This is a genomic window from Micromonospora sp. MH33 (genome assembly GCF_003013775.1).
Taxonomy (GTDB): Bacteria; Actinomycetota; Actinomycetes; order Mycobacteriales; family Micromonosporaceae; genus Micromonospora; species Micromonospora fulviviridis.
The window spans coordinates 1-44,624 of the sequence record NZ_MUYZ01000022.1; the positions used below are offsets into that span (position 1 = coordinate 1).

Annotated in this window: 36 protein-coding genes and 1 pseudogene; 18 read left to right on the forward strand and 19 right to left on the reverse strand. The window is 73.1% G+C overall.

Going from position 1 to position 44,624, the window contains the following annotated elements; all coding sequences use genetic code 11:
• A partial coding sequence (locus tag B0E53_RS06225) for a metallophosphoesterase (protein ID WP_246835266.1) occupies positions 1 to 945 on the forward strand: 945 nt, incomplete at its 5' end.
• 94 nt (positions 946 to 1,039) lie between these two features.
• Positions 1,040 to 4,231, forward strand: coding sequence for a UvrD-helicase domain-containing protein (locus B0E53_RS06230; protein ID WP_107075112.1), 3,192 nt, complete (start codon positions 1,040 to 1,042; stop codon positions 4,229 to 4,231).
• Between the two features lie 79 nt (positions 4,232 to 4,310).
• On the opposite strand, the gene B0E53_RS06235 is transcribed toward B0E53_RS06230, so the two are convergent.
• On the reverse strand, positions 4,311 to 4,958 hold the full coding sequence (locus tag B0E53_RS06235) for an A24 family peptidase (RefSeq protein ID WP_107075113.1): 648 nt from the start codon (positions 4,956 to 4,958) through the stop codon (positions 4,311 to 4,313).
• Positions 4,959 to 4,968: 10 nt separating this feature from the next.
• Positions 4,969 to 5,976: an EamA family transporter gene (locus tag B0E53_RS06240; protein WP_107075114.1), complete on the reverse strand. Its 1,008-nt coding sequence runs from the start codon at positions 5,974 to 5,976 to the stop codon at positions 4,969 to 4,971.
• Positions 5,977 to 6,062: 86 nt separating this feature from the next.
• Here B0E53_RS06240 and B0E53_RS06245 point away from each other — a divergent pair, with 86 nt between their 5' ends.
• On the forward strand, positions 6,063 to 6,824 hold the full coding sequence (locus B0E53_RS06245) for a flagellar basal body protein FliL (protein ID WP_107075115.1): 762 nt from the start codon (positions 6,063 to 6,065) through the stop codon (positions 6,822 to 6,824).
• 135 nt (positions 6,825 to 6,959) lie between these two features.
• Complete coding sequence (locus tag B0E53_RS06250; RefSeq protein ID WP_107075116.1) at positions 6,960 to 8,195, forward strand: ATP-binding protein; 1,236 nt, start codon at positions 6,960 to 6,962, stop codon at positions 8,193 to 8,195.
• A gap of 7 nt (positions 8,196 to 8,202) precedes the next feature.
• Here B0E53_RS06250 and B0E53_RS06255 read toward each other — a convergent pair whose 3' ends face one another.
• Complete coding sequence (locus B0E53_RS06255; RefSeq protein WP_107075117.1) at positions 8,203 to 8,748, reverse strand: N-acetyltransferase; 546 nt, start codon at positions 8,746 to 8,748, stop codon at positions 8,203 to 8,205.
• A 135-nt stretch (positions 8,749 to 8,883) separates the two neighbouring features.
• Between B0E53_RS06255 and B0E53_RS06260 the strand changes: the two genes are divergently transcribed.
• Both B0E53_RS06260 and B0E53_RS06265 read left to right on the forward strand, forming a co-directional pair.
• The gene (locus B0E53_RS06260; protein ID WP_107075118.1) at positions 8,884 to 9,429 is read left to right on the forward strand and encodes a DoxX family protein; all 546 of its coding nucleotides are present in this window, start codon (positions 8,884 to 8,886) and stop codon (positions 9,427 to 9,429) included.
• A gap of 204 nt (positions 9,430 to 9,633) precedes the next feature.
• Positions 9,634 to 11,070 (forward strand): glycosyltransferase 87 family protein, encoded by a 1,437-nt coding sequence (locus tag B0E53_RS06265; RefSeq protein WP_107075119.1) that lies wholly within the window; start codon positions 9,634 to 9,636, stop codon positions 11,068 to 11,070.
• A gap of 3 nt (positions 11,071 to 11,073) precedes the next feature.
• Here B0E53_RS06265 and B0E53_RS06270 read toward each other — a convergent pair whose 3' ends face one another.
• From B0E53_RS06270 to moaC, 4 genes are all read right to left on the reverse strand, one after another.
• Entirely contained in the window at positions 11,074 to 11,505 is a 432-nt protein-coding gene (locus B0E53_RS06270; RefSeq protein ID WP_107075120.1) for a molybdenum cofactor biosynthesis protein MoaE, read from the reverse strand.
• Between the two features lie 114 nt (positions 11,506 to 11,619).
• Positions 11,620 to 12,879 carry a molybdopterin molybdotransferase MoeA gene (locus B0E53_RS06275; RefSeq protein WP_107075121.1) on the reverse strand — a complete coding sequence of 420 codons (1,260 nt, stop codon included), beginning with the start codon at positions 12,877 to 12,879 and terminating at the stop codon, positions 11,620 to 11,622.
• 49 nt (positions 12,880 to 12,928) lie between these two features.
• Positions 12,929 to 13,399 carry a MogA/MoaB family molybdenum cofactor biosynthesis protein gene (locus B0E53_RS06280; RefSeq protein ID WP_107075140.1) on the reverse strand — a complete coding sequence of 157 codons (471 nt, stop codon included), beginning with the start codon at positions 13,397 to 13,399 and terminating at the stop codon, positions 12,929 to 12,931.
• On the reverse strand, positions 13,396 to 13,887 hold the full coding sequence (moaC, locus tag B0E53_RS06285; protein ID WP_107075122.1) for a cyclic pyranopterin monophosphate synthase MoaC: 492 nt from the start codon (positions 13,885 to 13,887) through the stop codon (positions 13,396 to 13,398). The genes B0E53_RS06280 and moaC overlap by 4 nt, the downstream gene beginning before the upstream one ends.
• A 718-nt stretch (positions 13,888 to 14,605) precedes the next feature.
• Between moaC and B0E53_RS06290 the strand changes: the two genes are divergently transcribed.
• From B0E53_RS06290 to B0E53_RS06310, 5 genes are all read left to right on the forward strand, one after another.
• On the forward strand, positions 14,606 to 17,122 hold the full coding sequence (locus tag B0E53_RS06290) for a bifunctional diguanylate cyclase/phosphodiesterase (RefSeq protein ID WP_210405957.1): 2,517 nt from the start codon (positions 14,606 to 14,608) through the stop codon (positions 17,120 to 17,122).
• 76 nt (positions 17,123 to 17,198) lie between these two features.
• Positions 17,199 to 18,410 (forward strand): glycosyltransferase 87 family protein, encoded by a 1,212-nt coding sequence (locus B0E53_RS06295; RefSeq protein WP_107075124.1) that lies wholly within the window; start codon positions 17,199 to 17,201, stop codon positions 18,408 to 18,410.
• Positions 18,411 to 18,465: 55 nt separating this feature from the next.
• On the forward strand, positions 18,466 to 19,098 hold the full coding sequence (locus tag B0E53_RS06300) for a phosphoribosyltransferase family protein (RefSeq protein WP_107075125.1): 633 nt from the start codon (positions 18,466 to 18,468) through the stop codon (positions 19,096 to 19,098).
• A gap of 23 nt (positions 19,099 to 19,121) precedes the next feature.
• Positions 19,122 to 19,511 carry a zf-TFIIB domain-containing protein gene (locus B0E53_RS06305; protein WP_107075141.1) on the forward strand — a complete coding sequence of 130 codons (390 nt, stop codon included), beginning with the start codon at positions 19,122 to 19,124 and terminating at the stop codon, positions 19,509 to 19,511.
• A gap of 82 nt (positions 19,512 to 19,593) precedes the next feature.
• Positions 19,594 to 20,277, forward strand: a complete 684-nt coding sequence (locus B0E53_RS06310) for a maleylpyruvate isomerase N-terminal domain-containing protein (protein ID WP_107075126.1) — start codon at positions 19,594 to 19,596, stop codon at positions 20,275 to 20,277.
• Positions 20,278 to 20,295: 18 nt separating this feature from the next.
• Here the strand turns inward: B0E53_RS06310 and dnaB are convergent, their stop codons facing one another.
• The gene (gene dnaB, locus B0E53_RS06315; protein WP_107075127.1) at positions 20,296 to 21,699 is read right to left on the reverse strand and encodes a replicative DNA helicase; all 1,404 of its coding nucleotides are present in this window, start codon (positions 21,697 to 21,699) and stop codon (positions 20,296 to 20,298) included.
• 393 nt (positions 21,700 to 22,092) lie between these two features.
• Between dnaB and B0E53_RS06320 the strand changes: the two genes are divergently transcribed.
• On the forward strand, positions 22,093 to 23,637 hold the full coding sequence (locus B0E53_RS06320) for a hypothetical protein (protein ID WP_107075128.1): 1,545 nt from the start codon (positions 22,093 to 22,095) through the stop codon (positions 23,635 to 23,637).
• Between the two features lie 83 nt (positions 23,638 to 23,720).
• On the opposite strand, the gene rplI is transcribed toward B0E53_RS06320, so the two are convergent.
• From rplI to rpsF, 4 genes are all read right to left on the reverse strand, one after another.
• Positions 23,721 to 24,167 (reverse strand): 50S ribosomal protein L9, encoded by a 447-nt coding sequence (gene rplI / locus B0E53_RS06325; protein WP_107075129.1) that lies wholly within the window; start codon positions 24,165 to 24,167, stop codon positions 23,721 to 23,723.
• A 14-nt stretch (positions 24,168 to 24,181) separates the two neighbouring features.
• Positions 24,182 to 24,421, reverse strand: a complete 240-nt coding sequence (rpsR, locus tag B0E53_RS06330; protein ID WP_007073789.1) for a 30S ribosomal protein S18 — start codon at positions 24,419 to 24,421, stop codon at positions 24,182 to 24,184.
• Positions 24,422 to 24,462: 41 nt separating this feature from the next.
• Entirely contained in the window at positions 24,463 to 24,987 is a 525-nt protein-coding gene (locus B0E53_RS06335; RefSeq protein ID WP_210405958.1) for a single-stranded DNA-binding protein, read from the reverse strand.
• An 80-nt stretch (positions 24,988 to 25,067) separates the two neighbouring features.
• Complete coding sequence (gene rpsF, locus B0E53_RS06340) at positions 25,068 to 25,358, reverse strand: 30S ribosomal protein S6 (protein WP_046563719.1); 291 nt, start codon at positions 25,356 to 25,358, stop codon at positions 25,068 to 25,070.
• A gap of 648 nt (positions 25,359 to 26,006) precedes the next feature.
• Here rpsF and B0E53_RS06345 point away from each other — a divergent pair.
• Positions 26,007 to 26,789, forward strand: a complete 783-nt coding sequence (locus B0E53_RS06345; RefSeq protein ID WP_107075130.1) for a deoxyribonuclease IV — start codon at positions 26,007 to 26,009, stop codon at positions 26,787 to 26,789.
• Positions 26,786 to 28,924 (forward strand): hypothetical protein, encoded by a 2,139-nt coding sequence (locus B0E53_RS06350; protein WP_107075131.1) that lies wholly within the window; start codon positions 26,786 to 26,788, stop codon positions 28,922 to 28,924. The genes B0E53_RS06345 and B0E53_RS06350 overlap by 4 nt, the downstream gene beginning before the upstream one ends.
• A gap of 12 nt (positions 28,925 to 28,936) precedes the next feature.
• Here the strand turns inward: B0E53_RS06350 and B0E53_RS06355 are convergent, their stop codons facing one another.
• From B0E53_RS06355 to B0E53_RS06370, 4 genes are all read right to left on the reverse strand, one after another.
• Positions 28,937 to 30,523 carry a glycosyltransferase 87 family protein gene (locus B0E53_RS06355; protein WP_107075132.1) on the reverse strand — a complete coding sequence of 529 codons (1,587 nt, stop codon included), beginning with the start codon at positions 30,521 to 30,523 and terminating at the stop codon, positions 28,937 to 28,939.
• Between the two features lie 122 nt (positions 30,524 to 30,645).
• Positions 30,646 to 33,642 carry a transglycosylase domain-containing protein gene (locus B0E53_RS06360; protein ID WP_246835267.1) on the reverse strand — a complete coding sequence of 999 codons (2,997 nt, stop codon included), beginning with the start codon at positions 33,640 to 33,642 and terminating at the stop codon, positions 30,646 to 30,648.
• A gap of 294 nt (positions 33,643 to 33,936) precedes the next feature.
• Positions 33,937 to 35,676: a hypothetical protein gene (locus tag B0E53_RS06365; RefSeq protein WP_107075133.1), complete on the reverse strand. Its 1,740-nt coding sequence runs from the start codon at positions 35,674 to 35,676 to the stop codon at positions 33,937 to 33,939.
• 298 nt (positions 35,677 to 35,974) lie between these two features.
• A complete protein-coding gene (locus B0E53_RS06370; protein WP_107075134.1) occupies positions 35,975 to 37,450 on the reverse strand; it encodes an aminopeptidase P family protein in 1,476 nt (491 codons plus the stop codon).
• A gap of 111 nt (positions 37,451 to 37,561) precedes the next feature.
• Between B0E53_RS06370 and asnB the strand changes: the two genes are divergently transcribed.
• Positions 37,562 to 39,523, forward strand: coding sequence for an asparagine synthase (glutamine-hydrolyzing) (gene asnB, locus B0E53_RS06375; protein ID WP_107075135.1), 1,962 nt, complete (start codon positions 37,562 to 37,564; stop codon positions 39,521 to 39,523).
• Between the two features lie 57 nt (positions 39,524 to 39,580).
• Here the strand turns inward: asnB and B0E53_RS06380 are convergent, their stop codons facing one another.
• Positions 39,581 to 40,696 (reverse strand): lytic polysaccharide monooxygenase, encoded by a 1,116-nt coding sequence (locus B0E53_RS06380; RefSeq protein WP_107075136.1) that lies wholly within the window; start codon positions 40,694 to 40,696, stop codon positions 39,581 to 39,583.
• A 333-nt stretch (positions 40,697 to 41,029) separates the two neighbouring features.
• Between B0E53_RS06380 and B0E53_RS06385 the strand changes: the two genes are divergently transcribed.
• Both B0E53_RS06385 and B0E53_RS06390 read left to right on the forward strand, forming a co-directional pair.
• Positions 41,030 to 41,959, forward strand: coding sequence for a carbohydrate kinase (locus B0E53_RS06385; protein WP_107075137.1), 930 nt, complete (start codon positions 41,030 to 41,032; stop codon positions 41,957 to 41,959).
• Positions 41,960 to 42,055: 96 nt separating this feature from the next.
• Positions 42,056 to 42,247: pseudogene (locus B0E53_RS06390) on the forward strand (MarR family transcriptional regulator); the annotation flags it as partial.
• 15 nt (positions 42,248 to 42,262) lie between these two features.
• On the opposite strand, the gene B0E53_RS06395 reads toward B0E53_RS06390, so the two are convergent.
• Both B0E53_RS06395 and B0E53_RS06400 read right to left on the reverse strand, forming a co-directional pair.
• Positions 42,263 to 43,093, reverse strand: a complete 831-nt coding sequence (locus B0E53_RS06395; protein ID WP_107075138.1) for an MBL fold metallo-hydrolase — start codon at positions 43,091 to 43,093, stop codon at positions 42,263 to 42,265.
• Positions 43,090 to 43,494, reverse strand: coding sequence for a hotdog domain-containing protein (locus tag B0E53_RS06400; RefSeq protein ID WP_107075139.1), 405 nt, complete (start codon positions 43,492 to 43,494; stop codon positions 43,090 to 43,092). The genes B0E53_RS06395 and B0E53_RS06400 overlap by 4 nt, the downstream gene beginning before the upstream one ends.
• Before the next feature lie 147 nt (positions 43,495 to 43,641).
• On the opposite strand from B0E53_RS06400, the gene B0E53_RS06405 reads away from it, so the two are divergent.
• Positions 43,642 to 44,624: phosphatase PAP2 family protein (locus B0E53_RS06405; RefSeq protein ID WP_107075144.1), on the forward strand; the 983-nt coding region annotated here is incomplete at its 3' end.

The window sequence follows — 44,624 nt, forward strand, 5'->3', positions numbered from 1 at the left end:
GCGGGGTCCGCCGGGTCGGCCGAGCCGCCGGCCGGCGAGGACAGCGGGCCGCGGCCCGCCGGATCGCAGGACGGCCGCGACCCCGCGGGGGACCGGCCGGACCACGACCCGTCCCGCCGGTTGCTGCTCGCCCGGGGGGCCGCGATCTTCGCCGGGCTCACCGCCGCGGGTGTCACCGGGTACGGCGTACGCACCGCGATGGGACCGCCCCGACTGGACCGGGTGCGGATCCCGCTGGCCAAGCTGCCACGGGGCATGGACGGGCTGCGCATCGCCACCGTCTCGGACATCCACCTCGGGCCGCTGCGCGGCCGGGCACACACCGAGCGGATCGTCGCGATGATCAACCGGCTCGACGCCGACTTGGTGGCGGTCGTCGGTGACCTGGTCGACGGCTCGGTGGCCGAGCTGGGCACGGCCGCCGAACCGCTGCGCGACCTGCGCTCCCGCTACGGGAGCTTCTTCGTCACCGGCAACCACGAGTACTACTCCGGCGTGGAGGAGTGGGTGCGGGAGGTGGACCGGCTCGGCCTGCGGGTGCTCCAGAACGAGCGCCAGGAGATCCGGGCCCGGGGCGGCGTGCTGGACCTGGCCGGGGTCAACGACGTCACCGCCGCCGGCACCGGGCTGGCCGCCCCCGCCGACTACGCCGCCGCCCTCGGCGACCGCGACCCGAGCCGCCCCGTGGTGCTGCTGGCCCACCAGCCGGTGGCCGCGCATGAGGCGGCGAAGTTCGGCGTGGACCTCCAGCTCTCCGGGCACACCCACGGCGGCCAGATGGTGCCGTTCAACCTGCTGGTGAAGCTCCAGCAGCCGGTGGTCTCCGGGCTTGGCGAGGTGGACGGCACCAAGGTGTACGTGACCAACGGCGCCGGCTTCTGGGGCCCGCCGGTCCGGGTGGGCGCGCCGCCGCAGGTGACCCTGGTGGAGTTGCGCGCCCCATAGCGCGTCCCGGCCGCCCGGTCCAGCACCGCATTGCTCAGGTCACGCGTACGCGTGGCGGCGGGCGGGCAGGGGACCGGGCGTGACAGGATGCGGCGTGCCTCCGTTCAGCGCCGCACCCCCCGGTGGCCTCCCGCCGTTCGTCGCGGATCTGCACATCCACTCGAAGTACTCGCGCGCGTGCAGCCGTGACCTGACCCTGCCGAACCTCGGCTGGTGGGCCCGACGCAAGGGCATCGGCGTGCTCGGCACCGGTGACTTCACCCACCCGGCCTGGTACGACCACCTGCGCGAGACCCTGCACCCCGCCGAGCCCGGCCTCTACCGGCTGAGCCCCGAGGCGGAGCGGGACATCGCCCGGCGGCTGCCGCCCCGGCTGGCGAGCGAGGCGGAGGCGGACCCGGTCCGGTTCATGCTCAGCGTGGAGATCTCCACGATCTACAAGCGGGACGACCGGACCCGGAAGGTGCACCACCTCATCTACCTGCCGGACCTGGAGGCGGTGGCCCGGTTCAACGCCGCGCTGGGGCGGATCGGCAACCTGGGCTCGGACGGCCGGCCGATCCTCGGGCTGGACTCCCGCGACCTGCTGGAGATCACCCTGGCGGCCAGCCCGGACGGCTACCTGGTGCCGGCGCACATCTGGACGCCCTGGTTCTCCGCGCTCGGCTCGAAGTCCGGCTTCGACGCGATCGCCGACTGCTACGCCGACCTGGCCGAACACATCTTCGCCGTGGAGACCGGCCTCTCCTCCGACCCGGAGATGAACTGGCGGGTCGGCAGCCTGGACCGCTACCAGCTGGTGTCGAACTCGGACGCGCACTCGCCGCCGGCGCTGGCCCGCGAGGCCACCGTCCTCGACTCGGCCCGCGACTACTTCGCCATCCGCGAGGCGCTGCGCACCGGCGACGGGCTGGCCGGCACCATCGAGTTCTTCCCGGAGGAGGGCAAGTACCACGCCGACGGGCACCGGCTCTGCGGGGTGAACTGGTCCCCGGAGCGGACCCGGGAGGCGGGCGGGCGCTGCCCGGAGTGCGGCAAGCCGCTGACGGTGGGCGTACTGAGCCGGGTGGCCGAGCTGGCCGACCGTCCCGAGGGGCACCGGCCGGCGCACGCCCGGGACGTGACCCACCTCGTGCCACTGGCCGAGATCCTCGGCGAGCTCAACAAGGTCGGCGCGCGGTCCAAGAAGGTCGAGGGGAAGCTCCACGAGCTGATCGCCGCGCTCGGCCCGGAGCTGGACATCCTCATCCGTACCCCGCTGGACGAGATCGGCCGGGTCGGCGGCGAGCTGCTCGCCGAGGGCATCGGCCGGCTGCGCCGCGGCGAGGTGCGCCGGGTTCCCGGCTACGACGGCGAGTACGGCGTGATCACGCTCTTCGACCCGGCCGAGCTGGGCTCGTCGGGCGGGGGCGCCGGCCAGGACGCGCTCTTCGACGTACCCGTGCCCGCGCAGCGGAAGCCCGCGGAGCCGGCGCCGAAGCCGAAGGCCCGGCGCCCGGCGGCGGCCAAGGCGGAGCCGAAGCGCAAGCCGGCCCCGCCGCCCCCGCCACCGATCGCGCCGGCGCCCTCCCCGCACGAGCCGTTCGAGCCGATGCTCGCCGGGATGGAGGAGGTCGGCACCGGGCTGCTGGACCGGCTCGACGCGATGCAGCGGGTGGCCGCCTCCGCGCCGGGCGGCCCGCTGCTCATCGTGGCCGGCCCGGGCACCGGGAAGACCCGCACGCTGACCCACCGGATCGCCTACCTCTGCGCGGAGCTGAACGTCTTCCCGGAGCAGTGCCTCGCGATCACCTTCACCCGCCGGGCCGCCGAGGAGCTGCGGCACCGGCTGGACGGGCTGCTCGGCCCGGTGGCCGAGGACGTCACCGTCGGCACCTTCCACTCGCTGGGCCTGACCATCCTGCGGGAGAACGCGCAGGCGGCCGGGCTGCCGGCGGACTTCCGGATCGCCGACGACGCCGACCGGGCCGCCGCCCGCGCGGAGGCCGGCGGCGACGACGAGCGGTACGCCGCGCTGCTGCGCAAGCGGGACCTGGTCGACCTTGACGAGCTGCTCACCCTGCCGGTGGCGCTGCTGAGGGCGGACCGGAAGCTGGTCCGGGAGTACCGCGAGCGCTGGAAGTGGATCTTCGTCGACGAGTACCAGGACGTCGACGCCGTCCAGTACGAGCTGCTCCGGCTGCTCAGCCCGGCCAACGGCAACCTCTGCGCGATCGGCGACCCCGACCAGGCGATCTACTCGTTCCGGGGGGCGGACGTCGGCTACTTCCTGCGCTTCTCCCAGGACTTCACCGACGCCCGCCTGGTCCGGTTGAACCGCAACTACCGGTCGTCGGCGCCGATCCTGGCCGCCGCGGTGCAGGCCATCGCGCCGTCGTCGCTGGTCCGGGGCCGCCGCCTCGACCCGGCCCGGCTCGACCCGGAGGCCCCGCTGGTCGGTCGCTACGCCGCGTCCTCCGTCGCGGACGAGGCCGATTTCCTGGTACGCACCATCGACGACCTGGTCGGCGGCCTCTCCCACCGCTCGCTCGACTCGGGCCGGATCGACGGGCGGGCCACGTCGCTGTCCTTCTCCGACATCGCGGTGCTCTACCGCACCGACTCGCAGGCCGCGCCGATCGTGGACGCGCTGGCCCGGGCGAACATCCCGGTGCAGAAGCGCTCGCACGACCGGCTGCGCGACCGGCCGGGCGTGACCGCCATCGCCCGCGAGCTGCGGCACGCCGGGCTCGACGGTTCCCTGGCCGCCCGGGTACGGCTGGCCGGCCAGCTCGTGGCGGAGCGCTTCGCCGTGCCGACCCTCGACGGCTCCGGCGCGGTACGCCCCGAGGACGTCCGCGGCGCGGTCGACCTGCTCACCCCGCTGGCCCGGCGCTGCGGCGACGACCTCGGGCTGTTCCTCGCGCAGCTCGCGACCGGGGCGGAGGTGGACGCCCTCGACCCGCGCGCCGAGGCGGTCACCCTGCTCACCCTGCACGCGGCCAAGGGGCTGGAGTTCCCGGTGGTCTTCCTGGTCGGCGCCGAGGACGGGTTGCTGCCGCTGCGCTGGCCCGGGCAGGAGCCGGACGACGACGCGGTGGCCGAGGAGCGGCGGCTCTTCTTCGTCGGGCTGACCCGGGCCCAGGACCGGCTCTACGTGAGCCACGCCGCCCGGCGTACCCGGCACGGGTCCGAGCGCGAGTGCCGCCCGTCCCCGTTCCTCGACGTGATCGACCCGGGGCTGTTCGAGCGCTTCGGCGACACCGAACCCCGCCGCCCCAAGGACCGCCAGCTCCGGCTGATCTGAGCCCTCGACGCCAGCTCGCCGAACTGGCGGCATCCCGATCCAGCTCGCCCCAGGCCGGGCACAGCCGGATCGGCCCGGGTCACGCGAGCAGGACCGCCAGCCAGGCGCCGGTGAGGATCGCCGGGCCGAACGGGACAGGGGTGTCGCGGCGTACCCGGCCGGCGGCGAGCAGGGCGAGGACGATCACCCCGTTCAGCAGGTGCGGGAGGAGCAGTCCGACGCCCAGGGTCGGCCAGCCGAGCCAGCCGAGCGGCAGGCCGAGCGCGGCGGCGAGCTTGACGTCGCCGAAGCCGAGCCGCGAGTGGGGAAGCAGGGCGAGCAGCACGTAGCCGGCGAAGGAGACGGCCGCGCCGGCCACGGCGGTCAGCAGCCGTTCCGGGGTGCCGCTGACCAGCGCGACGGGGACCAGGCCGAGCGCGGCCGCTCCCGCCGCGGCGGCCACCAGCCGGTCGGGCAGCCGCAGGCAGGCCAGGTCGGCAAGGGCGAGCGCCAACCCGACCGTGGCCACCGCCAGGAACGCCGGCAACGCCGGGTCACCGCCCCGCGCGACGGCGAGCCCTCCGAACACCAGCGTTCCGGCCAGCACCGCCGCCCCGAGCCGGTCATCCGGCCCGGGGGACCGGACGGCGGGAGGCGGAGAGCGGGTGACGACCCCGGCGAGCGGGACGGCGGCCCGGCCGGCCAGCGCGCCGAGGAGCGCGACACCCGTCACCAGCCCGGCCGACACGGGCCGGACCTTACCGGCGGGCCGGCTCCGGGGCCGCCCCGTCGACGGGTCGTGCCGCCGACCGGCGTGGGCGCTCGGTGCTCACCACCACCGCGACGCCGGCCACGATCACCGCGCCGCCGAGCAGCACCTGGGCGGTCACCGGCTCGGCGGCGAACAGCGCGCCGAGCGCCACCGCGACCGCCGGGTTCACGTACGCGTAGGTGGAGACCAGGGAGATCGGCGCGTGGGCCAGCAGCCAGACGTACGCCGTGAAGGCCACCAGCGAGCCGGCCACCATGAGGTAGGCCAGCGCCGCCCAGGAGCGGCCGGTCACCTCGGCGGGGGAGAAGTCGTGCAGCTCGCCCCGCACCGTGGCGATCACGGCGAGCGCCGCCGCGCCGGCGACCATCTCGTAGACGGTGGCCACGAACGGGTCGTCCGGCATCCGGATCCGGCCGGAGAGGTACGAGCCGACCGACCAGCTGACGGCCCCCGCCACGACGGTCAGCGCCCCGACCAGCGGCACGCTCCCCGACCCGCCGCTCGGCAGCACGAGCAGCACGAGACCGACGAAGCCGACGGCCACCCCGGCGTAGGTCCACGGCCGGGGCCGGTCGCCGCCGACCGTCCGCAGCAGCACCACCAGGAGCGGGACGGTGGCCACCAGCAGCGCGGCGATGCCGGAGGGCAGCGCGGTCCCCTCCGGGCCGGACTCGGCGAGCACCACGAGACCGTTGCCGCCGGCCAGCAGCAGCACGCCGACCAGCGCGGCCGAGCCGAGCTGCCGTCGGTCGACGCGGAGCGCCCCCGGCCCGCGGCGCAGCCGCAGCACCAGGGCGAGCACCACCGCGGCGGCGGCGAACCGCAGCGCGGCGGAGGTGAGCGCCGGCAGGGACTCGACCGCGACCCGGATGCCCAGGTAGGTCGAGCCCCAGAGCACGTAGACCAGGACCAGCGCGGTCCAGATCAGGGCCGGGCGGGTCGGGGCTGCGGGGCGGGCGAGGGCGGGCGTCGCACTCGTGGGGCGTGAGCTCATCGGTGGACCACGCTACGGTGACCACGGCGTCGGCGTCCCCCATTGGTGGCCGGCCTCTCAGCACTGGCGTACGCAGGAGGGCGTTCATGTCGAACTTCGGACCACCGGGCGGCGGCTCCCCCGAGCCGTGGGGTGGGCGGCGCCCTGACGACGGGTACGGTCCGCCGGCCGATCCGCGCTACGACCCGGGGTACGGCGGGCAGCCGGGCGGCTGGGGCGAGCCACCGACGCAGCGCTACGAGCCGCCGGCCCAGCGCTACGACCAGCCGACCCAGGGCTACGAGCCGGCCCCCGCCTGGAACGCCGGCCCACCGCCCGCCGCCCCGCCCTACCAGAGCTACCCGGCCGATCCCGGATACGGCGGGCAGCCACCGCACGCCGAGCCGGCGCCGCCGAAGCGCGGCAAGGGGCCGCTGCTCGTGGTGCTGGTCGTGCTGGCGGTGTTGCTGCTCGGCGGCGCCGGCGCGTACTGGGTGCTCGGCCGGGACGACGCGACCCCGACGGGCGGGACGGCGTCCTCCTCCGCGCCGGCCGCCGGCCCCACCGGGGCGGCGAGCGAGCCGGCCGACGCGGCGACCACCCCGCCGGCCCCGGCGTCCTCGACCGACCCGCGTTTCGTGAAGGCGGGCCAGTGCGTCGCCAACGAGGGCGGCTCCGGCCAGCCGAAGCTGGTGATCACCGAGTGCGGCTCGAAGACCTACCAGGTGCTGCGCCGCATCGACGGGTCGACCAGCGGCAAGAAGGACGCCGAGTCGAAGTGCGCCAAGGTCGAGGGCTACACCGACTGGTACTTCTTCGACAGCCAGCTCGACACCCTCGACTTCGTGCTCTGCCTCAAGCGGCGGTAGGACCCGTAGCCAAAACTAGGGCTGTCTAGCGCTCAAGCTAGACAGCCCTAGTTTTGTCTCGACGGCCCCGACACGCGGTAGTCGCATCTACGCATGTCTAGCCCCGCCGCTAGACGGCCCGATACTGTGCGATTCGTGGATCCGGTCCGCAACCCGTACGCCCCCGGCGCCGGTCAGCGCCCGCCCGAGCTCGCCGGGCGGGGGCGGGAGCTGGACGTCTTCGACGTGGTGCTGGAGCGGATCGCCCGCGGCCGGCCGGAACGCAGCCTGATGCTCACCGGGCTGCGCGGCGTCGGCAAGACCGTCCTGCTCAACACCCTGCGCTCGCAGGCCATCAACCACCTCTGGGGCACCGGCAAGATCGAGGCCCGGCCGGACCAGTCGCTGCGCCGGCCGGTCGCCGCCGCCCTGCACATGGCGGTCCGCGAGCTCGCCCCCCGGCACCGCGCCCCCGACCGGATCGACGCCTTCCTCGGCGTGCTCAAGGCGTTCGCCCAGCGAGCCGTGCCGGCCGGGCGCGGCGGGGCCGCCCCGAAGCTGCGCGACCGCTGGCAGCCCGGCATCGACGTGCCGGCCAGCAGCGGCCGGGCCGACTCCGGGGACATCGAGATCGACCTCGTCGAGCTGCTCACCGACGCCGCCGCGGTGGCCACCGACGTGGGCACCGGCATCGCGATCTTCATCGACGAGATGCAGGACCTCGGCGCGGAGGACGTGTCCGCGCTCTGCGCCGCCTGCCACGAGCTGTCCCAGCTCGGCGCGCCGCTGATCGTGGTGGGCGCCGGGCTGCCGCACCTGCCGGCCGTGCTGAGCGCCGCGAAGTCGTACTCCGAGCGGCTCTTCCGCTACCAGCGGATCGACCGGCTGGACCGGATCGCCGCCGACCAGGCGCTCTGCGCCCCGGCCGAGCGGGAGGAGGTCGAGTACGAGCAGAAGGCCCTCGACCTGCTCTACGAGAAGTCCGGCGGCTACCCGTACTTCGTCCAGGCGTACGGGAAGGCCACCTGGGACCACGCGCCCCGCTCGCCGATCACCGCGGCGGACGTCCGGGTCGCCGCGCCCGAGGCGGAGGCCGAGCTGGCGGTGGGCTTCTTCGGCTCCCGGTTCGAGCGGGCCACCCCGGCCGAGCGCGAGTACATGCGCGCCATGGCGACGCTCGCGCTGGTGGACGGGGAGGAGAGCGGTCGCGACGACATGGACGCGGCGGTGCCCACCGCGGAGATCGCCCGGGCGCTCGGCCGCAAGCCGGCCAGCCTCTCGCCGGCCCGCGACGCGCTGATCAAGAAGGGGCTCATCTACTCCGGCGAGCGGGGGACGGTCGCCTTCACCGTCCCGCACTTCGGCCGCTACCTGCGCACCCAGCCGGCCTGACCGCCGGTCAGACCTTGGACCAGGGCGGCGGGAAGACCACCTCGCCGGACGGGGGCGGCGGCTCGTCGCCGGTGGACGGCGGCAGCACCAGCGCCTGCCACGGCTCCCCCAAACCCGACCACGGGCTGGTCAGCCCCAGCCGGTCCGCCCGGCCGAACCCGAACCGGCGGTAGTACGCCGGGTCGCCCAGCACCACCACCAGCCGCTCGCCCAGTTCGGTGGCGGCGTCGAGGGCGGCCTGTACGACGGCCGCGCCGTGCCCGATCCGCTGCCGGTGCGGGGCGACCGCCACCGGGCCGAGCGCCAGCGCCGGCCAGGTGCCGCCGTCGGTGCACACCTGCACCCGGGTGAGCAGCGCGTAGCCCACCACCTCGCCGCCGTACTCGGCGACCATGGCCAGCTCCGGGATCCAGGCGTCGCTGCGCCGCAGGTCCTCCACCAGCCCCACCTCGGGCGGGGTGGTCACGTCGGGGCGGGCGAACGCGGCGGCCAGCACCCGGGCGACCGGCGCCTCGTCCGCCGGGTCCTCGGGTCGGAGTCGCAGGGTCGTCACCCGCGCGACCTTACCGCGCGGAGGCCGTCCATCCGCGACGGTCGCTGAAATCGGTACCGTGCGGACGTCCACGTCGGCCGATCCCTTTCGGGTGTTGCAGGGGTGCCGAGGGTCGCGACGGGGTATGACTGAGCCATGAAGCCCGTGCGCTCCCTCGCCCGCGTCATGTTGAGCGGCATCTTCGTGGTCAGCGGCGCCCGCAACCTGCGGAACCCGGGACGGCTCGTCCCGGCCGCGCAGCCGATCACCGACAAGGTCACGCCGCTGATCCAGAACATCAACCCCCGCATCCCCACCGACACGGCGACCCTGGTGCGGGCCAACTCGGCCACCCAACTGGTCGCCGGGCTGATGCTGGCGACCGGCAGGTTCACCCGGCCGGCCGCGCTCGTCCTTGCCGCCACCCTGGTGCCGACCACCGCCGCCGGCCATCCCTTCTGGAACAACGACGACCCGGCGGCGCGGAACAACAACCAGGTCCACTTCCTGAAGAACCTCGGGCTCTTCGGCGGCCTCCTCCTCGCCGCTGCCGACACCGAGGGCAAGCCGGGACTCCGCTGGCGCACCGGCCACCGGATCAACCACTCGCGCCGCTCGGTGCAGCGCGCGGTCCGGACCGCCCGCCGGGAGGCGAAGATCGCCGTACGCTCGGCGGCCACCGCCCGTCGAATCCCAGGCTGACCTGCATCGATACGGCCACCACCCCCCGCAAGGCCACCAATCACCTGAACCGTCCGAGACCCGTTAACCCGGCGGAAATGTCAAAAACACGTGTGGGATCGGACACGGTCGCATAACGCGGGAGGCAGTGACGTGAGGCGCCGTTCTAGGCTCCGTGCTGGACCTGGACGGACAGGACGACCTTGGTACGGGGGTGGCCACGCCATGCCGACGACAGTCGGTAGACGGACGGACCGCCTCGTCCCCCTCCACCGCGTGACGCGGGGCATCGACCGCAGAACGGCCACACGGACGGGCATCGTGGCCGCCGTGGCCTACGCCGCCTGGCTCGCCATCGGCGCCTTCGGGCGGCCGTACAACTTCTTCGACATGAAGATCTACCACGGTGCCGTCGTGTACTGGGCGAGCGGCAACGAGCTGTACGACTTCATCGCCCCGTCGACCACCCTGGGCTTCACGTACCCGCCCTTCGCCGGCCTGGCCATGCTGCCGATGTCCTGGCTGCCGGTCGACGCCGCCGGCTGGCTCAACGCCCTGGCCAGCATCGCCGCGCTCGCCGTCGTGCTGGCCGCGCTGCTGCGCCCGATCGTCGACCGGCTGGGCTGGTCGCTCTGGTTCACCGTCGGCATCGCCACCCCGCTCGCCGCGGCCATCGAGCCATCCCGGGAGACCCTCGGCTACGGCCAGGTCAACCTGCTGCTCTTCGCGCTGATCATGGCGGACCTCGTCGGCCTGCGCTGGCGGGCCCGGCGCGGCACCCACTACGAGACCGCGGACTCGGCGCTGGCCCGGTTCGTCTACAGCGGCGCCTGGGCGGGGGTCGGCATCGGGCTGGCCACCGCGATCAAGCTCACCCCGGCGCTGTTCGTGGGGTATCTGGTGATCACCCGGCAGTGGCGGGCAGCGCTGATTGCGGTCGGCACCACCGTCGGCGTGACCATCGGGACGTTCGGGCTGGTCGGCGCGGAGTCGCGGACCTACTTCACCAGCGTGCTCTGGCAGACCGAGCGGGTGGGCGCGGCGGACATGACCGCCAACCAGTCGCTCGCCGGCCTGCTGGCCCGGCTCTACGACTCGATCGACACGCCCGGCCTGCTGTGGCTGGCCTTCTCGGTGCTGATGCTGGCGCTCGGGTTGTCCCGGGCGGCCAGTGCCCGCGCCGACGGCGACGAGCTGACCGCGTTCACCCTGGTCGGGCTCACCGCCAACGTGATCAGCCCGATTTCCTGGTCGCACCACCTGGTCTGGGTCATCCCGGCGATCATCGTGCTGGCCGACGCCGCGGTACGCCGCCACGAGGCGAGCCGCGGCCTGCTGCCCCGGGTCACCGGCACGCCGCCGGCCACCGGGGTGCCGGCGCTGCGCCCGCCGATCTGGTACCCGACCCTGACCGGGCTCCGGCACGGGGTGGGCGCGCTCGGGCTCTACCTGCTCTTCCTGATCTCGCCGATCTGGCCGTACGAGCACCAGCTCCCCGAGGTGTCCCACTACCAGGACGGCCTGTTCGGCGCGCTCATGGAGAACTCCCTGGCGATCGCCCTGATCGTGCTGGTCGCGGCGCTGCCCTGGCGGCCCGGCGCCGAACCGGCGTTCTACCACGACCGGCTGGCCCGGACGGCCCAGCTCGCCGCCCGGCGCTGACCGTCAGGGGCAGTTCACCCACTCCTCGGTGCCGTCGGCGAACACCTGCCGCTTCCAGATCGGCAGCCGCGCCTTCACCTCGTCGACCAGCCGCGCGCAGGCCGCGAAGGCCGCCGCCCGGTGCGCGGTGCTGACCGCCGCCACCAGGGCCACGTCGCCGATCTCCAGCGGACCGATCCGGTGCGACACGGCTACCGCGTACACCTCGGGTTCGGCGGCGATCTCGGCCGCCACCTCACGCAGCACGGCCTCGGCGGTCGGGTGGCCCTCGTACTCCAGCAGGTCGACCGTGCGGCCGTGGTCGTGGTCGCGGACCACGCCCTGGAACGAGACCACCGCGCCGGCCCGGCGGTCGGCGACCGCCGCCTCGTGCGCGGCCAGGTCCAACGGCCGGTCGGTCACCGCGCCGAGGACCACGCCGGCCGCCGCGCTCACTGTTCTCCCCCGGTTCGCGACTGCGGGGCTCGCAAGCCCGGCTCACTCCTCGCGCTCACTGTTCTCCCCCGGTTCGCGACTGCGGGGCTCGCAAGCCCGGCTCACTCCTCGCGCTCACCATGCCCGCTCCCCGGGGGTCAGCGGCAGCGGCACCACCGGCACCCGGTCGCCGGCCGCGCCGCTCGTGCCCGGCCGGATCACCGCGAAGCCGTCCGCGCCGGCCAGGCCGCGCAGCATCGCCGAGCCGACGTGCCGGACCGGGTGCGCGGTGCCCGCGACCCGGTCCCAACGCACCAGGGCGAGGTGGGTGTGGTCGCCCCGGCCCGGGACCGGCTCGGCCAGCGTGACCTGCGGCAGCACCGGCATCGGCCGACCCTGCAGGCCGGCGAGCAGCGGCGCGACCAGCGAGACCAGCGCGACGACGGCGGACTGCGGGTTGCCCGGCAGGCCGGCCACGAAGCGCACCCGGCCATCGTCGTCGACCAGCCGGGCCAGCAGCATCGGGAAGCCCGGCCGGACCGCCACGGTGTTCACCACGTAGTCGGCGCCGAGCGCCTCCAGCGTCGGGTGCAGGTGGTCGACGGGGCCGTGCATGGTGCCGCCGGTGGTGCAGACCAGGTCGGCGTCGGCCAGCGCGGCGCGCAGCGCGGCCACGTGGGCGGGCAGGGTGTCGGCCACCGGACCGACCACGTCGGCGGGGCGCACCTGGCAGCCGTACCGGCGCAGCCAGGCAGGCACCGAGGGGCCGAGCGCGTCGCGGACCCGGCCGGCCCCCGGCGGGCCCGAGGTCAGCAGCTCGTCACCGAAGACCAGCAGCGCGGCCCGGGGCCGGCGGCGGACCCGCAGGGTGTCGTGCCCGCAGGAGGCGGCCAGGCCGAGCACCGCCGGGTCGACCGGCGTGCCGGCGGGCAACAGCTCCTCCCCGGCGTACGCCTCCTCGCCCGGCTCACGCCACTCCGGCGTCGGACGGGGCGTGCCGGCCACCCGGCCGTCGGCCGTCCGGGTCGACTCCTCGATCCGCAGGATCGCCGTCGCGCCCGCGGGAACCATCGCGCCGGTGGCGATCTCGACCGCGCTGCCGTCGGCCTCCAGCGGCGGCGGGGTGTGCCCGGCGAGCACGCGGCCGACCACCTGCCACGGCCCGTCCCCGCGCACCGCCCAGCCGTCCACGCTGGAAGTCGGGAAGGCCGGCAGGTCGGTCTGCGGGGCCAGCGGCTCGGCCAGGGTGTGCCCGTCGGCGTCGGCGAGCGGCCGGCTGACCGCGGGGAGCGCGGCGGCGAGACCCACCGCGTACACCCGGGAGCGGGCCTCCTCCCACCCGGCCGGCGGCGGCGCGACGACCTCGGCCGCGGCGGCTGCGGTTTCCGTGCTCATCGACCGAGCCTATCCCCGGGGCGGTCGGCCGACGCTCCAGGGCGCGTGGTCAGTGGTCGCCGCCGCGCAGCTGGTCGACGGTGTGCCGCAGGATCGGCCCGAGCACCGCCAGCCCGTCCTTCGCCCCGCCGCGTGAGCCCGGCAGGTTCACCACCAGCATCCGGCCGGCCACCCCGGCCAGCCCACGGGACAGCGCGGCCGTCGGCACCGCGTCGCGGCTGTGCGCCCGGATCGCCTCGGCGATGCCGGGGATCTCGTAGTCGAGCAGGGGGCGGGTCACCTCGGGGGTGCGGTCGGTCGGGGTGACGCCCGTGCCGCCGCTGGTCAGCACCACGTCGACGCCCTCGTCGCGGGCCGCCCGCAACGCCTCGCCGACCGGCTCGCCGTCGGGCACCACGACCGGTTCGTCGACCTCGCAGCCCAGCTCCCGCAGGCCGGCGACGAGCAGCGGGCCGCTGGTGTCCGCGTAGACCCCGGCGGCGGCCCGGTTCGAGGCGACGATCACCCGGGCCCGGATCACGGCCGGTCCTCCGGCCGGACCCACTCGCCGGTCTTGCCGCCCTCCTTGCGCAGCACCCGGACGGCCTCCACCGAGGCCGCCGGGTCGACCGCCTTGACCATGTCGACCAGGGCGAGCCCGGCGACGGCCACCGCGGTGAGGGCCTCCATCTCGACCCCCGTCCGGTCGGCGGTCCTCGCCGTAGCGGTGATCTCGACCGTGTCGTCGGTGAGACGCAGGTCGACGGTGACGCCGTGCAGGGCGATCGGGTGGCAGAGCGGGATCAGGTCAGGGGTGCGCTTGGCCCCCATGATCCCGGCGAGCCGGCCGACCGCCAGCGCGTCTCCCTTGGGCAGGCCGTCGCGACGCAGCAACTCGACCACCTCGGCGGTGGTGCGGAGCCGGCCGGCGGCGACCGCGAGCCGGCCGGACACCGGCTTGGCGGAGACGTCGACCATCCGGGCCGCGCCGGCCGGGTCGACGTGGGTGAGCTGCGCGGGTTCGGTCACGGCCGCGAGCCTATCCGTCGAACGACCGCAGCAGCGGCCCCGGCGGAGGGCCGTCGCGCCCGCGGAGCCTTCGGGGCATCTCATCCTTCACTGACGGCGGGGGCGACCTGTCGAGCGCTGTCAATTCCTCCGCCTTGACAGAAGGGGAACCGCCCGCTCACCGTGCGCGTTCTTTGCCCAACCTCGCCGTTCCTGTTTCGATTAGGTGTTCGGGATTCCTCGGTGGTCGATATGGACGGGCCTTTCGCCCACGGAACGCAGCGCCATAGGCACTTGAAGCAATGACTGGGCGCCCCTCGGTCGCGCCGCTTCCACTGCTTCGGGAAGGAGTCGGACTGAAGCGTGGATGAGCAACCGCCGGCGAACGGCGAGACTGGTGAGCAGCACGACAGGGCAGTCCGGACCGGGAACGCGTTCCGCAGTTGATCGGACACAGAAAGGGGAGGACCCGACGCGCTCCGCACACATTCCGTGAACACAAAGTCGTGATAAGCCATCGTATTCGCTGATATTGCATATAGTTACATATATGCCTTCTAAACGCCACCTTCCTGACCTAAGCTGCTTTTCGTCTGAAGGGGCGCCCAAATTGTCGAGGCGCCGGGGGTCGAAGGAGGCGGGCAACATGCGCGGTACCGACTGGAACTGAAAACGGATCCAGGACCACCGGCGTCCGAGGTAGTCTCTTGCCACAGCCGGCGCAGTACCTGGGAGCGGTGTGACTCTTTCCCAGCGACGTGAGATCGAGACCGACAGGCGGCTGCGGCTGCTGGTCGGTCTCGTCGTCGTGGTGGCAACTGTCGTCGTGGTGGCGTCGCTCCCCGGCGCACTCCTCAGGGAACCTCCGAGGTCCGCCTACGACGTCGCAACTCTCACCATGCTGACCTTCATGATCGCGGTCGGCACCCTCGTCAAGGCACGGATCCGGATCCGGTCCACGACTCAGTCGATCAGCTGGAATGAAACCGCCATCGTCATCGGCGCCGCGATCATGTCGGTGCACTGGGTCGTGCTCTGCACCGCCGTCGGCATCGCCCTCGCATCCTTGCGATTGTCGCCGATCAAGATCGCCTTCGGCGTGGGGAAGAACGTCCTGGTCGCCGCCGGCGCCGGCACCGTCCTCGGTCTGCTGGACTGGACGTGGCCCGGCCAGCACCCACTGGTGATGCTGGCGCCCCTCGGCATCGCCTACCTGGTCGTCGCATTCGTCGACGACCTGCTGGCCATCCCGGTCATCGCTCTCGCCTCCGGCACCCAGGTACGTCGTCAGTTCCGCACCAACCTCGACCTGCGGATCGCGGGCTTCGCCGTCCGGTTCGTGGTCACCGCCTGCACCCTGGCGATCCTGTCGGTCGACCCACGGCTGCTGCTCGCCGTGCCGCCGCTGGTGCTCAGTCTGCACCTGGCCTACTCGACCCGGATCCGCACCCGCACCGAGCAGCACGCCTGGCAGCGACTCGCCCGGGCCACCGACGCACTCAACGTGGTCGACCTCGACCAGGTGCTGACCACCGCCGTCACCGAGGCCGCCGAGCTCTTCTCGGCCGACGAGGTCGAGATCGAGCTGCGCGATCGGCGACGCACGGTCCGCGGCAACGCCGGTGGCATCGCGTACGACGGGGCGGCCCCCGAGCCCAGCACGGTGGACGGCAGGGTCATGCCGGTCGCGCTGGAGGGACACGACCGAGCGGTGGACCTCGGGGTGCTGCGGCTGCGGTTCGCCGGGCCGGTCGAGCTGTCCGAGCGGGAGCAGTACACCCTGCGTACCTTCGCCTCGGCGCTCTGCACCGCGGTCCGCAACGCCCAGGCGTACGCCGAGCTGGCCCGGATCGCCGACGAGCACGCGTACGCCGCCACCCATGACGCGCTCACCGGGCTCTCCAATCGGCGGCACCTGCTCGACGAGGGCACCGAGCAGCTCGCCAACCGGCACGCCGACGGCGTCACCGCGCTGGTGCTGATCGACCTCAACCACTTCAAGGAGGTCAACGACACCCTCGGGCACGGCGCCGGCGACCGCGTGCTGACGCAGGTCGCCGACCGCCTACGCGGCGCGGCCCGCCCTGACGACCTGGTGGCCCGGCTCGGCGGCGACGAGTTCGCCGTCCTGCTGCGCGGCCTGCCCGCCCCGGCGATCGCCGCGCACCGCGCCGAGGCGCTGCTGGCCGCGCTGCACGAGCCGCTGGACCTGGACGGCATGCGGATCAGCGTGGAGGCCAGCGGCGGCATCGCGGTCGCGCCGGCCAGCGGCGGGATGCCCGAGCTGCTGCGCCGCGCCGACGTGGCGATGTACCAGGCCAAGCGGACCGGCCAGCGGATCGCCACCTACGCCCCGACCCGCGACACCGCCGACCTGGGCCGGCTCACCCTCGGCGGCGAACTGCCCCGGGCGGTCGCCGACCACGAGTTCACCGTCAACTTCCAGCCGATCGTCGACCTGGGCAGCGGCGAGGTGATCGGCGCGGAGGCGCTGGCCCGCTGGCACCACCCGACGCACGGCATGATCGACCCGCTGCGGTTCCTGGAGGCGGTCGAGCGCTCCGGGCTGCTGCCCGCCTTCGCGGAGGCGATCCTCGACCAGGCGCTGATCGCCGCCGGCTCCTGGCGGGACGCCGGCTTCGACCTGCCCGTCTCGGTGAACGTGTCGCCGCGCAGCCTCCTCGACGCCCGCTTCCCCGGGGCGGTGCTGGCCCGGCTGCGGGCGCACGACCTGCCGCCGGACCGGCTCGTGCTGGAGCTGACCGAGACCCTGACACTCAGCCAGCTCGACGTGGTCGACCGGGTGCTCAGCCGGCTGCGCGACTCCGGCGTACGGCTGGCCCTGGACGACTTCGGCACCGGCTACTCCTCCCTCTCTCTGCTCTCCCGGATCCCGGTGCACGAGCTGAAGATCGACCGGAGCTTCGTCACCGCGATGGAGAGCACGGCCGAGGCCGCCGCGGTGATCCGCTCCACCCTGGACCTGGGCCGCAGCCTCGACCTGACCGTGGTGGCCGAGGGCGTGGAGAGCGAGCCGCAGCGGCGGGCCCTGTGGGAGCTGGGCTGCGCCGCCGGGCAGGGCCACCTGTTCGCCCGGCCGCTGCCGTCCGGCACGCTGCTCGCCGCCCTCCAGCGGGGTGCCGGCGGCCGACCGGGGGCCCTCGCGCCGCCGCTGCACGACGCGGGCGCGGTGATCCGCCTGCCCGGCCGCCGCACCGGCGGCGGTCGCAACCGCACCGCCACCCCCGCTCCCTGACCACGGCAAGCCACCAAGATCCGCAGGTCGGCCGGCAGCGCCGGTCTACACCGCCGGCGGCGGCCTCCCCCTCGACCTGGGCCTCTACGCCGTCTCCGCGGTGTTCGCCGCGGTCACCGCCGCCACCTCCACGCTGCTGCCGCACCGCGCCTGGGGCACGCTCGCCACCATCGGGTACGCGCTGGCGGCGCTCGCCGCCGCCGGCCAACTCCTGGCCCGGCGCCGGCGCGCCGGCACCCCCCTCGCCGGCCTGCCCGCCCGCTGGGCGGTCACCGGATTCGCCTGGGCCACCACCGCCCTGCTGCCGGTCGTCGCGCAGAGCATCCAGCGGGCCGGTGGACGGACCGACCGGGCGCAGGAGGAGGTGATCGTGGTCGAGCACGCCGGCGCGCGGCTCGCCGAGCACGGCACCCCCTACCTCGGGCACGACGCGATCGCCGCCCTGCCCCCCGGCGAGCAACTGCTCGGCTACACCCCCTACCAGCCCGGGATGGCGCTGTTCGGGCTGCCCCGGGCCGCCGCCGACGCCTGGTGGACCGATGCGCGGGTCTGGTTCGCCCTGGTCACCGCGCTGGCGCTGGCCGCCGCCGTGCTCACCCTGCGGGCCACCGCCGGCCCCGGCGCCCCCCGGCGGGACGCCGCCGTGCTGCGCGCCGTGCAGGCGGCCACCGTCCTGCCGGTCTGCGCGCTCACCCTGGCCACGGGCGGCGACGACCTGCCCGTACTCGCGTTCTGCCTGCTCGCCCTGGCCCTCGCCGCCGCCGGCCGGCCCGGCCGCGCGGGCCTCGCGGTCGGCGTGGCCGGCGCGTTGAAGCTCTTCGCCTGGCCGGTGGCGGTCGTGCTGGTCTGCTGGGCCGTCACCCGCCGGGCGGGCCTGCGCACCGCCCTGGGCGCCCTCGGCCTGCCGGTCCTCGCGCTGCTCCCCGTGCTGCTGGTCGACCGCGACGCCCTGGTGGAGAACGTGCTGCGCTTCCCGCTCGGGCACGGGCTGGTGACCAGCCCCGCGCAGTCCCCGTTCCCCGGCCACCTGATCGCGAGCGCGCTGCCCGCCGGCCGGGTGGTCGCCGCCGCGCTGCTCGTCGCCGTCGCGGTGGCGATCGCCGTCCGGCTGCTGCGCCGCCCGCCGCGCACCGCCGCCGCCACCGCGCTGATCTGCGGGTACGGGCTGCTCGCCGCGATCCTGCTGATGCCCTCGACCCGCTTCGGCTACCTGCTCTACCCCATCGCCCTGCTGGTCACCGCCCCCGCCCTGGCGCTCGCCGAGCGCCGCCCCGAGGTCGCCCCCTGACCGGCTTTCCGGGAACTGGCCGGCACGGCCCGGCCGGAGGGCGTAGACCTGAGGCATGACCACCTACCGAGACCGGGCCGAGGCGGGACGGATGCTCGCCGACCGGCTCAGCGACCTCGCCGGCCAACCCGACGTCATCGTCCTCGGGCTGGTCCGCGGCGGCGTACCCGTCGCCCGGGTGATCGCCGAACGGCTCGGCGCACCACTGGACGTGCTGGTGGTCCGCAAGCTCGGGGTGCCCTGGGCCCCCGAGGTGGCGTACGGCGCGCTCGGCCCCGGCGGGGTGCAGGTGCTCAACGAGATGGTCGCCGGCCGGATCGGCGAGGACGAGCGGTCCGAGGTACGCCGGCGCGAGCAGACCGAACTGGACCGCCGCGAGCGGCTCTACCGGGGCGGCCGCCCGCAGCTCGACCTGACCGGACGCACCGCCGTCATCGTCGACGACGGACTGGCCACGGGCGCCACCGCCCGCGCCGCCGTGCAGGTCGCCCGGCACCTGGGCGCCGCCCGCGTGGTGGTGGCCGTCCCGGTCGGCTCCGACCAGGCGTACGAGATGCTCGCCGCCGAGGCCGACCAGGTGGTCTGCGCCCAGATCCCACCCGACTTCGCCGCGGTCGGTGCGTACTACGACGACTTCCACGAGGTCTCCGACGACGAGGTGACGCAGGCGCTCACCGCCACCGCGTGAATCCACCGGGTACCTTCGGTGTCATGCAGCTCACCTGTCCCAAATGCCACGGAGAGATGCGCCAGTACGAGCGCAGCGGAGTAGTCATCGACCAGTGCGGCGAATGCCGCGGCATCTTCCTCGACCGCGGCGAACTCGAAAAGCTGTTCGAGGCCGAGTCGAACTGGAACCAGCAGCACGGCCCGCGGCAGGCCGCCCCGGCCGCCGGCGGCTACGCCCCGCCCCCGCCGCCCCCGCCCGCCGCGGCTCCGCACCAGCCCGGTTACGGCGCCGTCCCCCCGCCCCCTCCGCCGCCGCCCGGCCACGGCTACCCGCAGCCCGCGTACGGCCACGGCCAGCAGCACTACGGCTACCACGGTCACTACCGCCGCAAGAAGAAGCACGGCGGCTTCCTCGGCGAACTGTTCGACTGACCGTCGCCACGCCGGGCCGGCGACCCACCGGCCCGGCGTCGGCGTCGTGCCGGCTCCGCCCCGCCGTGGCAGGCTGCACGACATGACCGCGATCCGGCAGCACGAGGCGCTGGCGCAGGCGTACGACGGCATCACCGCCGTCGTGACCCGACTCGACGACGCCGGCCTGCAACGACCCACCCGCTGCCGGGGCTGGCTCGTCGCCGACCTGCTCTTCCACGTGCTCTGCGACGCGCAACGGGCGCTGGTCGCCCTCGCCAGCCCGGCACCCGGCCCGGCCGACGTGGACGACGTCAGCTACTGGCGCGCGTTCACCCCGGGCGGTGACGACGAGGCGAGCGTGAAGCACGCCTGGTGGGCCCGCCGCTCGGCCGCCGCCTTCGACCGGCCCAGCGGAGTGGTGCGGATCTGGTCCGACACCGCCCCCGCCGCCGTCCGGGCGGCCGCCGCCGCGGACCCCGACGGGTACGTGACCACGCAGGGGCACGTCCTGCGCGTACCCGATCTCCTCGCCACCCTGACCACCGAGGCGGTCATCCATCACCTGGACCTGGTGGTGGACCTGCCGGACGCCCCGTTCCCCGCCACCGCGCCGACGCGGGTGGCGGTGGCCACCGTGGACGGACTACTCAGCGACGACGCGGTCCGGCCGACCGGCTGGGACGACCGGGACTACCTGCTCAAGGCCACCGGCCGGGTGCCGCTCACCGACCGCGACCGGCTGGAACTGGGCGAGGCCGCCGGCTGGTTCCCCCTGCTCGGCTGACGGCTCGTCCGGTACGGCTCAGACGATGGCCATGTCGACGAAGCGGGACAGGTGCAGCTGCGCGGCCACGGTCACCGTGTCGGTCGGGCCATTCCTGTGCTTGGCGATTATGAAGTCCGCCTCACCGGCGCGCGGCGACTCCTTGTCGTAGTAGTCGTCGCGGTGCAGCAGCAGGACGACGTCAGCATCCTGCTCAATTGAACCCGATTCACGCAAATCGGACAACTGAGGACGCTTGTCGGTGCGCTGCTCCGGGCCACGGTTCAGCTGGCTCACCGCGATCACCGGGCACTCGACCTCCTTGGCCAGCAGCTTCAGGCCACGGGACAGGTCCGCGACCTCCTGCTGCCGGCTCTCGGTGCGCTTCGGCGAGGTCATCAGCTGGAGGTAGTCGACCACGATCAGCTTGAGGTCGTGCTTCTGCTTGAGCCGCCGGGCCTTGGCCCGGATCTCCATCAGGTTCATGCTCGGCGTGTCGTCGACGAAGAGCGGCGCCTCGCTGATCTCGCCCATGCAGCGGGCCAGCTTGGTCCAGTCGTCGTCGGAGAGCTGGCCGCTGCGCAGCACGTGCAGCGGTACGCGCGCCTCGGCCGAGAGGAGTCGCATGACGATCTCGACCTTGCTCATTTCCAGCGAGAAGATCGCCGACGCCTGGTTGAAGCGGATAGCGGCATTTCGGGCAAAGTCCATAGATGCGGTCGATTTGCCCAAGCCAGGTCGGCCGGCCACGATGATGAGCTGACCCGGGTGCAGGCCGTTGAGCAGGCGGTCGAGGTCGCTGAACCCGGTTGGCACACCGCTCATCACCCCACCCTGGGCGCCCACCGCCTCGATCTCGTCGAGCGTCGGCTGGAGCATGTCGGCCAGGACGGCGAAATCCTCGTTGACCCGCTTCTCGGTCACCTCGTAGACGGCCTGCTGGGCGAGGTCGACGATGTCGTCGACGTCCCGGCTGCCGCCCTGGCCGGTGCCGTAGCCCAGCTGGACGATCCTGGTGCCGGCCTCGACCAGCCGGCGCAGCACCGCCCGCTCACCGACGATGCGGGCGTAGTACGCCGCGTTGGCCGCGGTGGGGACACTGGCGATCAGTGTGTGTAGGTAGGGCGCGCCACCGATCCTGGCCAGGTCGCCGGAGTCGGCGAGCGCGGCGGCAACGGTGATCGGGTCGGCGGGCTCACCCCGGCCGTAGATGTCGAGGATCGCGTCGAAGATGGTGGCGTGCACCGGGCGGTAGAAGTCGTTCGACTTGAGGATCTCGACGACGTCCGCGATGGCGTCCTTGGAGAGCAGCATGCCGCCGAGGACGCACTGCTCGGCGGCCACGTCCTGGGGCGGGGTCTTCTCGAACTGGCCGTCCCGCTGCGCGGGTGCGGGGGATTGCCCCCCGGCCCGCTCCGAGCGCGTCTCGTCGGTGACCGACACGGGTCCCCCCTTGCTGCGTCGGATCGGATCCAGCTCTACCGCCGGGGTGTGACAACTTCCGACGACCCTCCGGTCGATCGGGGGCCATCGCCCGGACGGTCGGGGGCCACGATACGGAACCCGAGCTCAGACCCTCAACAGCACCGGTGGACGAGCCTCGGGACAACCTGTGGACACCGGTGGACAGGCATGTGCGGAGGGTGTGCACAGGGTGTGGATAAGTGATGGGGAATTCCGGGCTCCTCGATGCTGACCTGCGGTTTTACGATCCCCACCCTGTGGACGGAAGATTTCGGGTCGAGCCTTGGCGACGTTCGTCCCGTACTATCTCTGCGAACGGCTACACCTGGACAGCGGATTGCACTTTCGGTTGAGAAGGGTCACGCTCCGGCCGTGAGACACCGGGACTGGGGAAGCGGGGAGGACAGCCCGCGCGAGCGCCGGCCGAGCGCCTCCTGGGACGCTCCCGCGGACCAGTTCCCGGTCGAGTCGTCCGCCCCCGAGAGCCACCGCACACCGAGCCGCCGGCGTGCCGTCGAGCGCGGCCAGGGCGAGCCGGTCGACAGCTATCTTCCCCGGTGGGCGCTGGAGTCCGGGATCCGCCGGGCGGACGGCGGGGGCCGCCACGCCGCTCCCGACGACGGTGCGGACGTCGAGCCGCCGTACCCGGGTGGGGGCTGGCGGGCGGACGCGGGCTGGCGCCGCGAGGACGACCGCCGTGACCTGCGGGCCATCGGTTCCGGCCCGGTGTCGGAGCACACCGCCGAGTGGACCCTGGAGACCCCGCAGGACCAGGGGTACGTCGGAAGCCGGCGGGCCGACGGGATCGAGGGCGAGCCGGTCTCCGGGGTGGCCCCGCGGAGCCGGCCGCGACGCGCGGCGACCCAGCGACCGCAGGTGACCTGGTCGGGCCTGGAGGAGGGGCCCGCGTCGGGTGACGACGGTGACCGGTGGGCCGCCGAGCGGCCGACCCGGCGGAGCCGGCGCGCGGCGGCGGATTCGTGGTCGCGGCCGGCGGTGGACCCGTGGGAGCGGGGCCGAGCGGCGGAGCCGGATCCGGCGGAGCGGCCGGCGGTCGACCCGTGGGACGCGTCGGGCGTGCACGCGTGGGGCCGTCCTTCCCCCGCCGGCCGGTGGGAGCAGGCGGAGAGCCGCTGGGACCGGACGGAGCAGACCGGCGAATGGGACCGGTTCACGGACACCGGCCAGTGGGACCGGTACGCCGACACGGGCCAGTGGGACCGGGCCCGGGAGACCGGGGCCGGGGACCGGTACGCGGAGGTCGACGCGTGGGACCGGACGGCGCCGCCGGTGCCGGTCCGGGAGGGCTGGGCGTCGCCGGAGCAGGCCGAGGGGTTCTGGTCCGGGACGCGGCTGGCCGGTGACGATCCCCGCTGGACGGAGACACCGCCGTCGGCCCCCCGGTCACCGATGGTCGCCTACACCGCGCCGCGGCCGGCGCCGCGTCGCCGGGCGGTGGAGCCGGTGGGGGCGGGACGGGCCGGGGCGTCGACGCTGCGGCAGCGGGTGGAGACCATCGGCGGCGGTTCGTGGAGCCGCCGGCTGGAGGACGACCTGCTGGACCCCGATCCGGGTGGGCCGCTGCGGCCGCTGGTCTACACGGCCGCGTGCTATCTGGTGCCGGCCTTGCTGCTCTTCGTCGGGCTGCTGTTCCTCGACGGTCAGCCGCCGGCGGGGTGCGTCACCGACATCACCGGGGGCGGTTGTGACTCACCGCGGGCGCACGCGGTCGCCTCGCTGCTGGCGGGCGCGCCGCGGTTCGGGCTGGCCCTGCTGAGCAGTCTCGTGGTGGCGGTGGTGCTGCGCCGGGTCGGCACGACCTGGCGGTCGGCGACGGTGGCGCTGGCGGCGGCCGTGGTGGGTGGCGGCCTCTCCACTGTGATCATCAGCGCGGTGACGGGCCAGCCGATCGGGTGACGCGGCGACCGGCGTCCGCGTCCGGAGATGTGGAAGGGCCCGCACCGAATGTCGGTGCGGGCCCTTCCGTCGTGCTGTGGGTGTCAGCCGTTGACCACGTTCAGGTCGAACTTGGCGGTCACCTCGGGGTGCAGCCGGATGCTGACCGGGTAGGCGCCGAGCGACTTGATGTGGCTGGGCAGCTCCAGCCGACGACGGTCCAGGGTCGGGCCGCCGGCCGCCTTGACGGCGTCGACGATCTCGGCCGAGGTGACCGAGCCGAAGAGCCGGCCGCCGTCGCCGGCGCGGGCCTTCAGGTTGACCTTCAGACCCTCGATCTGGGCCTTGACCTCTCTGGCGTGGTCGAGGTCGCGGATCTCCCGGGCCGCGCGGGCCCGCTTGATGACCGTGACCTGCTTCTCCGCGCCCTTGGTCCAGGCGATCGCGAAGCCCTGCGGAAGCAGGTAGTTACGGCCGTAGCCGTCCTTCACCTCGACGATGTCGCCCGGGGCACCGAGGCCGGACACCTCCTGAGTCAGGATGATCTTCATGTCGGTGCCTCCTCTCAGCGGGCCGTGGCCGTGTACGGCAGGAGCGCCATCTCGCGGGCGTTCTTGACCGCACGGGCGATCTGCCGCTGCTGCTGCGAGGTCACGCCGGTCACCCGTCGAGCGCGGATCTTGCCGCGGTCGGAGATGAACTTGCGCAGCAGCGCGGTGTCCTTGTAGTCGATGTAGGTGATCCCGTCCTTGTCGAGCGGGTTCACCTTCTTCTTCGGCTTGCGAAGTGCCGCAGCCTTGGCCATTGCTCTTGCTCCTGGTTTGCGATCGCGGGCGCTCGGCGCCATTAGAACGGGGGCTCCTCGTCGAAGTTTCCGCCCGAACCACCGCGCGAGGGAGCCGGCGCAGCCGAGGCCCAGGGGTCGTCGAAGTTGCCTCCGCCGCCACCCTGGCCACCACCACCGAAGCCGCCGCCACCGCCGCCCGAGCGGGACATCTTCTGCACCTTCGCCGTGGCGTAGCGCAGGGACGGGCCGATCTCGTCGACCTCCAGCTCGATGACGGTGCGCTTCTCACCCTCGCGCGTCTCGTACGACCGCTGACGCAGCCGGCCGGACACGATCACCCGGGCGCCGCGCTGCAGCGACTCGGCGACGTTCTCGGCGGCCTGCCGCCAGACCGTGCACGAGAGGAACAGCGGCTCGCCGTCCTTCCACTCGCCGGACGCCTTGTCCATGAAGCGGGGCGTCGAGGCGACCCGGAACTTGGCGACCGCCGCCCCGGAGGGGGTGAACCGCAACTCGGGGTCATCGGTCAGGTTGCCGATGACCGTGATGGTGGTGTCTCCTGCCATGACCATCTCCTCGCGCACTCATCTCTGTGCCGTACAGGCTCTCAGAGCCCTCCGACAGCGTCGATGAGGCTTGATCCGGACGTACCGGGTCTAGATGCTCAGCGCATCTCCGGACGGATGACCTTGGTGCGCAGCACCGACTCGTTGAGTCGGAGCTGACGGTCCAGCTCAGCCACGGCCTCCGGCGATGCCTGGAGGTCGATGACGGCGTAGATGCCCTCGGCCTTCTTGTTGATCTCGTACGCGAGGCGCCGGCGGCCCCACACGTCGGTCTTCTCCACCGAGCCACCCGCGGTCCGGATCACGTTCAGGTACGTGTCGAGCGACGGGGCGACGGTGCGCTCCTCGAGGCTGGGGTCGAGGATCACCATGACTTCGTAATGACGCAAGACGTGCTCACCTCCTGTGGGCTAAGCGGCCACGGTCCTTCCGTGGCAGGAGGTCGTGCGTCGCTGCCGTGACCGGTGCCGGGGGAACCCGGCCGGACGCGGACAACCGGACCAGGATACCCGGTCCGGACGATCATGCCCGGGCCGGTCGTCCACGGCGTTCCGGGCGCGGCGACAGGGGCCCATCTCCGGTTCGCGTACCGGAAGATGGGCCCCTGTCCACAGGGCCGCGGGGCGTCCCGTCCGCATTCCTTGGGTGGGACCTGGGGAGGAACGACCACACCGATGAGGTTGGATCGAGGACGCCCCGCGGAGCTTTATCGTGTTGTCACCTGCTCTGACCATACAATGGCTCTCGTCACCTCTTGGGGGAAATGGAGGAATTCACCCCAGCTCACTCGGTGACGAGCCGGTCGGGTCTGACGAGCCGGATCCCGCCCCGTCGTGCCGGGCCGCACGGCGGGGCGTCCCGTTGCCGGGGGCCTCCCCTTCACCCGTGCGCGCTGTGGACCCGCGTCCGGGTGGAGCGTCGGCCATCGATCCCACCTCGGACAACGACCGCCGGGCCGGGTGGTGACGCGATCCGTACACGCAACCCCCCGCGCGCGGGAACCCCGTGCGTCGGAGGCGCGACGTAGGCTGCCCTGCATGCGAATCGGAGCCCACGTCGATCCGACCGACCCGCTGGCCGAGGCGTCCGCCCGGGACGCCGAGGCGGTGCAGTTCTTCCTCGCCGATCCCCAGGGCTGGAAGGCCCCGAAGCCGCGGGAGGACGCCGAGCGCCTGCGCGCCGCCGACGTCGACCTCTACGTGCACGCGCCGTACGTGATCAACGTGGCCACGCTGAACAACCGGATCCGCATCCCGAGCCGCAAGCTGCTGCTCGGCCACGCCGCCGCGGCGGCGGCGGTCGGCGCCAGAGGGCTGATCGTGCACGGTGGCCATGTCAACGCCGGTGACGACCTCGCCGTCGGCTTCGACAACTGGCGCAAGACCTTCGCGTACGCGGCGGACTCCGGGGGTTTCCCGCTCCCGATCCTGATCGAGAACACCGCCGGCGGCGACAAGGCCTGCGCCCGGCACCTGGACGCGCTGGCCCGGCTCTGGGACGCGCTCGGCGACTACGAGGTGGGTTTCTGCCTCGACACCTGCCACGCCCACGCCGGGGGCGAGGAGCTGCTGGGGCTGGTCGACCGGGTGAAGGCGATCACCGGCCGGATCGACCTGATCCACGCGAACAACTCCAAGGGCACGTTCAACTCCGGCCAGGACCGGCACGACAACCTGACCGGCGGGACGATCGACCCGGAGCTGGTGGTCGCGGTGATCCGGGCGGCGGGCGCGCCGGTGATCGTGGAGACCCCCGGCGGCGTCGAGGGCCAGGCCGCCGACATCGCCTTCCTGCGCGGGCAGCTGGGCGCCGCGGCATGACGACCGAGCAGTCCGACGCGCCCGGCGGCCGGGCCGGCAGCGCCCCGCGGCCGGCCACCGGCGATGCCCGGCCCGACGCGACGCCTGACGCGGCGGGCGGCAGCGACACGACCGCCCGGGCCGGCGCGGACGGCGCGGGTGCGGACAAGGCCGCACCCAACGGCAGGGCCGACACCGGCGGCAAGGCCAGGAGCGGCGACAACGCCGGAACCGACAAGATCGGGCCCGACAGCAGCGCCGAGCCCAGCAAGGCCGAGGTCGCCGAGGCCGAGAAGGACGGCAAGGCCGAGACGGACGACGAGGCCGAGGCGGGCAAGCCTGGGACCGGCGACCAGGCGAAGAGCCACGACAAGGACGGGGAGCAGCCCGGCGACCCCTGGACCGCGTTCGGTCCCGCCCCCGACCCGGTGCTGACCCGGCCCCGCCGGGCGGTCCGCGCGGTGGGCCGGTTCGTGGTGCACGAGTGGACCCTGGCCGCCGTCGCCTCACTGGCGCTGGCCGTGCTGATGACCTGGCCCACGCTGCGCTACCCGCGCTACACCCTGCCGCAGGACTACTGGGACCCGAGCCTCCAGTCGTGGCAGCTGGCCTGGTCCGGGCACATCCTGCTGACCGACCCGGGGCAGCTGTGGAGCTCGAACACGTTCTTCCCGGAGCCGTGGAGCTTCGCCTTCTCCGACACGCTGCTCGGGTACGCCCCGGCCGGCATGATCGGGGTCGGCCCCGAGGACGCCCTGCTGCGCTACAACATCATGTTCGTGCTGGCCCACGCGCTCGCCACGTTCGGGGCGTACGCGCTGGCGCGGCAGCTCGGCGCGGGCCGGATCGGCGGCGCGGTGGCCGGGGCGAGCTACACGTACGCCCCGTGGCTGCTGGCCCAGGCCGGGCACCTGCACATCATCTCCAACGGCGGCATCCCGCTGGCGCTGGCCATGCTGGCCCGGGGTCACGGCTGGTCGCTGCGGCACGGCTACCGGCCGCGGCGCCGGCACGCCGGCTGGGCGTTCGCCGGCTGGCTGGTGGCCGCCTGGCAGCTCAGCCTCGGCTTCGGCATCGGGCTGCCGTTCGCGTACCTGCTAGCCGGTGTCGTGCTGGTCTCGGCGGTCGTCTGGTTCGTGCGGCGGCGCCGGGTGAAGCGCCCGTTCGGCCGGCGGCTGTTCCTGGCCGACCTGCTCGGCGGGCTGGTCTTCGCCGCGGTGGGCGCCGCGCTGGCCGTGCCGTACTTCAAGGTGGCCGAGCTGCACCCGAACGCGGCGCGGACGCTCGGCGAGATCCAGCTCTACTCGCCGCCGGCCAGCGGGTTCTTCACCGCCCCCGCCGAGTCGCGCATCTGGGGTGAGCTGCACGAGGGGGCAAGGGCCGCGCTGCCCTGGCACCCCGAGATGACGCTGCTGCCGGGCTTCGTGCTCTACGCGCTGGCCGCCGGCGGGCTCTTCTTCTCGGTCTGGCGGGTCCGCCACCGGCTCTTCCTGCTGGCCGGGGTGCTGGTCACGATGGCGCTGGCCATGGGCACCCGGTTCCTCCACGGCCGGTTCACCTACGTGCCGCTCTTCGAGCACCTGCCGGGCTGGAACGGGCTGCGGACGCCGGGCCGGATGATGCTCTGGGCCACCCTCCTGCTCGGCCTGCTCGCGGCCGGCGCGGTGACCGCGTTCTGCGCCCGGGTACGCGAGCTCGCCGCCGAGCGGGTCCCGCCGTGGCCGGGCCCGTGGCTGCGGCTGGCCACGCTGGTGCCGCTGCTGCTGGTCGTGGTGGAGGGGTTGAACGTCACCCCGCACCCCGTGGTACCGCGACAGCCGGCGGTGATGCGCACCGTGGACGGCCCGATGCTGGTGCTGCCGAGCAGCCAGAACCTGGACCAGCCGGTGATGCTCTGGTCGACCGACCGGTTCCAGCGGATGGTCAACGGCGGCAGCGGCTTCACCCCGAACTCCCAGGCCCAGGTACGCGAGGCCACGGTCGGCTTCCCCGACTTCGGCAGCGTCGACTACCTGCGCCGGCTGGGCGTGAAGAACGTGGTGGTGCTCCGCGACCGGCTGGGCGGCACCCCGTGGGAGGGGATGCTCGACCGGCCGGTCGACGGGCTGGGCGTGACCCGGGAAGAGGTCGGCGACGCGGTGGTCTACCGCCTCTGACCGGCGTCCCGGTCAGGCGGTGACCGGCTCGGCGGGACGGTCGACGGCGGCGGGGCGGTGCCGCCAGCGCTGGTACCAGGGCGCGTCCTCGGCGCCGTCGAGCACCCCGCCGTCCGGGTCGTCGGCGTAGGTGTCCCGGACCGCGTCGCGCTCGGGGCGCAGGATGTCCCGGATCACGAAGCCGCAGAGCACCGCCACGGTGATCAGGCGCAGGCTGGCGGCCAGCACGAAGACCCCCTCGGGGAAGACCGGCCGGGTGGTGGCCGCCCCCAGCAGCTCGCCGTAGAAGGCGGCGAAGTAGCAGACCTCGGCGACCTGCCAGGCCAGGAAGGCACCCCAGCGCGGCCGGGCGAGCACCGCGAGCGGGAGCAGCCAGAGCACGAACTGCTGGGACCAGACCTTGCTGAAGATCAGGAAGGCGGCGACCACCAGGAAGGCCAGCTGGGCGAGCCGGGGCCGGCGCGGGGCGAGCAGCGCCAGCGCGGTCACGCCGAGGCAGGCCAGGCCGAAGAGCAGGTACGACAGCCAGTTGAGGGCGGAGATGTGCACGTTCAGCCACTCGAAGGGCCCGAGGTCACCGGGCCTGGAAGGGCTGATCCTGCCGTCGAGGTAGCGGCCGATGTACCAGAGCGTGCCCCAGTCGATCGGCCGGGTGGTGTTCAGGTCGAAGAACCTGCCCCAGCTCTCGGGGTAGGGGATCGCGACTGGCAGGTTCACCACCACCACCGTCAGCGCGGCCGTGCCGACGGACACGACGGCGGGCAGGATGCGGCCGGCGCGGATCGCGAGCACCAGGATCGGCCCGAGGATGAACAGTGGCCACAGCTTCGCCGCGCCGCCGAGGCCGAGCAGCACCCCGGCGAGACCGGCCAGCAGGACGCCCGTGAGGTCGAGTCGGGTGCGCGCCCAGGCCCACAGCCCGAAGGCGGCCAGCCCGACGGCGAGCAGGTCCCAGTTGACGGTGGCGGTGAGCACCAGGGCCGGTGAGAGCGCGAAGAGGGCCGCGTCCCACGGTCTGCGGCGCCGCAGGCTGAGGATGACCGCGACGGTGGCGACGGCGAGCGCGCTGAGCACCAGCGCGTTGAGGTTGTAGAACCACTGCCCCTGGTTGATGCCGGGGTTGTCCACGCCGAGGGCGTGCACCGGCAGGCCGATCGCGCCCATGAAGTAGCCGGTCAGCACCGGGTACTCCACCGGGTGGTCGGCGTAGGGGACCTTGCCCTCGTTGAGCCCCTCGGCGTAGTAGAGGGCCAGCACGTCGGTGTAGCACATCCGGGTGTACTGGACGTTGTTCTGCCAGGCGCCGTCCTGGCAGGGCGACTTCTGCACCCAGTGCAGGGCCAGCGTCAGGCAGGCCAGGGCCAGCACGATCCGCGCCGCGGTCCAGAACCGGCCCTCCCGGCCGGCGGGCCGGTCCAGGGCGACGGCGTGGTCGCCCAGCGGGCCGCCGATCAGCTCGGCGGCGCCGCGGACGAGACCGTCCGAGCGGGACGGGTGGTCCACGACGGCTCCAGGTCGTCGCGCGACGGGGGACGCGCCGAGCTGGAGTTGCCGGTCGGACCCGTTCTCGTCGATGCCTGCGGTCGACTCGGTGCTCATGGAGAGGCATCCTGCCGTACGCCGGGCCCCGCCGTCCCGCCTCGCGGGCAGAAATTCCCGTACGCGAAACGCCGACGGCGGCCGGACCAGGTGGTCCGGCCGCCGTCGTCAGGCTGTGGGCGTCAGTAGCTCTGCCGGGTCGGTGGTGTGCTCGGCAGCAGGCCGCCGCCACCGCCGCGGCCGCCACCGCCCGGGTTGCCGCCGCCCGGGCCGCCGCCGCCCGGGTTGCCGCCGCCGGGGTTGCCGCCCGGACAGAACAGGCCCAGCGGGTCGTCGCAGCCCGGCTGCTGGCCCGGCTGCGTCGGGTCCGGCGGCGGCTGCTCGCCGTTGCCGACGTCGTCCTTGCCGATGTGCGCGGCCGCCGGGAAGTCCATCTTGTCCTTGCCCTTGAGCGCCTCGTTCATGAAGCGCTGGAAAATGGCGCCGGGCATCTTGGCACCGCTGATCTTGTTGCCGTCCTTGTCCTTGATCGCCTTGCGGTCGCCCTTGTTGCCGACCCAGACGGCGGTGGCGAGCTGCGGCGTGTAGCCGATCATCCAGGCGTCACCGTTGTCGAGGGTCTTCGAGTTGAGCTCCCAGGTACCGGTCTTCTCGGCGGCCTTCCGGCCGTCGTCCAGCCGGCGGCCGACGGCAGCCGGGTACTCCTCCAGCACGGAGGTGACGTCGGCCACGACGTCCTTTGGGATGCGCTGCTGCGACTTCAGCTTGGGGGCCCCGACGAGGTCCCACTTGCCGGTGTCCGGGTTCTGCTGCTCGACCTTCTTGATGAAGTGCGCCTTGTTGTAGACGCCCTGGTTCGCGAAGGTGGCGACCCCGTTGGCGTGGTCGAGCACGGTGATCGGGTACTGGCCGTAGCCGATCACGTGGAAGAACGGGTCCGGGGCCAGTTCCTTCGGGTCCGCCTTGACGAGGTCGTACGCCTTGGCCGGGTTGGTGTCGGTGCGCCACATGGTGGTGACGCCGGCCTGCTTGGCCATGTCGAGCACCTTGTCCGGGCCGATCTTCTCGGTGATGTAGTAGAACGGCACGTTCAGCGACTTCAGCGTCGACTGCTCGAGCGTGCAGGAGTTGCCGCAGGACGCGTCGTTGCCGGCGTTGCTGACCTTGAACTCCATGCCCTCCGGGGTGAACGACTTGCCCTTCCACCGCGACTTGAGGGAGATGCCCTCCTTGAGCGCCGCCGCCAGGGTGTAGATCTTGAAGCTCGAACCCGGCGAGTGGCCGCCACTGACCACGCCGTTGTCGACGTTCTTGCCGGCGTAGTCGGTGCCGGTGCCGTTGTCGCCGCCGTAGTAGGCGCGCACCTCGCCGTTGCTCGGGTCGATGGACACCACGGCCGCCATCAGGTTCGCCGGCTGCCCGGCGAGCTCGGAGCCCTTCTTGGCCCGCTGGGCCGCCTCGAGCGCCGCCGCCTGGATCTTGGTGTCGATGGTGGTGGTGACCCGGTAACCGCCCCGGCTCAGCGCCTTCGAGCAGAGCGGCTTCTTCGGCGTGACCTCGGCCTCGTTGTCGGTGCAGAGGTTCATCTCGCGCATCTCCTGCGCGACGTAGTTGACCACGTTGCCGTACGGGGTGTCGATGCCGAAGCCGCCGCCGTTGTTCTTCGTGGGCTTCTTGAGCGACTTGGTCGGGTACTCGGTGGGGTGCTGCGGCATGTTCGGCGCGTCGAGCCACTTCTCGGTGATCATGCCGTTGATGACGTAGTTCCACCGGTCCAGCGCGGCCTGCGGGTTGACCGCCGGGTCGTAGCCCTGGTGTGTCGTGCTCGGTTCGGGCTGCTTGATGAGCGCGGCGAGCACGGCCGCCTCCGCAACGGTCAGCTTGGACACGTCCTTGCCGAAGTACGTCTGTGCCGCCGCCTGGATGCCGTACGCGCCGCGGCCGAAGTAGATCACGTTCAGGTAGTGCTGCATGATCGTCCGCTTGTCGTACTTGTCGTTCAGCTTGGAGGCGAGGATCGCCTCCTTCACCTTGCGGCCGTACGTGTCCTGGTTCAGGTTGTCGAACGCGTTGCGGGCGTACTGCTGGGTGATCGTCGAGGCGCCCTGCTTGTCGCCGCCGCTGATGTTGTTCCAGGCGGCCCGGGCGATGCCCTTGTAATCCACACCCGAGTGCCGGTAGAAGTTCCGGTCCTCCGCCGCGGCGACGGCGTGCTGCACCCACTCCGGGATCTGGTCGATGGTGACCAGCTGCCGGTTCTGGTCACCGACCTTGGCGATGGTGGTCTTGCCGGTGCGGTCGTAGATGGCGGTCGACAGCGGCGGGATGGTGTCCTCGGGCAGCAGCACCTTCTGCGAGTACCACGTGAAGCCGACCACGCCCATTCCGGCGAGCATGACGAACACGGCGAACCCGGCGATCAGCATGTTGATCCGCCGGCGCTTCTTCGCCCGCGCCCGCGACGCCGGGTCGTCCCCGCGGCCGCCGCGACCACCGCGACCGGGGCCGGTCGGGCCGCCCGGCCCACCGGGGCCGCCCGGCGCGCCGCCGTACTTGAATTCGGCGGCGTTGCCGTCCTTGACGGTGAGGTCCTTCAGGGTCAGGTCGCCGCCGTCGACGACCCGGAAGATCCGGAAGGCGTCCTCGGAGTCGCGCTTGATCGTGGCGTCGTTGCCCTTGATCGTGATCTCCTGCCGGATGACCGGCAGGCCGGCGCCGGACTTCTTGTCGCTGAAGCTGAGCTCGTAGGTGCAGTGCTCGGCCAGCTTCAGCGTGCCGCCGTGGTCCCGGTTGGCCAGGTCCACGGCCTCGATCAGCTTCTCCTCGTCACAGGGCACCTCCCGCACGCGCCCGTGCTCGTCGTTGTCCCGGTCCTTGTCGCCGCGCTCGCCGCGGTTGTTGTCCCGGTTGTCCCGGTCCTTGCCGTCCCGGCCGGACTCGTCCGCGGCGTTCTCGTCGGCCTGCGCGCCGCCGTCGTCCTTGACCTGCTGGGCGGTCGACCACTTCACGTCGGCGAGCCGGTGGGGGCCGGTGACCCCGGTGGTCGCGTACGCCACACCGGCGAGGCTGACCGCTCCGGTCAGACCCACGACGCCGGTGGCGAGCCAGAGCCGACGACGGCGGATCGGGGAGGTGGTCTCACGGGTGGCGCCGTTGTTATTGCGAAGGTTGTTGGACATCGGAGCTCTCTGCCCTCTCCTTGTACCGACAAGGTCGCTTCGCCACGGCGAGGCGGCCTTCGCTACAAATCGGTTGTAGCTGCTGAAGATGACCGTATGGGAATCTTCTTCACCTGGTGCTCTTATACGAAAAAAGCCCACATTCGGGCGTGGGTGGTGCGGCGAGCGCAGAGCGGCGCGAGTGGGCCGGGAGGTGTCATGGGCGGCGAACATCACCGGCGCGGCCGAAAGGGGGAGGGGAGCCCCCTTCCGCCGTCACGCGGCGGAAAGGGGCTCCCGCGGTTATGTGGTGGTTCAGTTGAAGCAGTCCTTGACGGTGCCCGCGCAGTTGGTCGGGTCGTTGTTGGACACGGTGGACTTGTCGTCGAGGCGGACCTTGCCCTTGTGGTTGAGGATGCCGCCGGCGACGCGGTGGTTCTTGGAGCTGTCGGTGGCGGTGTTCTTGGTGACGTGGGTCTTGGTCAGGGTGACCGTGCCCTTGTTGTTGAAGATGCCGCCGCCGTTGAGGGCGGTGTTGCCCTTGATCTCGGTGTCCCGGAGGGTGAGGGTGGCGTTGTCGCCTTCGCCCTCGGGCCATTCCTGGTAGCCGTCCTCGACCTTGTAGAGGCCGGTTTCGCCGTTGAAGATGCCGCCGCCGAAGCGGCCGGCGCTGTTGTCGACGATCTTGCTGTCGGAGATGGTGGCGGTGGCCTCGTCCTCGCGGTCCTTGTTGCGGCTGTCGCTGGAGAGGGCTTCGCGCTTCTTCTCTTCGCCGCCGGTGTTGACGATGCCGCCGCCGTCCTTGTCGGCGTGGTTCTTGGCGACGAGGACCTTCTCGAGGTCGAGGTTGGTGTCGCGGGCGTAGATGCCGCCGCCGCTGTCGCAGGCGCTGTTGCCCTTGATCTCGGAGAGCACGATCTTCACGAACCCGCCCGAGCTGAAGACACCGCCGCCGTTCTCGCCGGCCCGGTTGTCCTCGATGGAGGTCTTGAAGATCTCCACGCTGCCGGCCTTGTCCCGGCCTTCCGAGCCCGGGTAGGAGCTGGTCTCCCAGTCCTTGCCCTTGCCCTTGTCCTCGCCGTTGGCGATCCCACCGCCGTTCTTTCCGGCGGTGTTGTTGGCGATGCGGGACTCCTTGACCGTCAGGACGCCGACGTTGAAGATCCCGCCGCCGTTCTTCTGGGCGTGGTTGTCCTCGACCTTGCTCTCCTCGACGTCGACCCGGCCGAAGTTGGCGATGGCGCCGCCGTTGCCCTCGGCGTTGTTGCGGGTCAGCGTGACCTTCTTCAGGTGCGCGCTGCCGCCCCGCTCGACCAGGATCGCGCCGCCGTCGGCGTCACCCTTTTCGCCCTTCGGCGGCGTCGGGATGGCGGGCGCCCCGCCGGGCGCGGCGGCCATCGGCGCGCCGCCGTACTTGAATTCGGCGGCGTTGCCGTCCTTGACGGTGAGGTCCTTCAGGGTCAGGTCGCCGCCGTCGACGACCCGGAAGATCCGGAAGGCGTCCTCGGAGTCGCGCTTGATCGTGGCGTCGTTGCCCTTGATCGTGATCTCCTGCCGGATGACCGGCAGGCCGGCGCCGGACTTCTTGTCGCTGAAGCTGAGCTCGTAGGTGCAGTGCTCGGCCAGCTTCAGCGTGCCGCCGTGGTCCCGGTTGGCCAGGTCCACGGCCTCGATCAGCTTCTCCTCGTCACAGGGCACCTCCCGCACGCGCCCGTGCTCGTCGTCCCGGTCGTTCCGGTCGTCCCGGTTGTCCCGGTCCTTGCCGTCCCGGCCGTACTGGTCCTCGCGGTTCTGCGCCTCGGCGTCGGTGTCCTCGCCGTGCTTGTCGGCCGCCTTGCCGCCGTCGGCGGCGTTCTGCGGCGCCGCCGCGCGGTTCTCCGCGACCCGCTGCGGGTCGTCGGACTTGTTGTCGCGAGCGGCGAGGCCACCGAGGGCCGCCAGGCCGACGACGCCGGTCAGCCCGGCCACGCCGGTGGCGACCCAGAGTGCCCGCCGCCTGCTCGTCGGCGGGGGCATCGGTGCCCCGCCGTCGGAAGTCGTTACGTCGTTGGACATCAGAGCCTTCCGCCCTTTCGGTTTCTACCAAAGGGGTCGCACCGGTCTCAGCCGCGCGACCAGCTACAAATCGGTTGCAGCCTCTGATCGTCACCGTATGAGAAGGATCCTCGCGACGCGGACGTATCCGAAGAAATCGCGCATTTGGCTCACATCCGGCGGGGCGGCGCAGGGGGGTCAAGCGGCACCAGCAGGACCGTGAGCAGCGCAAACGACGACGGGCCCGACGTCGGCGTCGTTACCGCGAGAAACCTCGCAGACGCCGGCAGCGGGCCCGCCGGGGGTCGTGACTGTCGGATCAGCCGGGCAGGCGGGGGCCGGCCTCGCGCTGCTCGGCCAGCCAGGTCTCCACCTCGTCCGATCGGCGCGGCAGCCCGGCCGAGAGGTTCACCGAACCGTCGGCGGTGACCAGGATGTCGTCCTCGATCCGCACGCCGATGCCGCGCAGCTCCTCGGGGACCAGCTCGTCCTCCGGCTGGAAGTAGAGCCCCGGCTCGACGGTGAGCACGTAGCCCTCGCCGAGCGGCCCGTCCCGGTAGGTCTCCTTGCGGGCGTTGGCGCAGTCGTGCACGTCGATGCCGAGCATGTGGCTGGTGCCGTGCAGCGTCCAGCGGCGGTAGACCGTCGACGCCGGGTCCATCGCCTCGTCGACGCTCACCGGCAGCAGGCCGAGGTCCTTCAGCGCCTCGGCGAGCACCCGCATGGCGGTCAGGTGCACCTCGCGGAACGCCACGCCCGGCTTGATCACGTCGATGCCGGCCTGCTGGGCGGCGTAGACGGCGTCGTAGACCTGGCGCTGCAGCGGGGTGAACCGGCCGTCGACCGGGAGCACCCGGGTGACGTCGGCCGTGTACAGGTTGCGGTTCTCCACGCCCATGTCCATCAGCAGCAGCTCGCCCGGGCGGGTCGCCCCGTGGTTGTGCACCCAGTGCAGGATCGTGGCGTGCTCGCCGGCGCCCACGATCGAGCCGTAGCCGACGTCGTTGCCGTCGTGCCGGGCGCGCAGCGCGAAGATCCCCTCCAGCAGCCGCTCGGACACCGCCCGGTCGGCCGGGAGCGCCCGGGCCACGTCCTCGAAGCCGCGGACGGTGGCGTCGCACGCCTCCTGGAGCTGGGCGATCTCCCACTCGTCCTTGACCAGCTTCAGCTCCGAGATGGCGATGGCCAGCTCCCGGTCACGGCCCGGCTGCCCCTCGTCCCGCGCCCCGTCGTACGGCCGCACCGCCGCGTCCACCCGGGCGTCGAAGCCGCGCAGCACCCGGGTCCGCCCCGGCGCCAGCTCGGCCAGCGCCGCGTCCAGCTCGGTCAGGTCGGCGGTGGGCAGGCCCAGCTCGGTCGCCTTTTCCTTCAGCGTCGGCCGCCGGCCCACCCACAGCTCGCCGTGGCGGCTGCGGAAGAACTCGTCGGTCGCCCGGGACGACCGGGGCCGCATGAACAGCGTGGCCTCGCCGCCGGGCCGGAGCACGAGCACGCTGTCCGGCTCCAGGTCGCCGGTCAGGTACGCGAAGTCGCTGCCCGGCCGGAACCGGTGGTCGGTGTCGTTGGCGCGTACCTTCTCGGTGCCGGTCGGGATGACCAGCGTCTCTCCCGGGAACGCCTCGGCCAGCGCGGCCCGCCGCTTGGCGTGGTTGGGCACCTCCGGTCGGGGACCGACCGGCAGCTCCGTGTCCCGCCAGCCTTGCCGCATGAAGGACAGGAACGCCTCCGGGAAGTCCGGGTCGTGCGATTCGGTGCCGTCCGCCGGCTTGCCCTGCTGCGTCCGCTCCTCGGCCATGATCCGCCTCCTTGCGCCTCGTCGCTGGTCCAGACGGTACCGCGCGCGCGGGAGCGGGGAGTGCCTGCGGTGCCGCGACGGTGGCTTCCGGCGCGTGGAAAGATGGCCCCCATGTGCGGACTCCTGGCCTTTTTCAGCGCGCGCGGTGACGCCGCCGCTCACCGCGACCACATCGCCGGAGCACTGGAGTGCCTGCACCACCGCGGCCCGGACGAGACCGGGGTCGAGGTGGTCGGCGACGCCTCCGGCCGGTACGCGGACGGAGTGTTCGCGCACAAGCGGCTGGCGATCATCGACGTGGCGCTCAGCCACGAGCCGCTGCCCTACGCGAACGGCCGTTACCTGCTCACCTTCAACGGCGAGATCTACAACTACATCGAGCTGCGGGACGAGCTGATCCGGGACTACGGCGCCCAGTTCGCCACCAACGGCGACGGCGAGGTGATCGTCGCCGGCTACCACTACTGGGGTGAGCAGGTGCTCACCAAGCTGCGCGGCATGTTCGCCTTCGTGATCTGGGACCGGCAGGAGCGGCGGGCCTTCGGCGCCCGGGACTACTTCGGCATCAAGCCGCTGCACTACCTGGAGACCCAGGACGGGCTCTACCTGGCCTCGGAGAAGAAGGCGCTGCTGCCCTTCGCGCACTCGGCGTACCAGGGCGACGCGGGGATCGACACCGCCAACCTGAGCCACTACCTGACCCTGCAGTACGTGCCGGAGCCGGGCACCCTGCACCGGGGGATCAGCCGGATCGGGTCGGGGGAGTACCTGACCTGGACGCCGGGCGGCCGGATCGAGGTGCGCCGCTGGTACCGGCCGGTGTTCCGCCCGGCCCCGGTCTCCGACGAGCAGAAGCTCTACCACGAGATCCGGGAGACGCTGCGGGAGAGCGTCCGGATGCACATGCGTTCGGACGTGCCGGTCGGCTCGTTCCTCTCCAGCGGCATCGACTCCACCGCGGTGGTGGCCCTGGCCCGGGAGTTCAACCCGAACATCCTCACCTTCACCGTCGGCTACGACGTGCCGGGCTACTCCGAGATCGACGTGGCCCAGGAATCGGCCCGGCACCTCGACGTGACCACGATCCCGACCAAGATCGGGCCGCAGGACATGATCGAGGCGCTGCCGAAGATCGTCTGGCACCTGGACGACCCGGTGGCCGACCCGGCCCTGGTGCCGCTCTACTTCGTGGCGAAGAAGGCCGCCGAGCACGTCACCGTGGTGCTCTCCGGTGAGGGCGCGGACGAGTTCTTCGGCGGCTACACGATCTACCGGGAGCCGCTGTCGCTCAACGCGGTGAACAGCCTGCCGGGCGGGGTGCAGAAGGGCCTGCGGGCGGTCTCCAAGGCCATCCCGCAGGGCGTCAAGGGCAAGAGCTTCCTGGAGCGCGGCACCACCCCGATCGAGGAGCGCTACTACGGCAACGCCCGGATGTTCACCGAGGAGGAGAAGCAGCACCTGCTGCGCCGCTACGACCCCTCGGTGCGCTACACCGACGTCACCGCGCCGATCTACGCCGAGGCCACCGAGCTGGACGACGTCACCAAGATGCAGTACGTCGACCTCTACACCTGGCTGCGCGGCGACATCCTGGTCAAGGCCGACCGGATCTCGATGGCGCACTCGCTGGAGGTCCGGGTGCCCTTCCTGGACCGCGAGGTGTTCAACGTGGCGGCCGGGATCCCGGTCGACCTGAAGCTGCCGCCCCGCTCCGAGGCCACCAAGTACGCGATGCGCCAGGCGTTGCAGGGTGTGGTGCCGCCGGCCATCGTCAACCGCAAGAAGCTGGGCTTCCCGACCCCGACCCGGGTCTGGCTGCGCGGCGAGATGTACGAGTGGGCCCGGCACGTGCTGGCCACCTCCGGCGCGGGCGACCTCATCGACCTGTCGTACGCGATGCGGCTGCTGGACGAGCACAAGCGGGAGGAGGCGGACCACTCCCGCAAGGTGTGGACCGTGCTGATCTTCTGCATCTGGCACGCCATCTTCGTGGCGAAGACCCTCGACCCGGGCATCCAGCGCAACCAGTCGGCGCTGCTCACCAAGCCGGTGGTCGGCAGCATGGTCCGCTGACGCGGGCGTGCGGAAGGGCCCCCGGGGTACGCCCCGGGGGCCCTTCTCAGTTCCGGGTCACCGGCCGGTGCAGGTGACCGTGGGCAGGGTGTTGGTGCCGGAGAAGTTCGCCGTGAAGCCGAACGTGGTGGTGCCCTCCGGTGGCACGCTCCCGTTGTAGGGGGCGTTGGTGACCGTCACCGCCGCCCCGCTGGTGCTCACCGTGCCGTTCCAGAGCTGGGTGATGGTCTGGCCGCTGGGCCAGGTCCAGTTCGCCGTCCAGCCGCTGTAGGTCCGGGTGCTGTGGTTCATGATCATGACCTCGCCCTGGAACCCGCCCTGCCAGGCACTGACCACCTTGTAGACCGCCATGCAGGCGCCGGCCGGCATGGTCGGGGTCGGCGTCGGGCTCGGCGAGGTCGGGGTGGGCGTCGGGCTGGTCGGCGTCGGCGTGGGCGTCGTGGGGGTCGGTGACGGCGTGCCGCCGGAGCCGATCCCGGTCACCTCGCCGTTGCCGCCGTCGAAGGTCACGTCGGAGCAGCCGAAGAAGTTCTCCTGGCTGTCCGAGCGGACCCAGCGGGAGTAGATGATGTGCCGGCCGCTCTTGTTGGCCGGCAGGGTGCCGTTGAAGTAGTAGTGCCCGTCGTTCGTGCCGGGCGAGCCGACCGCCGGCGGGTTGGTCACCTGGAGGAACGGTTGCTCCTCCAGGTCGCTCCAGGCCAGCGGCCGGGTCGGGCTCCAGCTGTCCTTGGTCACGTAGAAGTAGAAGGTGCCCGGGTGGTGGGCCCAGTTGCTGTACCGGAACTCCATCGACCGCCCGGCGGTCAGGTGGGTGACGGGCCAGTCGGTGCGGGCCTGGTCGTAGCCGCTGAAGTTGGGGTTGCCGCCGCTGCACAGCTTGCCGTCGGGAATGAACCCGACGGTCCGGCCGCCGGCATCGGAGCGCAGCACGCTGAACCAGTTGTAGAGCGAGTTGGCCCCGCTCTCGGCGACCGCCGCCGCGCAGGCGGGGTTGTTCGGCCTGATCTCCCCGGTCGCGGTGAGGCCGTCCTTCCAGCACAGGTAGGTCCGGGCGCCCGGGGTCATCGCCGCGCCGTGCGCGGCGGCCGGGTCGGGGCCGGCGGCCAGGGCGAACGCGCCCAGGGCCAGGGTGGCGGCCGCGGTGAGCAGCGCGGCCGTACGGGATCGGTGCACGGGATCTCCTGACTCGCGGGGCGCGACCCGCACCGGGCCGCCCCGCTGCGACGAGCGGATGCGACGATCGCGGTGCCACGCCCGGCGGTTGGAGTGTGGCCGGGGCCGTCGGGGGACGCGCACCGCCTGCGGTCCGTGCCACGGACCGGTGAGTGCCCTCGCGTCGGCTCGACCCGGCGGCCGGCGGCGCGGCAGCCCCCGCACCCTCCCGGCACGCGCAATCCCATCACGTCCGGGCATCCCGAGCAATAGCCGTCCGTCGATGCGGGCGTCTCGTCGCGCCGGGACCCGCCATGCGCCAGGATCGGAGGTACAACGGTGGAAGGAGCCAGGATGGGGTACGCGGTGGTGCTCGGCGAGGCGCTGGTCGACCTGCTCGACGTCGAGCTCGACGGGGAACCCGTCTACCGGCAGGCGATCGGCGGGGGGCCGCTGAACGTGGCCGTGGCGGTGGCCCGGCTCGGCGGCGACGTCCAGTTCGTCGGGTCGTTCGGCGACGACGCGCTCGCCGCGCGGATCCGCGCCTTCCTGGGCGCCGCGGGCGTGGGACTGGCCGGGGCGGTCACCGTGCCGGCGCCGACGGCGCTGGCGGTGGCCACCTTCGCCGGCCCGGAGCCGGACTTCCGCTTCTACGGGGAGCCCCGGTCGTACGCCCTGCTCACCGCCGACGACCTGGACGTGGCCCTGGTCGAGGGTGCGGACGTGCTCTACTGCGGCTCGATCGTGCTGCTCGACCCGCCGGTGCTGGCCGCCGCCCGCCGGGCCTGGTCGATCGCCGGGGCGCTGCGGGTGTTCGACCCGAACGTGCGACCCCGCCTGCTCACCGGCCCCGGCGCGCTGGACGACCTGCGCGCGGTGGTCGCCGAGTTCGCCGCGAGCGCCCACCTGGTCAAGCTGAGCGCCGCGGACGCGCGCCAGCTCTACCCGCACGAGCCGGTCGAGGGCGTCGCCGCGTACCTGCGGGAACTGGGCGCGGCGACCGTGGTGGTCACCCTCGGCGCGGACGGCGCCCTGGTCGCCGCCGCCGACGACGTGGTACGCATCCCCGCGCCGAAGGTCGACGCGGCGGACGCCACCGGCGCGGGCGACTCGGTGATGGGCGCGCTCATCGCCGACCTGCTGCATGCCGGCGAGCCGACGGACCCGATCGGCTGGCGGGACCGGGTGGCCTTCGCCCTGCGGGTGGCCGGCCTGGTCTGCGAGTCACCCGGCGGGGCCACCGCCATGCCCACCCGGGAGGCGGTGGCCGACCGCTTCCGCTGAGGTCAGCGCGGGCGGGCGAGGGTGAGCACGGCGGTGAGGGAGAGGGCGGCGGCCACGGCCAGCACGACGGCCATCGGCACGGCGCTGCCCTCGCACCCGGACGATCGCCGGGTGGCGCGGCTCACCCTCACCGACGCCGCCCGCACCCGGATGGCCGACTACGCGGCCCACCGCAGCGCCCTGCTCACCGAGGCGCTGGCCACCCTCGACCCGCCGGCCCGCGACGCGATCCTCGCCGCCGCCCCGCACCTCGACGCCCTGCTCGACGCCCTGCGCGCCCGCCCCTGACCCCGCTGCGGGCGGTCAGGCGGCGCCGTCGAGTTCGGCGTAGCCGCGGCGGGCCGCGATGAGACCCGGGCGGGCGCCGAACGGCGACTCGGCGGCCACCCGCTCGGGCGGTGCGCTGCCGGTGTGGCCGGCCCGGATCAGCCAGGCCTGCCGGGCGAGCTGGGCGTGCTGTTCCCGGACGAAGTCCACGTCGACCGGCTCGCCGTGCCCCGGCACCACCACCGTGGCCGGCGTGGTCAACCGGAGCAGCGCGGCCACCGCGTCCGGCCACTGCACCGGGTACGACTCCTCGAAGGCCGGCGGCCCGCTCTGCTCCACCAGGTCGCCGGCGACCAGCACGTCCGCGTCCGGCACGTGCACCACCAGGTCGGCGTCGGTGTGCCCGTGCCCGGGGTGGTGCAGCACCACCCGCCGGCCGCCCACGTCGAGCACCGCCTCGCCGTGCACCGGGTGGGTCGGGGCCAGCAGCTCCGTCCGGGCCAGCTCCGCGGCGAGTTCCGGCTGCTCCGCGCGCATCTCCTCGGCCGCGGCCCGGCGCAGCTCGTCGGGGTGGTCGCGGAGCACCGCCGCGGCCTGGGCGTGCGCGTACACCGGGCGGGGCGGGTCGGCGGCCAGCGTGGCGTTGCCGAAGCAGTGGTCGAAGTGGTGATGGGTGTTGACGATCGTCCACGGGTGCGGGGTGACCGCCCGGGCCGCGTCCGCCAGCTCGCGGGCCTGCCCTGCGGTGGAGAGGGTGTCCACCAGCAGCGCCGCGCCGTCGCCCACCACCAGCGTCACGTTGACCCGCAGCAGCGGGTCGCGCAGCACGTGCACGCGGTCGGCGACCTCGACGAACCGGGCGGTCATGACGCCCGCACGGCACGCTCGACGAAGCGCTGCCGGTCGACCAGCGCCCGCTCGACCCGCCCGGTGGCCACGACCTCGTTCCCGTCGGTCACGATCACCTCGAAGGCCAGCCGCCGGCCGTCGACCTTGACCAGCTCGGCCCGGGCGGCCACGGTCCGCCCGACCGGGGTGGCAGCGCGGTGCTCCAGCTCGACCCGGGTGCCGACGGTCGTCGACCCGGACGGCAGGCGGGTGGCGGTGGCCGCCACGGTCGCCGCCTCGGCCAGCGCGAGCACCCGGGGCGTGCCGAGCACGGGCACGTCGCCCGAGCCCACCGCCTGCGCGGTGTCCGTGTCGGTGACGGTCAGCTCGACCCGGGCGGTCAGGCCCGGGGCGAGGGGCGGCTCCGGCTGCTCCTGCATGGGCCGAGCCTAGTGCAGCGGCCCCGCGCCCGGGCGGGCGTCCGGACCGTCACCCGGCCCTCCCGAGGCCCGGACCGGGGGCGACCAGCCCCGGCGGCGGGCGGTCGGCGTCGGCGGCCCCGTCGCCCGCCGTTAACCTTGTCCGCGATGGCCGTGCTGACTGATCCCCCGCCCCCCGCCCCCGCCGGACCGACCGCGTCCCCCGACGGCGGACGCCGTCGCGTGGTGGCGATGGCGATCTGGGGGATCGCCTTCGTGGCCGCCTGGCTCGCCATCGGCCTGCCGACCGACCCGGCGTACGCGTTCCTCTGGATCTGGGCCGGCACCATCGCCTGGCACTCGTCCCGCCCGTGGCGCAGCCACCTGCGCTTCGCCCGCGACTGGATCCCGGTGGTGCTGCTGCTGGCCGCGTACAACCTGTCCCGGGGGTTCGCCGACAACGGCGCGACGCCGCACGCCATGGAGCTGATCGTGGCCGACCGGTTCCTGACCGGCTGGGCCACCGGCGGCGAGGTGCCCACGATCTGGCTCCAGCAGCACCTCTACCGGCCCGACCAGGTGCACTGGTGGGACGTGGCGGTCAGCTGGATCTACTTCTCGCACTTCGTGGCGACGCTCGCCGCCGCCGCGGTGCTCTGGCTGCGCGACCGCTCGCGCTGGGGCGCGTACATGCGGCGGTGGGGCTTCCTCTGCGCGGCCGGGCTGGCCACCTACTTCCTCTACCCGGCCGCCCCGCCGTGGTGGGCGGCCCAGAACGGGCTGCTCACCGATGTCGCGCGGATCTCCACCCGGGGGTGGAAGGAGATCGGCATGCACGGCGCGGGCAACCTGCTCAACGCCGGGCAGATCGCCTCCAACCCGGTGGCCGCCATGCCGTCGCTGCACACCGCGTTCGCCCTGTTCGTGGTCCTGTTCTTCCTGCGCGGGACCCGGAAGCGCTGGTGGCCGCTGCTGCTGGCGTACCCGCTGGCCATGACCTTCACGCTGATCTACAGCGGCGAGCACTACCTGATCGACGTGCTCGTCGGCTGGGCGTACGTCGGGCTGACCTTCCTCGTGGTGGGGCTGGCCGAACGCTGGTGGGCGGCCCGCCGGGCCCGCCGCGTCGCGCTCGCCCCGGCCGGGGAGGC

Bases quoted from the DNA above. Each gene is read 5' to 3' on its own strand.
- B0E53_RS06370 (WP_107075134.1), bottom strand. From the start codon at position 37,450: ATGGCCGAGGAGCGGACGCAGCAGGGCAAGCCGGCGGACGGCACCGAA.
- B0E53_RS06365 (WP_107075133.1), bottom strand. From the start codon at position 35,676: ATGTCCAACGACGTAACGACTTCCGACGGCGGGGCACCGATGCCCCCG.
- B0E53_RS06400 (WP_107075139.1), bottom strand. From the start codon at position 43,494: ATGCAGGAGCAGCCGGAGCCGCCCCTCGCCCCGGGCCTGACCGCCCGG.
- rplI (WP_107075129.1), bottom strand. From the start codon at position 24,167: ATGAAGATCATCCTGACTCAGGAGGTGTCCGGCCTCGGTGCCCCGGGC.
- B0E53_RS06345 (WP_107075130.1), top strand. From the start codon at position 26,007: ATGCGAATCGGAGCCCACGTCGATCCGACCGACCCGCTGGCCGAGGCG.
- rpsR (WP_007073789.1), bottom strand. From the start codon at position 24,421: ATGGCCAAGGCTGCGGCACTTCGCAAGCCGAAGAAGAAGGTGAACCCG.
- B0E53_RS06265 (WP_107075119.1), top strand. From the start codon at position 9,634: ATGCCGACGACAGTCGGTAGACGGACGGACCGCCTCGTCCCCCTCCAC.
- B0E53_RS06360 (WP_246835267.1), bottom strand. From the start codon at position 33,642: ATGTCCAACAACCTTCGCAATAACAACGGCGCCACCCGTGAGACCACC.
- B0E53_RS06355 (WP_107075132.1), bottom strand. From the start codon at position 30,523: ATGAGCACCGAGTCGACCGCAGGCATCGACGAGAACGGGTCCGACCGG.
- B0E53_RS06260 (WP_107075118.1), top strand. From the start codon at position 8,884: ATGAAGCCCGTGCGCTCCCTCGCCCGCGTCATGTTGAGCGGCATCTTC.
- B0E53_RS06310 (WP_107075126.1), top strand. From the start codon at position 19,594: ATGACCGCGATCCGGCAGCACGAGGCGCTGGCGCAGGCGTACGACGGC.
- B0E53_RS06395 (WP_107075138.1), bottom strand. From the start codon at position 43,093: ATGACCGCCCGGTTCGTCGAGGTCGCCGACCGCGTGCACGTGCTGCGC.
- B0E53_RS06275 (WP_107075121.1), bottom strand. From the start codon at position 12,879: ATGAGCACGGAAACCGCAGCCGCCGCGGCCGAGGTCGTCGCGCCGCCG.
- B0E53_RS06300 (WP_107075125.1), top strand. From the start codon at position 18,466: ATGACCACCTACCGAGACCGGGCCGAGGCGGGACGGATGCTCGCCGAC.
- B0E53_RS06240 (WP_107075114.1), bottom strand. From the start codon at position 5,976: ATGAGCTCACGCCCCACGAGTGCGACGCCCGCCCTCGCCCGCCCCGCA.
- asnB (WP_107075135.1), top strand. From the start codon at position 37,562: ATGTGCGGACTCCTGGCCTTTTTCAGCGCGCGCGGTGACGCCGCCGCT.
- B0E53_RS06245 (WP_107075115.1), top strand. From the start codon at position 6,063: ATGTCGAACTTCGGACCACCGGGCGGCGGCTCCCCCGAGCCGTGGGGT.
- B0E53_RS06350 (WP_107075131.1), top strand. From the start codon at position 26,786: ATGACGACCGAGCAGTCCGACGCGCCCGGCGGCCGGGCCGGCAGCGCC.
- B0E53_RS06385 (WP_107075137.1), top strand. From the start codon at position 41,030: ATGGGGTACGCGGTGGTGCTCGGCGAGGCGCTGGTCGACCTGCTCGAC.
- B0E53_RS06305 (WP_107075141.1), top strand. From the start codon at position 19,122: ATGCAGCTCACCTGTCCCAAATGCCACGGAGAGATGCGCCAGTACGAG.